At 44.2% G+C, this 57,671-nt stretch carries 50 protein-coding genes (2 of these 50 cut by a window edge); 42 read left to right on the top strand and 8 right to left on the bottom strand.

The window, feature by feature from the left end; all coding sequences use genetic code 11:
• The 11 genes from GXP65_RS01480 to tssG all read left to right on the top strand — a co-directional run.
• Positions 1–367, top strand: partial view of a hypothetical protein gene (locus GXP65_RS01480; protein ID WP_005426834.1) — the 3' portion only. Its footprint begins 119 nt before the window's first position; the window shows 367 of its 486 coding nt (coding positions 120–486); its start codon lies off the left edge, out of view; it ends in the stop codon at positions 365–367.
• 57 nt (positions 368–424) lie between these two features.
• Positions 425–1,744 (top strand): hypothetical protein, encoded by a 1,320-nt coding sequence (locus GXP65_RS01475; protein ID WP_162091810.1) that lies wholly within the window; start codon positions 425–427, stop codon positions 1,742–1,744.
• Positions 1,725–2,717, top strand: a complete 993-nt coding sequence (locus tag GXP65_RS01470; RefSeq protein WP_162091809.1) for a DUF2169 domain-containing protein — start codon at positions 1,725–1,727, stop codon at positions 2,715–2,717. Before GXP65_RS01475 ends, GXP65_RS01470 begins: the two co-directional genes overlap by 20 nt.
• Positions 2,710–3,654 carry a hypothetical protein gene (locus tag GXP65_RS01465; protein WP_162091808.1) on the top strand — a complete coding sequence of 315 codons (945 nt, stop codon included), beginning with the start codon at positions 2,710–2,712 and terminating at the stop codon, positions 3,652–3,654. Before GXP65_RS01470 ends, GXP65_RS01465 begins: the two co-directional genes overlap by 8 nt.
• Before the next feature lie 235 nt (positions 3,655–3,889).
• Positions 3,890–5,893: a protein kinase gene (locus tag GXP65_RS01460; RefSeq protein ID WP_162091807.1), complete on the top strand. Its 2,004-nt coding sequence runs from the start codon at positions 3,890–3,892 to the stop codon at positions 5,891–5,893.
• Positions 5,893–7,494: a type VI secretion system protein TssA gene (gene tssA / locus GXP65_RS01455; RefSeq protein ID WP_162091806.1), complete on the top strand. Its 1,602-nt coding sequence runs from the start codon at positions 5,893–5,895 to the stop codon at positions 7,492–7,494. The genes GXP65_RS01460 and tssA overlap by 1 nt, the downstream gene beginning before the upstream one ends.
• Before the next feature lie 26 nt (positions 7,495–7,520).
• Positions 7,521–8,027, top strand: a complete 507-nt coding sequence (gene tssB / locus GXP65_RS01450; RefSeq protein WP_045377053.1) for a type VI secretion system contractile sheath small subunit — start codon at positions 7,521–7,523, stop codon at positions 8,025–8,027.
• An 8-nt stretch (positions 8,028–8,035) separates the two neighbouring features.
• The gene (gene tssC / locus GXP65_RS01445; RefSeq protein WP_045372234.1) at positions 8,036–9,511 is read left to right on the top strand and encodes a type VI secretion system contractile sheath large subunit; all 1,476 of its coding nucleotides are present in this window, start codon (positions 8,036–8,038) and stop codon (positions 9,509–9,511) included.
• A gap of 61 nt (positions 9,512–9,572) precedes the next feature.
• Positions 9,573–9,983 carry a type VI secretion system baseplate subunit TssE gene (gene tssE, locus GXP65_RS01440; protein WP_005532467.1) on the top strand — a complete coding sequence of 137 codons (411 nt, stop codon included), beginning with the start codon at positions 9,573–9,575 and terminating at the stop codon, positions 9,981–9,983.
• Positions 9,984–9,993: 10 nt separating this feature from the next.
• The gene (tssF, locus tag GXP65_RS01435; RefSeq protein WP_005426835.1) at positions 9,994–11,742 is read left to right on the top strand and encodes a type VI secretion system baseplate subunit TssF; all 1,749 of its coding nucleotides are present in this window, start codon (positions 9,994–9,996) and stop codon (positions 11,740–11,742) included.
• Positions 11,739–12,737, top strand: a complete 999-nt coding sequence (tssG, locus tag GXP65_RS01430; RefSeq protein WP_038892734.1) for a type VI secretion system baseplate subunit TssG — start codon at positions 11,739–11,741, stop codon at positions 12,735–12,737. The genes tssF and tssG overlap by 4 nt, the downstream gene beginning before the upstream one ends.
• Positions 12,738–12,837: 100 nt before the next feature.
• Here the strand turns inward: tssG and GXP65_RS01425 are convergent, their stop codons facing one another.
• From GXP65_RS01425 to GXP65_RS01415, 3 genes are read right to left on the bottom strand one after another with little or no spacing between them, the layout of a single operon-like run.
• On the bottom strand, positions 12,838–13,290 hold the full coding sequence (locus GXP65_RS01425) for an Lrp/AsnC family transcriptional regulator (protein WP_005427005.1): 453 nt from the start codon (positions 13,288–13,290) through the stop codon (positions 12,838–12,840).
• A 32-nt stretch (positions 13,291–13,322) separates the two neighbouring features.
• On the bottom strand, positions 13,323–16,712 hold the full coding sequence (gene tssM / locus GXP65_RS01420; RefSeq protein ID WP_162091805.1) for a type VI secretion system membrane subunit TssM: 3,390 nt from the start codon (positions 16,710–16,712) through the stop codon (positions 13,323–13,325).
• 27 nt (positions 16,713–16,739) lie between these two features.
• Positions 16,740–18,044, bottom strand: coding sequence for a type VI secretion system ImpA family N-terminal domain-containing protein (locus GXP65_RS01415; RefSeq protein WP_162091804.1), 1,305 nt, complete (start codon positions 18,042–18,044; stop codon positions 16,740–16,742).
• Between the two features lie 623 nt (positions 18,045–18,667).
• Here GXP65_RS01415 and GXP65_RS01410 point away from each other — a divergent pair.
• From GXP65_RS01410 to GXP65_RS01325, 18 genes are all read left to right on the top strand, one after another.
• Complete coding sequence (locus tag GXP65_RS01410; RefSeq protein ID WP_103414316.1) at positions 18,668–19,267, top strand: hypothetical protein; 600 nt, start codon at positions 18,668–18,670, stop codon at positions 19,265–19,267.
• 9 nt (positions 19,268–19,276) lie between these two features.
• Complete coding sequence (locus tag GXP65_RS01405; RefSeq protein WP_162091803.1) at positions 19,277–20,791, top strand: FHA domain-containing protein; 1,515 nt, start codon at positions 19,277–19,279, stop codon at positions 20,789–20,791.
• Entirely contained in the window at positions 20,784–21,284 is a 501-nt protein-coding gene (gene tssJ, locus GXP65_RS01400; protein ID WP_077201632.1) for a type VI secretion system lipoprotein TssJ, read from the top strand. Before GXP65_RS01405 ends, tssJ begins: the two co-directional genes overlap by 8 nt.
• 11 nt (positions 21,285–21,295) lie before the next feature.
• On the top strand, positions 21,296–22,621 hold the full coding sequence (gene tssK / locus GXP65_RS01395; protein WP_005426887.1) for a type VI secretion system baseplate subunit TssK: 1,326 nt from the start codon (positions 21,296–21,298) through the stop codon (positions 22,619–22,621).
• Complete coding sequence (icmH, locus tag GXP65_RS01390; protein WP_005449458.1) at positions 22,618–23,409, top strand: type IVB secretion system protein IcmH/DotU; 792 nt, start codon at positions 22,618–22,620, stop codon at positions 23,407–23,409. The genes tssK and icmH overlap by 4 nt, the downstream gene beginning before the upstream one ends.
• Positions 23,410–23,558: 149 nt before the next feature.
• Entirely contained in the window at positions 23,559–25,082 is a 1,524-nt protein-coding gene (locus GXP65_RS01385) for a PAAR-like domain-containing protein (RefSeq protein ID WP_162091802.1), read from the top strand.
• Positions 25,079–25,795, top strand: a complete 717-nt coding sequence (locus GXP65_RS01380) for an AHH domain-containing protein (RefSeq protein ID WP_162091801.1) — start codon at positions 25,079–25,081, stop codon at positions 25,793–25,795. The genes GXP65_RS01385 and GXP65_RS01380 overlap by 4 nt, the downstream gene beginning before the upstream one ends.
• Positions 25,795–26,430, top strand: a complete 636-nt coding sequence (locus tag GXP65_RS01375) for a DUF1629 domain-containing protein (RefSeq protein WP_162091800.1) — start codon at positions 25,795–25,797, stop codon at positions 26,428–26,430. The genes GXP65_RS01380 and GXP65_RS01375 overlap by 1 nt, the downstream gene beginning before the upstream one ends.
• Before the next feature lie 5 nt (positions 26,431–26,435).
• The gene (locus GXP65_RS01370; RefSeq protein WP_162091799.1) at positions 26,436–26,927 is read left to right on the top strand and encodes a hypothetical protein; all 492 of its coding nucleotides are present in this window, start codon (positions 26,436–26,438) and stop codon (positions 26,925–26,927) included.
• A gap of 89 nt (positions 26,928–27,016) precedes the next feature.
• Positions 27,017–27,427 carry a hypothetical protein gene (locus GXP65_RS01365; RefSeq protein WP_162091798.1) on the top strand — a complete coding sequence of 137 codons (411 nt, stop codon included), beginning with the start codon at positions 27,017–27,019 and terminating at the stop codon, positions 27,425–27,427.
• A 234-nt stretch (positions 27,428–27,661) separates the two neighbouring features.
• Positions 27,662–29,818 carry a TonB-dependent receptor gene (locus GXP65_RS01360; protein WP_162091797.1) on the top strand — a complete coding sequence of 719 codons (2,157 nt, stop codon included), beginning with the start codon at positions 27,662–27,664 and terminating at the stop codon, positions 29,816–29,818.
• The gene (locus tag GXP65_RS01355) at positions 29,812–30,351 is read left to right on the top strand and encodes a YfiR family protein (RefSeq protein ID WP_162091796.1); all 540 of its coding nucleotides are present in this window, start codon (positions 29,812–29,814) and stop codon (positions 30,349–30,351) included. Before GXP65_RS01360 ends, GXP65_RS01355 begins: the two co-directional genes overlap by 7 nt.
• Positions 30,348–32,264, top strand: coding sequence for a diguanylate cyclase (locus tag GXP65_RS01350; protein ID WP_005426921.1), 1,917 nt, complete (start codon positions 30,348–30,350; stop codon positions 32,262–32,264). Before GXP65_RS01355 ends, GXP65_RS01350 begins: the two co-directional genes overlap by 4 nt.
• Before the next feature lie 298 nt (positions 32,265–32,562).
• Entirely contained in the window at positions 32,563–36,213 is a 3,651-nt protein-coding gene (locus tag GXP65_RS01345; RefSeq protein ID WP_162091795.1) for a transporter substrate-binding domain-containing protein, read from the top strand.
• A complete protein-coding gene (locus GXP65_RS01340; RefSeq protein WP_162091794.1) occupies positions 36,206–37,360 on the top strand; it encodes an EAL domain-containing protein in 1,155 nt (384 codons plus the stop codon). Before GXP65_RS01345 ends, GXP65_RS01340 begins: the two co-directional genes overlap by 8 nt.
• Positions 37,361–37,364: 4 nt before the next feature.
• Complete coding sequence (locus GXP65_RS01335; protein ID WP_045372198.1) at positions 37,365–37,964, top strand: response regulator transcription factor; 600 nt, start codon at positions 37,365–37,367, stop codon at positions 37,962–37,964.
• Between the two features lie 17 nt (positions 37,965–37,981).
• Positions 37,982–39,343: a GGDEF domain-containing protein gene (locus GXP65_RS01330; RefSeq protein ID WP_162091793.1), complete on the top strand. Its 1,362-nt coding sequence runs from the start codon at positions 37,982–37,984 to the stop codon at positions 39,341–39,343.
• A 206-nt stretch (positions 39,344–39,549) separates the two neighbouring features.
• Positions 39,550–40,437, top strand: coding sequence for a LysR family transcriptional regulator (locus GXP65_RS01325; protein ID WP_162091792.1), 888 nt, complete (start codon positions 39,550–39,552; stop codon positions 40,435–40,437).
• A 21-nt stretch (positions 40,438–40,458) separates the two neighbouring features.
• On the opposite strand, the gene GXP65_RS01320 is transcribed toward GXP65_RS01325, so the two are convergent.
• Positions 40,459–41,067 (bottom strand): response regulator transcription factor, encoded by a 609-nt coding sequence (locus tag GXP65_RS01320; protein WP_045372194.1) that lies wholly within the window; start codon positions 41,065–41,067, stop codon positions 40,459–40,461.
• 389 nt (positions 41,068–41,456) lie between these two features.
• Between GXP65_RS01320 and GXP65_RS01315 the strand changes: the two genes are divergently transcribed.
• Positions 41,457–42,179, top strand: coding sequence for a nitroreductase family protein (locus GXP65_RS01315; RefSeq protein ID WP_162091791.1), 723 nt, complete (start codon positions 41,457–41,459; stop codon positions 42,177–42,179).
• Positions 42,180–42,439: 260 nt separating this feature from the next.
• Positions 42,440–43,420 (top strand): chemotaxis protein, encoded by a 981-nt coding sequence (locus GXP65_RS01310; protein ID WP_005426925.1) that lies wholly within the window; start codon positions 42,440–42,442, stop codon positions 43,418–43,420.
• A 48-nt stretch (positions 43,421–43,468) separates the two neighbouring features.
• Here GXP65_RS01310 and GXP65_RS01305 read toward each other — a convergent pair whose 3' ends face one another.
• Complete coding sequence (locus GXP65_RS01305) at positions 43,469–44,002, bottom strand: type II secretion system protein (RefSeq protein ID WP_038891192.1); 534 nt, start codon at positions 44,000–44,002, stop codon at positions 43,469–43,471.
• Between the two features lie 354 nt (positions 44,003–44,356).
• On the opposite strand from GXP65_RS01305, the gene GXP65_RS01300 reads away from it, so the two are divergent.
• From GXP65_RS01300 to GXP65_RS01280, 5 genes are all read left to right on the top strand, one after another.
• Positions 44,357–45,079, top strand: a complete 723-nt coding sequence (locus tag GXP65_RS01300) for a sulfite exporter TauE/SafE family protein (protein ID WP_005426837.1) — start codon at positions 44,357–44,359, stop codon at positions 45,077–45,079.
• Between the two features lie 82 nt (positions 45,080–45,161).
• The gene (rarD, locus tag GXP65_RS01295) at positions 45,162–46,067 is read left to right on the top strand and encodes an EamA family transporter RarD (RefSeq protein ID WP_045372190.1); all 906 of its coding nucleotides are present in this window, start codon (positions 45,162–45,164) and stop codon (positions 46,065–46,067) included.
• Positions 46,068–46,172: 105 nt separating this feature from the next.
• Positions 46,173–46,559, top strand: a complete 387-nt coding sequence (locus GXP65_RS01290) for an MAPEG family protein (RefSeq protein WP_045372188.1) — start codon at positions 46,173–46,175, stop codon at positions 46,557–46,559.
• Positions 46,553–47,086, top strand: a complete 534-nt coding sequence (locus tag GXP65_RS01285) for a hypothetical protein (RefSeq protein WP_005426782.1) — start codon at positions 46,553–46,555, stop codon at positions 47,084–47,086. The genes GXP65_RS01290 and GXP65_RS01285 overlap by 7 nt, the downstream gene beginning before the upstream one ends.
• Positions 47,087–47,451: 365 nt before the next feature.
• The gene (locus tag GXP65_RS01280) at positions 47,452–47,991 is read left to right on the top strand and encodes a phosphatase PAP2 family protein (RefSeq protein ID WP_045458879.1); all 540 of its coding nucleotides are present in this window, start codon (positions 47,452–47,454) and stop codon (positions 47,989–47,991) included.
• 73 nt (positions 47,992–48,064) lie between these two features.
• On the opposite strand, the gene GXP65_RS01275 is transcribed toward GXP65_RS01280, so the two are convergent.
• The gene (locus tag GXP65_RS01275) at positions 48,065–49,429 is read right to left on the bottom strand and encodes an endonuclease/exonuclease/phosphatase family protein (RefSeq protein WP_162091790.1); all 1,365 of its coding nucleotides are present in this window, start codon (positions 49,427–49,429) and stop codon (positions 48,065–48,067) included.
• 350 nt (positions 49,430–49,779) lie between these two features.
• Here GXP65_RS01275 and GXP65_RS01270 point away from each other — a divergent pair, with 350 nt between their 5' ends.
• Together GXP65_RS01270 and GXP65_RS01265 are read left to right on the top strand one after the other, a co-directional pair.
• Positions 49,780–51,885, top strand: coding sequence for a M4 family metallopeptidase (locus tag GXP65_RS01270; protein ID WP_162091789.1), 2,106 nt, complete (start codon positions 49,780–49,782; stop codon positions 51,883–51,885).
• Between the two features lie 164 nt (positions 51,886–52,049).
• Positions 52,050–52,364, top strand: a complete 315-nt coding sequence (locus GXP65_RS01265; protein WP_162091788.1) for a multidrug efflux SMR transporter — start codon at positions 52,050–52,052, stop codon at positions 52,362–52,364.
• 89 nt (positions 52,365–52,453) lie between these two features.
• Here the strand turns inward: GXP65_RS01265 and GXP65_RS01260 are convergent, their stop codons facing one another.
• A complete protein-coding gene (locus tag GXP65_RS01260) occupies positions 52,454–53,353 on the bottom strand; it encodes a DMT family transporter (RefSeq protein WP_162091787.1) in 900 nt (299 codons plus the stop codon).
• Between the two features lie 151 nt (positions 53,354–53,504).
• Between GXP65_RS01260 and GXP65_RS01255 the strand changes: the two genes are divergently transcribed.
• The 4 genes from GXP65_RS01255 to GXP65_RS01240 all read left to right on the top strand — a co-directional run bounded on the left by GXP65_RS01255 (position 53,505) and on the right by GXP65_RS01240 (position 56,548).
• A complete protein-coding gene (locus tag GXP65_RS01255; protein ID WP_005426958.1) occupies positions 53,505–53,957 on the top strand; it encodes an NUDIX domain-containing protein in 453 nt (150 codons plus the stop codon).
• Positions 53,958–53,970: 13 nt separating this feature from the next.
• Entirely contained in the window at positions 53,971–54,531 is a 561-nt protein-coding gene (locus GXP65_RS01250) for a GNAT family protein (protein ID WP_005426946.1), read from the top strand.
• Positions 54,532–54,596: 65 nt separating this feature from the next.
• Complete coding sequence (locus GXP65_RS01245) at positions 54,597–55,007, top strand: GNAT family N-acetyltransferase (protein ID WP_005426918.1); 411 nt, start codon at positions 54,597–54,599, stop codon at positions 55,005–55,007.
• Positions 55,008–55,135: 128 nt separating this feature from the next.
• Positions 55,136–56,548 carry a coniferyl aldehyde dehydrogenase gene (locus tag GXP65_RS01240; protein ID WP_162091786.1) on the top strand — a complete coding sequence of 471 codons (1,413 nt, stop codon included), beginning with the start codon at positions 55,136–55,138 and terminating at the stop codon, positions 56,546–56,548.
• A 124-nt stretch (positions 56,549–56,672) separates the two neighbouring features.
• Here GXP65_RS01240 and GXP65_RS01235 read toward each other — a convergent pair whose 3' ends face one another.
• A protein-coding gene (locus GXP65_RS01235; protein ID WP_162091785.1) for an SO2930 family diheme c-type cytochrome crosses the window boundary here: on the bottom strand, positions 56,673–57,671 show its 3' portion. The gene runs 1,719 nt beyond the window's last position; 999 of the gene's 2,718 nt are visible here — the last part of the coding sequence; its start codon lies off the right edge, out of view — the gene reads right to left on this strand; it ends in the stop codon at positions 56,673–56,675.

Below are 57,671 nucleotides of genomic sequence, written 5' to 3'. Positions count from 1 at the left end.
CGTTGATTTTGATGGTAATCCATTTAACCAACCGCTAACGGCAAGGCTAGGGCGAGGCTTTCGCCGTTCTGAACTGCAAATGGCTATCGATAATTCATTAAGTTGTCGAATCGAATTCTTGAACGACGATTTAAGCTTGCCTCTCGTGACGGACATTTTCTTCTCGATTCTCGATGATTCTGATGAGTTTGTATTGCGAGCTAAGAAGATGGTCATAGAGACGGAGCAAGAACTGATCGTCAAAAGTGGTGAAACTGAAACTCGTTACAGCGGGCGTGATGGCCGCATTACGACTAAAGCGAAGTACGTCACTTCTCAAGCAGAAAAAGCACAAAAAATTCAAGGCGGAACGATCGCAATTAACTAGTTACCTCGTGTTAACTAACTGATATTGCGTTATCGCACACTAACAATGGATAAGTAGATGCGACAAAGAATCGGTGTCGAGCACCTAAAGACACCCATAACCAATCAAGAAGTCGAAGGCGCGTTAGCAAGAGCTGAGCGTGCTGTGAACGACCTTTCCCAATTGCCGCCAACTTGGCTGAGCTTTTGTAATGAAAAGCTGTCTATTGCTTCTGAGAGCATCGGATTTTTAATCAAGCAGCGTGTACAACTTCATAAACGAGGTTATCCGAGTCGTGATCTGGATTACCTCAAACTGATTGAGCGCCAAATAGAAGAGCTCAAACAAGTGTATCTGTCGTTTTATCGATTAGCTCCGGGGTTAATTCATCAGCTAAGAAGCCAAGAGCCAGAAATCTACGCTTGGCTGATGCTACAGAAAGAACTTGGCTCTGAGCTGGATAATCTCTTATGTGGATTGAGCTTACTCGAAGAATTAGACGCACACACCGCCAAGGTCATTGTCACGCAATCTCCAGTTGAACACATGGATAGCGTGATGTCGGAGCTCATTGAGGGCAAAGCGAAATCCAGTCCGTTTTACTTTGAATGCTTACGTCTCCGCCAAGCTTTGAGTGTTGCGCTGATTAAACGTTGGCACAAAGCCGAAATCATACGTCCTCACATCGCGCTACCGCTTTTAGCGTTGCAGGATGTAGAAGAGGGGATTGAGTGGATCAACGACCATGCAAATGGTGAGCAGTATCTGTTTGAACGTTTGATCACCAAGCGTGACAGAGGCACTTGGTTCCGACAGTACTTTGGTATTGAACCGAGTGGTTTGCCCTCGGCCCAAGTGTTGACCTTCGCGAAGCTACTAGAGCTAAAAGAGTTTGAAGCGTTCAATATCTCTTCTTCATTAGCCCCCGTTGATTTTGCTCTGAGTGGCGATTGGAAGTTAGTCCCAGAAATCATTGAGCACTTGGAAACTCTGGAAGAAGATGACGGTGAAACTTGGATTCAAGCTTTGTATGTGGTGTACGGGAAGCTTCTACCACTAATGCCACAAGACGTTGGTGTTGAGTATGAGTGGGAAGAAGTTATCGACTTACTTAATGAGTGGTTAGAAGACGAAAAGCACATGCAAAATCTGCCAAGCCGATTGGGATACGCATTGAGCTTCGAGTCCACGTTAGCGGCAATGCAAGATACCAACGTTGACGTGCTGTTCCGAAATTGGCTATGGCGACAAATCTGTGTTCAATCCCGAGCCTACGTACCTTGGGATATGGCGATGCCAATTCATCAGCAAGATTGGAACTTCAATAATTTAAAGGCCGCACCTTCTGCGAGCGAACGATTCAATTTAAGGAATAGCAATGCAGTTATGGGATATTGAAGCGCACCCAAAGCTATCGCTTAAAGGCCGCTTTCAACGTGACGAAAACGGCGATGAAGTTTGGGTAGTGGTCGCTAAACGCATATGGCAATTCGATGGTGTGGTTTGGCATGAATTAGGTGAAAGCGAAATCTTCGATGATCCCCAATATTTGGGCGAAGAGGGTTTCTCTGCGATGAAGGTCGACCACGAATTCGCTTATACCAAAGACAACACGGATGTACTTGTTTACGGTAAAGCGCGCAGCTACGCGAAAAAGCCCGTGACATACCAAGAATGCCGCGTGTTGATTGATGGCCACATTGATAAAACCCTCGCGATACATGGTGATCGGGTTTGGGTAGAGCATGGCGGTAGTATCACACTTAGCAAGCCTGTACCTTTCATTGAAAAGGACATTGATTACACCTGCGCGATAGGTGGCGACTTGCGTAACCGAATTGGTGGTGGTGTTGCGGACTCCAACAAAGAGCTGCTTGAACAGCAAGTGCCTTCGATTTTCTATCCTAGAGAAGAGTGGAGCTCTACGTCGAAAAATATTCGAGTCGCGGGCTTTGGGCCTGTTCCTCCATTCTTCGAATCTCGCCAAAAATTGGCGGGTACGTTTGATGAAAATTGGATTGAGAACCGCAAGCCAATGTTACCGCTGGATTTTGACAGACGTTTCTTCCAAAGCGCACCGGCAGATCAACAATGCAAAGGCTTTCTTCATGGTGGTGAACGCTTGATGATGAGTGGCTTTTGTCACGATGACACGCTCTCATTCCGCATACCGAAAGAGAAATACCGTGTCATTGCCACGTTCAAAGACGGCGCCTATCAAGTTGATATGGCGATGTATACCTTATTTGTGGATGCTGAAAAGAAAACCATATCAATCAGTTATACGGCTGCATTTCCTTGTCAGGGAAAAGAGCATTTGTTGGTGTCTACGTCTATCACTAAGTCGGAAGAGGTGAGCGAGCATGCATAATTCTACAGGTCGTTACGTGCTGGGGATGGAAGTGATGACGCCCACAGGCATGAACTTGGATATCGCTACTAATGTAGCAAATGCTGACTTAGCGAGGTTCGACCAAGTCGTTGGTGAGGACGGAATTGAGCGTTTCACATTCGCGAAAATTGAATATACCAAAGAAAGCGGTTTGTTCGAAAAAACCTGTGAGTTAACGGCGAACTTATTGGATTCGCTCTTGGCCCAGCTGCCTCGTTCTTTGAAGCCGATTCCATTACTTCTTGCTGTGCCTACGACAATTTCATTAGTGAAGATGCAAGAATGGCTTGGTGAAAGTGACTATTCTGACTTTCTTTCTGTGGTCGAAGCAGTTCACGCAAGCGGTCCTAGCTTCGTGCTACAAGCCATGAAGTCCTTGGATAAATACGACGCCATGATGTGCATTAGCGTCGATTCTATGGTCAACAGGATGCAAGAACTTATCGACGATAACATGGTCATGAGTACTAATAATCCATGGGGAGTGATTCCAAGTGAAGGGGGCTCGGGCCTCATTCTTTGTCGAAGAAATACCGTAGAAACACTCAAGCTTAAGCCTTTAGCACAACTTGGTTATATCGATACTGAACTGAACACGACAGACCGTAGAGGCATGTACCGCCTTGTACAGCGCGCGAGTAAAAAGCTTAATGCTTTCGGTGAGGTGTATTCTGACATGACGAACCTGCGCGCGCACAGCGAAGATTACGGTTTCGCGCTGGGTGCCAAAGCAGAGCGCTTTACTCATCCCGAGCTGCCTATGCTTACCAATGAGTTATGGGGAACAATGGGCAGTTGTTCTTCACTAGCGCTCTTGGCATTTACAGTTAAAAATCATCATTTTAACCAACCTTCATCGTTACTGATGTTTGATTTTAATGGTGACAAAGGGCTACTCCAAGTACTCGCATGCTAGTATGAATCAACACGTTAATATTAATGAAAACGCTCTCATAATAATGACTTTGTTTTTAATACGAGAAAACAGCATGACTGATGTAGTGAAAGCGTAAGTCAAAGAGTCTAATAACTTAGTAATAATAACTAAAGTAATAGACTTACTGTTCGTTTTAAATACCAGCCTTGAAACAAGGATGTTTCAACCAATATTATTTCGGCCTAATAATATTTGTTCGATAAAAGAGTGCAAAGTGTCTGATAAGCAGGGAGCGGCCAAAGGATATATTGATCAATTGGTTGTCAAAGCCATTGAGAAAAAGAAACATAACGAGCAAAGGTTGGCGCAGAAAAATAAGCCAAAGCTTGAGTACGTACTTTTTTCACAATTTGATGTACTAGACACCTTGCCGTCGAAAAATGGTAGAACAACCGTTTACCATCTCGCCAAAAAAGGCCAACCTGATAAGCAAATCTGCTGTAAAGTCGTCAATGAGGACGCGCCAGATATTGCCAGCAAAATGTTGGTCAATGAGGCAAGCAGATTAGAGCTTTCTCAACATCCAAGCGTTGCAGATTTCATAAAGATCGGTAACGAATTTGAGCGCCCATACTTAATGTACGAGTGGATCCAAGGTGAATCACTGGCAGAAAAGATGGAGCGTCATTCCTCTAAAGGTTTCCGTCACGACCATATTGCTTGGTTAGTGTACCAACTCGCAGGTGCGCTGGAATTTATGCACACTCGAGGTATTTGTCATCTTGATATCAAACCATCGAATGTCCTGGTTAGCGAAGGCGATTACGTCAAGCTGATTGACTTTGGTGCAGCGCGCTATATCGGTGAGGCGGAATCTCACGCCGAAGCGAGTTTAAGTTACGCGTCGCCACTTTACCTTGAGACTGGCACGACCGAGCCACAAGACGATGTTTATTCACTTGCACTACTGACGGGCCATTTATTTATTGGTTCTATTTTTGGTGATGCTTGGCACAAGCAATTAAAAGATCGTAAACGTCCAGCACTGATTCCAAATCATATTTGGAAGCTGCTCAAGCAAGTGATTAATAATCCAAGAGGGCATGGCTATACCGCTATTTCTTTTGCCCAGCAACTTGCCCGCATTGATACTCAATCTATCGATTCTCAATCGAATGCGCCTATTTTTAGTAGTCTGCGTAATGCTGATTTATTGCTGACGCATTGTAAGCCTCAAGACAAAGGCGGTTACGGTCGTTTTAAAGTGCTTGAAGCAAGCTTGGTATTAAGTGTGATGGCAGTGACAGGTCATTATCTGTACGAGCAAAATCAACCAGAGTGGAAAACAATCGTAAAATCGGAAGCAACGATTTCACAAGCGGGTACGCCGCTAGTTAGCACTATTAAACCTGCGCAAACGGCTTCTTTCTTGGCTCAACCTCCTTGGGCGATTGAACAGGCGCTCAATGATATGGAAAAAGACGTGATGTCGACGGCACCATATCGGGAAGCGTTCCAAGTTCAGCAAATGAAGCTGTCCAAGCTGTACAAAAAGAACCAAGGTGAATTGACGGCTTATCAAGCCTTGGCTGATGAGTTGCCAAAAACGTTGGTCGATTTACGTAAAGAGCTAGTCACATTGCGCGAAAAACTTGTCGATGATGGCGCGCTATTCCCTTATGCCGATAAAACACTGACTAAAGTGATGGCGGGTTTGAATGTGGCGTCGGTCGACTCGATGAAAATTTCTGCCATCGCAGGAAGTAAAGAAGAGCAAATTGCCAGCTTGATCCTTGATGGTGAAGTACAGCTTGCGGACAAAGAAATGAAAGCCGCTTGGTTACTAAACCAATCTGAGGCGTATTTCTACAGCCAGGTGTTGCCAAACAAGGTCATGAAGAACATCAATGACTCTATTGAGCTGCATGCAAAGGATCATTACTACACCAAAGCCATCGAAGAGGCGAAAGCGGCGAAGGCGTACTTTGGTAATACTCCAGAACTAACCAAAAAAGTCAAAGATCTGATTGTCGCTCGTAGCGAATACATCCTATTTAGCACGGTCACTGAGCAATCCGTATTTGATAAACAGAAACTGCACGATTCCCTTACCGATCTTGAGCGAAATGCACCTAAGAAGTTTGGTGAAATTACCGACTTGCTTGAGAGCATGGCAACGGACTCCATCGATAAAAGCCATCAACTTTCTCGTCCTGCACGCGGTGCCATAGCGGTTGAACGAGCGTTAAGAGACTACCAAGCAGAGGGGAGAGGTTAATGTCAGTGATTGATATCGAACGTTTGCTTACGCCAATTTCTGACGCTGCTCCGGTAGGTGAAGACGCGCGCTACGAGTTTTGCTACGAAATGATGGAATCCGAAGTGAAGAAGTTCGGCTCATTATTTGGTGAAACGGTAGATTGGACGGTCGTTAAAACGCACGCAACAGAAGTCTTAGAGCAGCACAGTAAAGATTTAAAAGCGATCTGTTACTTGATTCGAGCACTAACGGAAGAGTTTGGCCTACAAGGTTTCGAACAAGGCTTAAAGCTGCTTAGTCATGCGTTAAGTCAGTTTGGTGGTGAGCTTTACCCTTCGCGTAAGCGTGGTAGAGATGGCGCGGTCGAATGGCTTAACCATCAGTTTAAACTGGTAAGCGGTAAGTTAGCGGAAAGCCCGCAGTCTTGGGCGTTGGTTTCAAGTTGTATTTCTACTATCGAAGAAGTGCAGCGTCAGTACGACGACGTTTATCAAGATTCAGAAGCAGACTTTTTTGAGATCCGCACTCAGCTCAATATGTTATCTCAGCAAGCTGCCGTCGATGGCCAGAGCGATGACGGCTCTGCAAGTGAAGTTCAACCTGAACAAGCGCCTTCTGCGTCGGTAAGCACCACCCAACCTGAGCAAACGAATACTGCTGTTGATTCGCCAAAGCCAGAAGAGGCTCAAAGCGCACCAGTTAAGCCGCTGTCGCCAGCTCCGAAGCCAGCGCCAGTCAAGAAGGCCGTCACACAAGAAGTCGATGTTGATACGGACTTCTCATCACCAACGGCATCGAAACGTACGCTTAAGAAAGTCGCGGAAGTGATGATTCACGCTAACCCAAGTGACCCTTTGGCATACCGAATTTATCGTCATCTGACTTGGGATGACATTGATGGTCTTCCCGATCATCAAAACAACGAAACGCCATTGAGCTTGGCGGTGTCTTCGGATCAACAGGCGGACTATCGTGACAAAGCTAATCAAGAAAGCGACATCGACACGATTAAACGCTTGGAGCGTACATTAACTGATGCACCATTCTGGCTGACGGGGCATCACTTCGTGTACTCGATGCTCAATAACTTGGGCTTTGATGATGCGGCCATTGCTGTAAAGCAAGAAGTGAAACGTTTTGTTGATTCATTAGAGGGCATTGAGCACCTCTCATTTAAGAATTCTATACCATTTGCAGATGAAGCAACCTTGAGCTGGTTATCGACTCAAGATGCAGCTTCTTCAACTTCTCAACCTGTAGTGCAAACAGTTGTGATCTCTGAAGAAGATTCGCTGCCGATGGAGGATATCACTCTAGAAAACCTAGGGGAATATGCCGCAGAACTTGCCCGCAAACTCGAGCTGGATAGCTCGGGACGTGGACAGTTTATGCTGTATTTACAATTGATAGCAGCTTACCAGTCTGTTGGATTATACCCATTGTGTCTGCCTTATCTTGAGAAGGGTTGGGAAGTACAAAAAGCGTTTAATCTCGCGAGCTGGGAACCCCACTTATCGTCACAGTTAGAAGACCTGATTCGAAAAACACTCCATCAGTTATTCAGAAGTAAGGATCTTTTGCCTGAGAAGTATGAAGAGTGGCAAGCAATTTATGACTAATTATAGAGTTAAATAAGGAACTAATTATGTCACGTGACGGCTCGGTGGCTCCTAAAGAGCGAATTAATATCCGTTATGTTCCAGCAACTGGTGATACGCAAGACGACGTAGAACTGCCGCTGAGCATGATGGTGGTTGGTGACTTTACTGCACGTGCAGATGAGACGCCTATCGAAGAACGTACTCCAATCAATATCGACAAAGACAACTTTAACGAAGTGCTAGAAGGCATGTCTCCAAACGTTAAAGTGAACGTTGAAAACCGTCTTTCTGACGAAGAAGGCGGCCAAATCGGTGTTGATCTAACGTTCCAAAACATGAAGGACTTCTCTCCTGAAGCGATCGCGAAAAGCGTACCTGAGCTGAACAGCTTGCTTGAGCTTCGCGAAGCGTTGGTTGCATTGAAAGGCCCTCTAGGTAACGTTCCTGCGTTCCGTAAGAAGATCGCATCGGTTCTTCAAGATGAAGAAGCGAGAAAGAAACTGTTGGATGAACTAAGCATTGGCAACGACCAAGAAGCGAAAGAAGAGTAAGGGATATCATGTCTGCAGAAGCACAAGCTCCAGAACAAGAAGCAGCCTTAGTTGAATCAGGCTCACTTCTGGATAGCATTCTTAACGAAACTCGTTTAAAGCCAAGTGATGAAGGTTTTGACGTTGCAAAACGCGGCGTAGAAGCGTTCATCAGTGAGCTACTAAGCAGCTCGAACACAGAGAAAGTAGACCAATCTTTGGTTGACCTAATGATCTCTGAAATCGATCAAAAACTGTCTAAGCAAGTTGATGCGATTCTTCACAACGAAGAAGTTCAAGCAATTGAGTCAACGTGGCGTGGTCTTAAGTACCTTGTTGATCACACTGACTTCCGTGAGAACATTCAAATTGAACTGATTTCTGCGAAGAAAGATGAAGTACTTGATGACTTCGAAGACGCTCCAGAAGTGGTGAAGTCTGGTCTTTACAAACAGATCTACACACGTGAATACGGTCAATTTGGTGGTAAACCAGTTGGTGCTGTTATCTGTGATTTCGCGATGTCAGCGTCTTCTCCAGATATTAAGTTGATGGAATACATGGCGAACGTGGGTGCAATGTCTCACGCACCTTTCATCACGTCTGCTTCGGCTAAGTTCTTTGGTCTAGATAGCTACGAAGAGCTACCAAACCTGAAAGACCTTAAGTCAGTATTCGAAGGTCCACAATATACGAAGTGGCGCGGTCTACGTGAACACGAAGATGCACGTTACCTAGGTCTATGTACGTCTCGCTTTATGCTACGTACGCCTTACTCAGTAGAAGATAACCCAATTAAGGCGTTTGACTACGATGAGCAAGTTACAGATGGCCACGATAACTACCTATGGGGTAACTCTGCGTACGCAATGGCTTCTAAGATCAGTGAGTCATTTGCTAAGTACCGTTGGTGTCCAAACATCATTGGTCCTCAAAGTGGTGGTGCAGTTCAAGACCTGCCGGTTTACAACTTTGAAGCAATGGGTCAAATTGAAACTAAGATCCCAACTGAGATCCTTGTTTCTGACCGCCGTGAGTACGAACTAGCAGAAGAGGGCTTTATTGCTCTAACCATGCGTAAAGGCTCTGACAACGCGGCATTCTTCTCTGCTAACTCTGTTCAAAAACCAAAAGTGTTTGCGAACACGCCAGAAGGCAAACAAGCAGAGATGAACTACAAGCTAGGTACTCAGCTTCCTTACATGTTCATCATCAACCGTCTGGCACACTACATCAAAGTGCTACAGCGTGAGCAAATCGGTTCTTGGAAAGAGCGTTCTGACCTAGAAATCGAACTGAACAAGTGGATCCGTCAATACGTTTCTGATCAGGAAAACCCGCCAGCGGAAGTTCGTGGTCGTCGTCCACTGCGTGCTGCTAAGGTTGAGGTATCAGACGTAGAAGGCGATCCAGGCTGGTACAAAGTATCAATGTCTGTCCGTCCTCACTTCAAGTACATGGGCGCGAGCTTCGACTTGTCTCTAGTGGGTAAACTAGACCAGTAACCCATTACTGAAATCATCAAGCAGCCAGTGAAGACTGGCTGCTTTTTTCGTAGGACCGAACATGGAAAAAGGTTATCGTCTTTTAGAGCGAATTGAGTTGGGTGAGCCAAAAAATTGCTACGAGAAAGTGGTGTCTCATAAGCATTTGATCGAATCCATACATTCTCACCTTGCTGACTTGCTGAATACCCACTCTGGTAATGCAATGATCGACAATGAATATGGCCTGCCAGATTTTAACGACGTGCTTTCCAATAACACGAACCTCGTTCGTCACATTCAACAAAACATCACATCAACCATAGAACGCTTTGAACCGCGACTGCTGAATGTCGAGGTTCATTACCGTGAAGACCACCATAACCCATTACAACTCGGCTTTGGTATTCGCGGCGAAGTTTCCCATAACGGCGGTAAAGTCCCAATGTCGATCGATGTCTACATGGGAACCGACGGCCAATTTAACGTTTAGTAGGTGCCACTTGAGTAACAGTAAATACTTTCAAGATGAACTCACGTATTTGCGCGAGTCGGGTAGTGAGTTTGCCAAATATCATCCGAAGTTAACTCACTTTCTCTCTGAAGGAACCTTCGACCCAGACGTCGAGCGACTGCTGGAAGGTTTCGCTTTTCTGACTGGGCGTATTCGAGAGAAGATCGACGACGAACTGCCAGAACTGACGCAATCTCTGATGACTTTGCTGTGGCCGCATTACATGCGTTCAATTCCGTCTTTGTGCATCAGTGAGCTAAAACCGCATACCGGAAGTGTTACTGAGAAAACGGTGGTAAAACGTGGTGCAGAAATGGCCAGTGAGCAAGTCGAGGGCACGCAATGCCTTTTCCGCACTTGCTACGATGTGGACTTATACCCAATCACGATAACCAATATTGAACAAACCAACAGCCGCACCAGTTCAGCGATTGATGTAACCTTGTCGACGGAGCATGGTCTAGAGCTGTCTCGAATTGGTTTAGATACGTTGCGTTTGCACTTGCATGGTGAGATTCATATTACCCGCACGGTCTTCCTCTGGCTGTTCCGTTACTTGGATTACGTGGAGCTGGATGTCGGTGGCGGCTACAAACATCGCTTGGGGCCAGAATATGTTAAGCCGGTAGGGCATGAAGAAGACGAAGCACTGCTGCCTTATAGCAAAAACTCATTTGCGGGTTACCGCTTGCTGCAAGAGTTTTTCTCTTTGCCAGACAAGTTCATGTTCTTCGACATTAAAGGCTTAGAGTGGTTAAAAGGCATTCCTCAGCGCAGTACGGTGAAAGTGAAATTCTACTTTAAGCGCGCATTGCCTTCAGAAGTGGTACTTAAAGATAAACACTTAAGGCTACATTGCACGCCTGCTGTGAACTTATTTGAAAAAGATGGCGATCCAATTCGTTTGGAGCACCGTCGCAATGAATACAAAGTGCGCCCTCAAAGCAATACTCAAGAACACTATGAAGTGTACGGAATTGAGCAGGTGGAGAGTTGGAGCAAAGACGAGCGTCGCCGTAAACCATTAATCGAATTCGAATCGTTTGAGCATCAAATCAACCAGCGTGATAAGCGAGAGTTCTACAAATCAAAAGTCGGCGAGCGAGTAAGCGGAAGAGGGTTAGAGCGCTATATCTCGTTCCATACGCATAATGGTGATATTGCGGATTTAGGCACAGAAACTGTACTGATGAAACTGCAATGCAGCAACGCCGATCTGGCTGAGCGTCTTTCAGTGGGCGACATTACTTACGCGACCCACAAATCGCCGACGTATGCGACATTTAAAAACATCACCAAGCCGACACAATCGGTGAGCCCACAGGTGAACGGCGAGCTTCAGTGGCAGCTGATCGCCAATATGTCACTCAACTATTTGTCACTGGCGAACATTGATGTGTTGAAAGTGCTGCTCTCGACATACGACTTCCACTCTCGTGTCGATAGACAAGCTCACCGCGCGTCGATTCACCGACTCGATGGTATTGTTTCGTCTGAGATGAAACCGATTGACCGCGTGTTCCGTGGCGTATCTGTACGTGGTAACCAATTTAAGCTGGTGACCAATTCGAAGTTCTTCGTAAATGAAGGCGATATGTTCCTGATGGCAACCGTACTCAATGAATTCATCCGTTTGTATTCGAGTGTGAACTCCTTTACTGAATTGGAGGTGTTTGATGAAGCGACTGGTGAAGTGTACAACTGGGCAAGCCTGATTGGACAGCAGACGATTCTATGATTACAACACTTACTGATAAGTCGTATGAGTTCAGCTTCTATCAAGCGGTATTGTTGCTTGAGAAGCACTACCAGCTAGAGCCAAATTCTAACTTTGTCGCGGTTGGTGAGAACAAGTACTTCCACCAAGAGCGCATAGAGTTTAGTGTCTCGCCGAGTCTTGCTTTTCCAAAGAGTGATATGGAATTTATCACTCACATGGAAAGAAATGGGCAACAGTATTCGCGCGTCGAGACGAACTTTTTAGGTTTACATGGCTCAAGTTCGCCATTGCCAGCGTCTTATACCGAGAAGCTGGCTGGACGTGACCCAGATGATAACCCGGTAAAAGACTTCTTTGACTTCTTCCACAATCGATACACTAGCTTGCTGTACCGTGTCTGGAAGAAATACCGTTATCACGTACAGTACCAAAGCGGTGCAAGTGACGCGTTCTCAGGGCGGATCCTGCATTTGGCCGGCCTGTCTGACGTCATGCAAGATTGTGATGTTGCGGAGTTAGACCGAGCAAAGATCCTCTCTTATGTTAACCAGTTGTCTACCCGCACACGCTCGCCTAAGCTGATTTCCGGTATTGTTTCCCATTACTTCTCGCTACCGAGTGTACGAATCGAAGAGTGGGTGTATCGACGAGTAGACATTGCAGAAAGCCAACGCAACAAGCTTAACCGTGCCAACTGTGTATTAGGGCAGACCTTACATTTGGGGCAAAGTATTGCGGATTTGAACGGCAAATTTAACTTGTGCATCGACAACATTGATTTTGAGACGTTTAGACAATTTTCCTACGATGGCGAGCTGCACAAGACGCTGGTGGGATTGATGCGTTTTATTCTACGTGACCCGATGTCTTGGGACCTTAAGTTAACTGTGAATCTCGATTCCATCCCAGAGAACCAGCTGGGTAATGGGGAAGGGAATCAGTTGGGTCAAACCTTTTGGCTTGGTAGCCCAGGTGAGAAAGATGCCAAGATACGTGTGATTGGTAGCATCTAGCTTTGGCCGCCAGGAGTACGAAAATTGAGGAACAAAAAAGCCGCGATTGACTCGCGGCTTTTTAGTCTGAAAAGAATGTTCGGCGGGAACCTAAAAAAACTTATCGACTAATTGGTTGGTGGAGTACCACCGTTGTGTCGAGTTTCTGAATTCCGCTAAAAGATTCAATTTCATTACATAGGTGGTGAATAGACTGTAGGTCAGGTGCTTCGATGAGAGCAATAATGTCGAAGCTACCCCCCACAACGCTGGTCAGTCGTACCTCTGGAATCTCTTTAAGGGCGTTCGTTACTTCATTTTTCTTGCCCTTTTCACAAGAGATCAGCAGATAGCTGGCAGCTTTGCGACCCTCATTTTCAACACGGATTTGAGCAGTGTAGCCCTTGATGATCCCTGTCTTTTCCAACCTATTAATTCTTTCTGCAACAGCAGTACGAGACAAACCGATATTTCGTGATAGATTCGCAATCGACTCTCGTCCGTTAGATAACAGACTGGATAGTATTTTGCGGTCTAACTTGTCTAAGCCTTGTAAAGTCATGTTCGAAATCATGTGTTCTGCCTATTCTGGTTTTTATATTGTTATTAAATCGACTCAGGGAGTGTAAAGTTATACAGCTCAGCAAGAGTGAATGGGTTTTTCTGTGTCAAAGGAGTGATACGAAGGCTTAAGTCCCTCCCAGACACTTTTATGTCACTGACGAAGCTACCGTTATGAGTGTTTGTCAGGGTCGAATCACCTAGCAATCTGTATATCGCCCACTGACCACTCTTATTAAGAACGTGCTGCTTGCCCTCGTCTGTCACATCTTGGATCGTGATACTAATGTTGAAGTCACCGTTCTGCGGCGGCCACTCCATCTCACGAATTCGGCTCGGACCATGATAGTAGTTGATATCCGTGTCTGAAATTTTCAGAGTGGCTCGGATAGCACTGGAATCAAGGTCTAATACTTTCGCGCTGAACGGGATATAAACTCGGTTTGTGCTCTTGTTGATCAACGTATCGCGGATAACGTTGTAATTGCGCAATTGCACCAATAGGGCAGGCGAAAGAGGCATTGTCTCGCCATCCACCTGCTTTGGTGTCCACAAGTTTGTATCGTAGAACGGTGCGAAGTTCTTCTGAATAAACGTATCTAATAAACCACCTGATGCGAACAACAGCTCGAAGTCTTCAATCGAAATCTCTTCTGTCGCGTTCAGATCAAATGGGTATTTACCAAGCCCTAGCTCTTTAAACTTGGTGTAAATCTCGCTGTACCATTGGGTTTGAATGCCTTTTGCTGACTCAGCAATCATCACTGACCAGCTTTGCTGTACCACATCAAGTAACCAGCTACGCACTGGCTCTGGAGACTTCTGCGCGATCTGCTTCAGTTTGATAAGCGGATCCGCTTCTGTACTGTTCATGCGGTGCTGCGCTGCTGCAAGTGCGGCCATTTGTGGATCTGGCGCGTCAGCGATGTCTTTCATGTAAGTACGAACACGGCTTAATGCTGCAATGGTTTCATCCCATGGAGTAGGGGAGTTAGGTGTCTCACTGACTTGAAGTTGGTTTAACAAGTGGAAGGCTTGCTCAACACGCTTCATCAGTAAGTAATCTGGCTGTACGGCTTCTTCTACTGCTTCTGAGGCCGTATCTGCAACTTCCGCTAGCTTAGGGTTTACATTGGCAATTAATGCATTCTTTTCACCAACCGGAGAAAACTGGGTGTTCGCGTACACTTGTTTTAATACAGTGGTCATTGGAGAAGAGGGACCGGAAATCAGGTCGATTGCATTCGTTAAGTCGCCCACATTGCTGTAGTGCTGTACTTTCAGTTCACTCAGTGCATTACGCCAGTAGTTGATGTAGTCATCGGTGTATTTCTTACGTACCTGTGTCTTAAACGCATCCTGCTCTTGTTTCGTAGGGATCACGTGGTTAGACAATCCAAGAACCCAGTTGTCACTGATAACCTGCTGTGACATTAGGTCCACACGAGGGCGATAGAAGGTGCTAAAGCCAGTGGACGTGTAGACTTTGTCAATCACTAAGCGGTTGTCGTCTAGCGGTTCGTTAAACACGTTGTTGAACTCAAAGCCAACGGCGCGTTGAAGATCTAGCGTACCAAGGTCGATAGCATCGGCTTGATTCAAAATGCCCGCATAAACAAGGTCGACGTTAGAGTTCGCAAGTAATGAACGGCGAGTAGCACGAACAATGTCCATATTGATATCAACAGGCGCAAACTGAGTGCGGAAATATGCGTCTAAATAGCGCATTGCCTGGTTTACGACATCCGGCTTATCGCTCAAATCATTAAGGGTGTGCAAGGTCTGGCGACGTAGGAACTGAATGTCACGTTTTGAGCGATCGTTCAGCATCAAGTAGCCTTTTAGCAATGGCAGTGTCGCGGCAACGTCATGTTGGTTATGCGTCAACTCTAGACGGTAGCCTTTCTCAACGACGGGCATAAGCTGTTGTGCCACTTCTTTAAGCAGTGCTTCGTAAGCCAGACGTGTGCTTTGGTCCAAGCGGCTAATGTTCAGTGGAAGTACTTCTTCATCTAGAGCTCGAGAGCCTTCTAGCCATGCACTGTACGAAGGTTGAATAGCGCGAGTGGCGTTTACGAGAAGCTGATTGAAGCTTGCTTCTTGTTCAACCTGACCATTGTCATCAATACCAAGCAATTGGTTAATCACACGCAAGTTACTGTCTAGTGTGGTAACAAAGAAGTAGGTACCGCCAGCCAACAAGATCACGGACGCTAACATGGCCAAATGACTTTGACGTTGGATTAAGCGTAAATACGTTTTGTTTTCACCCGCAAAATCGCTCTCAGGCAAAATCTGAGAGTCAATCAGGAAGCGAGAGAAGTAAGGCGTTTCTGTCAGCTGTGTGTGCTCTGAAGCAATGATCGGCAAATTAAAGTAATTGCTGCAGCTTTTTGCTAACAGGTTGTACTTACGACCACCTTGTAAGCTAGAGCAGAAGAAGATCTCACGAATGTCGAGCGAGTAAGTGCCGCTGTTTGAATCGCAAAGACGTTCAAGGACGTAACTGATTTCTGCTTGGCAAAGCTCGAACTGTTTCGGGAATGACAGAATGGCTTGTTTTTCATCGATGTCTGTCGAATTTGCAGAAGCGTCCAGAGCATTGCTTTCCAGTACTTTCACCAGATTACGGTAACCATCTCGGTAGTACTCAGTGATGACGCCTTTCGCTTCTTTAAGAGGAATAGAAAGGAATTCCACACGAGTTTTCAGAGAACTGAAATGTACGTACTCCTTGAAACCGTCCAACTTATCAAGCTTAGACATCATCAAATAAACCGGCAGTGCCGATGATGTTTTTTCGCTAATAGAACTTAGGCGCTGCAATAGTGCGGTAATGGTGTAATCTTTTTGCTCTGGTTCTGAGACGATCATGAACTCAAAGTCAGTAAAAAATAAACAGCCAGAAAACGGTTTTCTTGGACGGTGACGAATAACTTCATCAACAAACGTGTTCCACAATGAAGCATCGCTACTGGATACTTCTTGGAATACGAGGCGTTGGTCTGGTTTTACATAAACCGCACCGTCAGATTCATACCATTCAAAGAAATCGTTTTTTGCAGTGCGAGAACGATCCATTGGCTTAATTGCGCTTGAATTAAACAAAAATTGACGTCTACCAGATCCCTTATTACCAATCATTAGGTAGATTGGTTTCTTGCCTGAATGAGAAAGAAGAGGGCGGATAACCATAGAAAGGGCTTCTTCCTCGGTTTCCAAACGTTGAGCTTTCGAGTTGTTCTTTTTCTTAAACCATAGTGACAACTGGAATATAAGATAAAACGCAGAAATGACGCCAAGGCCAATCCATAGATATAGCTTATCTGCATCTTCAAGTAAGAATAAATACACTGCTGCAAATATCGCGGCTAATAGCAAAGCCACTATGGTAGAAACCACAATCGGGTTTCTTAGTATTTTTTGTTTGAACATAAGCCTATAGTTTCTTTACTTGTATTGTTATTTATTGTCGTTTGTTGCAGCTTGCAACTGGTTAATCTTATATAGGTAGGTGTTCAGTAAAAGGAGGGAGCGTTCAATTTCCTTTTGCTGCGCATTCTTTTCTGCGTACTCAATCCGCCCAAGAAGTGGGAACAGCGAATTGCTGTATTCATACGCTTTCTTCGAGTCCTTGTCTGTGTTCTGTTTCGCTACGTTGGCAAATACCGTCCTAGCATAGGCAAAGCGTTTGTATATGACATCGAATTCATTTTCGAAACGAGAACGTTGGTCTAAAAAATTCTCTCGAAGTTGCTGAGCAGATGATGAATCCGGGTAGATCTCCGTCAATTCACTAGTAAGCTCATCAATGGTATTCACTTCGCTGACTTTCACGGGGTCGATTGCCCAATCGGTCATTAATGTATCAAGGCGTTCGACCGTCGCAGAACGTAAAGCGATGCGGTGTTCTTTGTTCTCAACGCTCAACGAATCGACGATTGTTGCTAGCTGTGTTAGTGACGAGTGTTCAATGTCATCTTTCAGAGTCTGGTATTTGTGCTGCTTGTAAACAAAGTGGGAAGCAAATGCGACGACAAGCAATCCAATAACAGAAAATACAACCGCGCGGCTGGACTTAGGCGCTTCTTTTACTTGCGGCTGAGGCGTCGGCTTGGTTTCTGTTTTAGATGGCGGCGCAATATTGACTTGGATGCCACCTGGATTCGATGGTGTTTCTGGCTTCGCTTGTTTGACTTCTAATGCTTTGGCTTCCTTCGCTTTTGTTTCTTTAATCTCTTCAATCCATTGGTTCAATATACGACGAATGCGACCGAATGATGGCGCTTTAATCCCATAATGTAGGCGCAGTTCTTCTTCGATGCGTAAACACAGTTGATGCGCCGCTTCAATAAGCGGGAGCTCTTCTGGTAAGGCTCGATGCTTTTTAATTCGCTTCTCAGTGTATTCGACCATCCACTCGATGGCACTGATACGTGCATTGGCCTTCGCGTGCTCTGGGTAGGCGGTGTACCAATACACAACACATAAGTCGAGCAGTGAGTTCAAGCCTTCAACCAAGCCTTTTAAGCCATCGTTGTGCGTAGCCGCCACGGTAAAGTAGCAACTACAACGAAAATCTTTCCCCTGAGTACTAAGAATTTTCTTAGAAAGTGTTTGAATCGTTTTCCATGATACTCGACCAGTCACTTTATTCAGGTTATTTATCTGGCGCTTAATTTCGTCAAAATCATCTAAGCCATTAGGGTTTGAGCCGCTTGGATTACTTTCATCGATCGGCCTTCTAGCGAAGTCGCTGAAAAACATATTTTCCAATTCCAACTGATTATATGAAAGGTAGTCAGCCGACTTTTTAATTATAAAGACGGGACTATCATCTTTTTTTTGATGGATTTTATAGGCAAAAGAAAGAAATAGAATAATAAATAATATCTAAATCAATATAATTTAACTTAGTGTGACATTCGTTCACAAAATTGAAGGTTTATGCTGATTTTTTTGGCATTACATTAAGTGATGTGCATTCCAATAATTGAGACAAAGGTGCTGGTTAATACATTTTTAATATTTATGTCAGTTATGATTTCGTCTAATAGTTTGAAGTAAGGTCAGATTATTAAAATTAAGATTACCTTGATTAGTTCCCACTTGAATAGTTTTTGTTAATGAAAGTTTTCAGTTTGTTTTCATGATGCGAATGTATGCGTCTCTAATTAAGTTGTATCTAATTTAGGGTATGTGATTAATTTTCTGATTTTTTGATGGAATAGAGTCAACCGTTTAAATGAATATAACGCTAGTTAAATTGCTTTTATTTGTAGGTGAATTACCTTATTTGATGGCGCTATTTTTTACCATATTGAAAAAGAAAAGAGACTTGATATCTTTCGCCCCTGAATATTATTACAAGGTTTTCCAAGAGGGACGAAATGCTAAAACCAAGTCAAGTTGGGCTAATCTCAGCCATGTGCCTATTTTCTACTTTTGCGGTTGCTAAAGGGGAACGATACGGCGGCTCAGTCAATATGCTAACGATTGAAAGTATTGACTATGACGAAGGTTCTAGTGGTGACGTAGATACCTTGCGATACGGACTTGTACACACTCGCCCTATTGATGAGAACAACAATCGCTGGCGCTGGTGGCTTGGCTTGAACTACCTTGCAGAAGATGTTGATGCACCTTCAAATGGCGTTTATCAAGAAGTGACTAACTACGAGTTCCGTGTCGTTCCTCAATACGCATTGAGCTCTTGGAGCATCTTTACTCCTTACATCGGTGCTGGTTTGTCATTAGGTTACTCTCAATACTCCAACCGCTGGAAGGTAGACTCAGACGGCTTTCGTTACGAAGCGATTGAAGATATCGACCAGTTTGAACTTGGTGCGGTAGTAACGCTTGGTACTGCAATCAAACTTGGCAGTAATCCAGATGCACACATCCAAATCATCCCTCAAGCTTCCTACATTCTTCCTGTGGTCAATGATGGAATTGGTGGGTTAGAGCTGTCTGTTTCTCTATTATTTTAAGGTTTAGCAATGCAAACACATCAGCTAGTCCTATTCATTTCAAAGTGCCCGGAGGAATATACGGGCGCGAAGCATGTTGAAATGCCAGAAGGTGGTGGTTCAGTCGGTCGAGCACCGAGCTCTACACTACCTTTAACTGATCATAACCGTTTCATCTCTGGCACACATTGTCTGATCAGCGTATACGGAGACACGTACTACATCAGCGATGTGTCGACTAACGGCACAATGGTGAATGGTAACAAAATACTAAAGAACCAACCTGTGTCCATCGTTGATGGCGATGTGATTTCTCTGGGTCAATACGAAATTGGTGTTTCGTTGGAGCATGTAACGGCAGCGCAAGATATTGCTTCTGACATTGCGCCAGAACGTGTATCGAATGATCCACTCGTTAATCTAGGTGAGGCGGTAGTAGAAGAGGAAGAAAAAGTCGGTGCATTAGAAGACTTGTTCATGGAGACCAAGCAAGACGATGTCGATACTGACGATCCTATTGCGCATCTAAAGTTTTCGATGCAGCGTGAAGACGACCATCTTATCCGCGATGTCGAAAAGTCAGAGCCTGCAAAGGCTAAGCCAATCGAAAACACGCGACAAGTCGTTGATGACAGCTTCAGCATCCATTCTGAATTCGATATTCCAAACTTAATCCCGGAAGACTGGTTGGGAGGCGCTGCCACGAGTAAAGCATCTGTCGAACCCGTGGCAGAACAAACTAAGCAAGCGGCGTTCATTCCAGAAGATTTTGCGCAAACGGAAGCCGTTCCACTTCAAGCTCGTAGGGTGGAACCAGAGGTTACCCAGCCTCAACAGCCTCAATATCAAACACCACTTGATCACGCGACATCAAATGTTGCTCAAAGAGCAGAGCCTGTTGGTCAGAAATGGGAAGAGGTAACGCAAGCTTTTATTCCATCAGCACAACCTACTCAGCCAGAAACGAAAGCGACAGAGAATCAAGTCGGCTTTGTAAGCAATGATTCACTAGGAGCCGAGAGTGCTACGCATTCTTCCGATATCGGTAAAGCATTTTATGAAGGTTTGGGTATTAGCAACCCAGATCTGATCAGCAACGAAGCTCTGTTGTTTAAACAGATGGGTACATGTCTTCGTTTATGTATCGATAACCTGCAAAAAGACCTGCATGAAGTTGAGTCACTCAAAGGTGAACAGGGTTTAAGTGAAGCGGATTCAAACTTAGCGGAGCTGATGCTGACGCTAAATAGCCAGAACTTGCTGTCTCCGAATGAATTGGTGGAGCAAATGTTGGATGAGCTCAACGATCATCAAATTATTTTTAACAAGGCTCTCAATGAGTTGCTGATTGAACAATCAGAGACGAATGACCCTGTCACGTTTGCAAACGACGTCGCAAGTAAATCCATGTTCACCACCAAATCAAAGCTATGGGGTGAGTATCTTGAGTTTTACGCCAATAACCGTCGCCAAATGAATGAGACGTCATTGAAAGGCTTGATCAAGAAAAACTACACCAAAGCGATTAAGGGAAGCCATGCGTAGTATAGCTATATTACTCGGATGCGCTTTGCTATCCGGTTGTTCCATGTGGGGGCAATTTAAAGAATCAACAGGTATTACGCCAGAAACGTCCTCAATTGAATTAGTGATTGAGGCTTCTTCGGTTCTGAATGTTCGTGAAGGTGGGCAATCCTCTCCAGTTATTTTGCGAGTTCATGAGCTGACATCACCCGTGTTGTTTCGCAGCTTAGACTTCTTCGCTTTGTTTGAGAACGATAAAGCATCACTGGGTGATGAATACATAAAACGTTATGAATACCAAATGCAGCCTGGTGAAAAGATCCACGAATTCTTGGAGCTTGATCCAGCAACCCGTGCGGTTGGATTCTCAGTCGCGTTTCGCGATATCGACGGCTCTTCTTGGCGTAAAGTCGAAGTGATTGAAGAGAAGAGCGAGTACTACATAAAGCTCAAGTTAGAAGGCAGTGAGTTAATTTCTGATAACACTCGCGGCATTGAACAAGTTTACTTTTAAGGAATAAAAGCATGTCTTTATACAATCCAGTTGTTTGGCAAGATGGAATGTTCATGAAGCCGCAGCACTTTCAGCAACTCGATCGTTCGCAAAGTAAACTGTCGAGCATGCTGAGCGCAAATGCATCACCTTTGCATTGGGGCATTAAGCGTTTAGAGATTAACTCGCAACTGCTGGCGTTGGGCAAAATTGGTATCACTCGTGCTGAAGGTATTCTTCAAGACAGAACGCCATTTGAGTTGCCGCTGCTGGCCGAACTTCCAGAAGTGAAAGACGTTGATCCTTCGATTGCTGACAAGGTGGTTTACCTTTGTTGTCCGCTACCTTCTGAGCGCTCTGAGCTATTCGGCACTAAGAAAGACGGCGCACGTTACACGATGGAATCTCAAGAGGCGGTTGACGCTTGTTATGATTCGGAAGACATGGCGAACATCGTAGTCGGTAAGCTTAACTTCTGTTTGATGTATGACCATGAAGATAAGAGTGCTTACACATCGATTCCAATTCTAAAGATCTCAGAAGTAAAGCCAGATGGCAGTGTTATCTTGGATGAAAGCTTTATTCCGACTTGCATCGATATTCACGCTTCAACCGTGCTGAACAAGTTCGCCACCGAATTCGCATCCATGCTGAAACACCGTGCAGAATCTATCGTTCAGCGCTTAGGTGTGGTTGATCAGCAAGGTGTGTCTTCAGTTTCTGATTTCATGCTGCTCCAAGCTTTAAACCGATACGAGCCATTATTCTGGCATTTTGCGAGTGCCGAAGGCGTTCATCCTGAATCGTTTTACCGCATTCTTCTTCAGGCAGAAGGTGAGCTTTCGACTTTGTGTTCAGCGTCTCGTCGTCCAGTCGAGTTCACCAAATACAACCATGGCGACCTAACCAGTTGTCTATCGCGTACATTGGATAGTGCGAAGATGACACTAAGTGTGATGTCTGAGCAACGTGCAATCCCACTGACGTTGAGAGACCAAAACTATGGTATTAGAACGGCAGCGATTCCAGACAGCAAGATCATCGATACCACAACCTTTATTCTTGCGGTTAAAGCTGATGTTACTTTGGATGTTCTACATACTCAGTTTGTTAGCCAAACGAAGATCGGTTCTATCGATAACATTCGTGACTTGATTAACCTTCAACTGCCGGGTATCGAGATCAAACCAATGCCAGTCGTACCTCGTGCATTGCCTTACCACGCAGGTTACACCTACTTCGAACTGGATAAGACAGGCGAAGAGTGGGCAGCACTGAAAAACACGGCTGCGATTGCGGTTCACGTAGCGGGTGACTTTGCTAACTTGTCATTGCAACTATGGGCTGTTCGTCTATGAGTTACGCAGAAACCGACGTCACTGTAGTTTTATTCCAACCAGAGCCTGGCAAACCGATGGAGGTGATGCCAGCGCCTGACTTGTCTCGTAATATCGCGGTACAAGACCTAAACATCGAAAACATGGGCATCAACCCTTTGGTCGATCAATTCTCATGGTTGATCGCCAGCTTGTCTTGTATGTCCTCAATTCCTTGGCTTGATGACCCAATGCCGTTCCGTGAACAAGTGGCTCGCGAGATAAGAAAAGGCGAACGTAAGCTCAATGAAATGGAATTGGATCGCGCATCCATTTTGGTCATCCGATACTGTTTGTGTGCTGCGATTGATGAATCGGTTTGCCGACAAGAGTGGGGCGCTAACAGCCATTGGAGCCAGAACAGTTTGTTGTCCGAGTTCCACAATGAAACATCTGGCGGCGATAAGTTCTTCGTTATTCTCGAGCGTTTAAAAGCAGACCCGCGCAAATACCGTCACGTCATCGAATTTTTGTATTTGCTGCTTCAACTTGGCTTTCAGGGAAAGTACGGCCGTGAAGAGCGCGGTAACGAAAAGCTCGCAGAAATCGGTAATACCATTTATCGCTTAGTGCGTGATGAACGACTGGCGGAGCAAGAGAAAGTCTCTCTGGTTAACCTTAAGGCCAAATACCTTAAAAAACCGTTAAAAAGGGTGATCTCACCCAAGCTGATTTTAGGCATCAGTGCGATCACCTTCGCGATCATGTATGCCGCGACCTACATCGTTATAGATTTAAAGTTCCAGCAATTGCTTGAAGTGTATCGATAAACAGAAGATCTCGAAATGAGATCTTCTGCCAGTTTTAAGCTTTATCGTGAATGTCACTAGTGGTTTAGTGAAATTCACTAGTCATTTAGAGAGATTGCAATATGCGATCTCTTTTATTATTCAATCAACAAAGTTCAAATGGATTGGTTATGGGCGTAACAGTTGGTGCAAATGGACTTTCGATAGTTCATAAAGGCTCAGGTGGTGAAGCGAATGCAACGCTCCCAGATGTTTGTTTAACGAAGGTCGGTAAGCCGATCGTTCCTATTCCTTATGGCAACAATGCTAAATCAGCAGATCTTGCTGGTGGCACAACGACTATCTCTATGGATGGTGGCAACAGTGTCGCAATCAAAGGCAGTACATTCTCAAAAAGTACCGGTGATGCGGGCGGCGATAAAAAAGGCGTCGCATCCGGCACGATAGAAGCCGAAGCAAAATTCATCTCAGCCTCACCAACGGTTAAATTTGAAGGCAAGGGCGTATGTCGCCTGTCTGATCAAATGACCATGAACAAAGCCAACACTATGTGTTTGGGCGGCGCACAAAACCCATCGGTTTCTGTTACGGAAGATCAGGAAGGGACGTATACGGTTGACTTGTACCTCTCTTACTCAGACGGTGAACCCGTTCAAGGCGCAACTTACACTCTAACCGATCAATCTGGCGCCGTATTTGAAGGAACATTAGACAACAACGGTAAGGCTTCGGTCGGTGGCGTTGCTCCGGGTGAGTTTGCCATAGAGTACGGTGAGGACAGTCGCGACTTTATGCCGAATGTTCCAACTAAGACCAATCCGAACTTTAATCCTAGTGCTAACGCTCAACTGATCATTGAAGAAACAAAGAAAGGCGAAGTTGGTTTCTGGGAAAATGCTTGGACGCGAATGTCTGGTGCTGCCAGCTGGATTTGGGGTGTGATTCTTGGTGATTTCAACGATGATGCTTCTGTCGAGCAGATCATCGCCAATACGGCGCTGACGATGATTCCTGTTGTAGACCAAGCTGCTGATGTACGCGATTTATCTGCGAACATTATGACTTTGTTGAGTGAAGAAGAGCGTGATAAGCCCGAAAATTGGTTAGCACTTTCACTTACCCTTGTCGGCTGTGTTCCTACGTTTGGTAGTGCGGTTAAAGGCACATGTAAAGTTGCGCTAAAAGGCGGTAAAGGAACATCAAAAGATACTTTGCTGGCCGTTTTAAGAGGCATGGGTAAAGGCGATCCAGAAAAATTCTTGCGCACGTTAGATTGGGTGGATTACGCCAAGCAAACCAGCCAGATTGTTAGCGATGTTCTAAAACCTTGTATTGAAGTGGCAACTGAGCTGGCTTCATACGCAAACAGAATGGGCGCAGATGAGCTCGGCGCGTATTTCTTGAAGTTAGCGGATGAGGTAAAAATCATCGATAAGATGGTGCCGGACAAGCTTAAAGAGGCGATGGGCGAGTTTGATAAGCTTTTTGCTCGCATCTTAGGTAAGGGCGAGAAAACTTACCCAGCAAAAGTAAAACATAATACCGGTGAGTCTGCTCAGTCAGGAAGGAAAAATGACAAAACTCAAGAAAAGCGTCAAGAAGGGGTGCAACGGTGTCAGTGTTGTAAGAGGCTCATAACCAAAAATATGAAACACTGTGTTGTTAGCAAGAATAAAGGTGCTAAACGGAAATGAATAAACAAGTTAATGATTCAGCTCAGAAGCAAAAGCACATATTAAAAACTAGAACTGGGTGTCATCTTTCTTCACATCACTTAATAAGTTATCAGTTATTCTATAGATTAACGACAGAAAGAATCAATCAAATGGAAGCTCATAGTTACAGTTGGAATAGCGGTTCTAATATTGTGCTACTTCCTCACGACGGAGGAAGTAGCATTAGTAAAGACGTTGCTTGTTTCTACTATCTTCCTTTTCACACTAGTGCCCATCAAGGTAAAGATATCGCTAACCATTGGGAAAAATCTGGAACAAACAAGGCAGTCAATAACCCCTTTGCACCAAACAGTCAACAATCTAAAGGTAAAGTTACAGAGATGTACATGAGGGATAAGAAGGCGCTTGACTCTCGTTCCTTCAAAGGTTATCACAAAAGTATTCTTAGTGATTTCAAGACAGTACTCAAAAAGCTAAAATGTAATCTGACAAATGTTGTTTATCAGGGACATTTGAATACCTTGTCGAAGGAAATTTGTTTAGATGTAAGTGAGTTTAATCTTCTTTTAAGTAATACAGGTTATTCTTTTAAAGAAAATCAATATGGCTGTGGAAGCATTGAGTGTGAAGGGCGTCTACACTCCAATGTTTCTACCGATTGGCCAGACTTATCGGATGTAAAGAATGAAATATTTATTGGTTCACGATTAAGATTGTTAAAGGAACTTTAATGGAATTAGCGTATATAAACGAAAATACTGATGAAAGTGATGCGATGTTTATGTGCTCGGATAAAAGAGAGTATTTATATGAGGATTTGGAGTTCATTCCTATAAGCGCATTGAATCCGATTATTTGGGAAGATGAAGATAGTTATTCAGAAGCTGTTTTTGATATAACAAACTCAGGAGACTTAAGTGTCACTAGAGCAATTGCAAATGTTTTTATGAGTTTCGATCCGTATGGAATCGCTGTTTTGCCGAACAGATTAGAGTGTATGGATGGGCTATCGACTCAAGAACGATATATCATAGCTATAAATAATGAGTTAGATGTGTTGGATGAGGAAAAATCTGTTGTTGAATCTATCGTTGAGCATTATGACCCAGAAGAGCATGGTCATGAGGTACCACTTGACGAACGAGAGTCTTTTCATTCTATTATTGTCCATAAACTGTATATTGATGAAAAAAAACTCAAATCTTATCCAATGTGTCGGAGACACATTTTTAGGGTTGTAGGCACAAACAGCGTATTCTTTTCTTCAGAAATATACGAGGAGTTATACAATATAGCTCTCGAAGGTTTGGCCTGTGGGCTAACTGCTTTTAAGTTTGATATTAATGAAGAGGCTCCAAGGAGGTAAGTTAAATGATAAGTGAATACTCAATACTCACACGGAAAGGCATTAATAACTTCCCATTCCAGCAAAGCCCCAAGCCAATTGTGCCAGTAGAGCCCGATTTGCTTTTGGAAATGACTTTTTCTCCAAAGCTATTTATCATCAGTGATATTGCATCAGAAGTAGAGAAACTGGTTGTACACGGAGTAGAGTGGTTAGACGCTCGCGTGGATTGTTCTCCAAGCCAACCAACAGATGATCAAATTAAAGTTTACGAAGATTATCGAATGCCTTATATCCATCAAACTTATAAATTGACGGACAAAGAAAAACAATACGGCAAGTTGAACTGGTTAGACATCGAATCAACAGAGTTTGACTTCTCTAAATTAGAAAATATTCCTTTAGAAGAGCGATTAATATTTAAACTAGAAGAAGATTTTGGCTTCGTTTTCATTCACCAAAGTGTGATTGACCTTCTTAAAAAAGACGTCAAGGACGTTTGGGTAAGGGATGTATAATGATAAGCGCTGAAAGGCGCTTTTCTTTTCTAGAAGGTCATGTACACGCATGACAAAAATAATAACTAACACTACAGTGGTTAGGAATAATGAATAAAACAATTAAATTAACTTTGCTGCTTGCAGCAGCGACATCGGTTGTTGGCTGTCAAACTATGCCGAGTCAAGCATTGCCTTCTACGGCAACTCAAGAAACTATTGAACATGCGAAAGCTGAACTCGATGGACAACGTTTCTTCAAGCTTAATGAATATGACCAAGCGATTGAGGTTTCTGACGACGGGGTCATTGTGTTCAAGTCTTACTTACCTCGTAGCGGCGGTTACGAATGGGTGCCTGTCGTAATTCAGGACAGCAGTTTTCATGTGTCATGTGACTATTTCCGCGAGTTTGTAGATGCAGGAATGGTAGTGCAGGCACAGTTTGTCGGTAAGGGTGGGCGTATTGAATACTATGATAAACAACGTTGTGAAGAGCACGGCGAACCTGTTTGGAATTAAAACGTTTCTATTAAAGCGCCTGTCGGCGCTTTTTTACTCTCTATACCCAACACCCACTATCTGATACATCAATTAATCGTCTCGACAAAAATAACTTAGCGTAATTGGTGTTGGTTTAAAATGAACCGAAAAAACGTAAATGGTATACTGTATTCATATAGATACACTGTGATTTAACGTTTGAGCCTCTTCCCTAAGTTCCATATTTAGTGTTCAAACGTTGAGAAATACCCTATGCGTTTGTCGTTAAACCTCGTGATTGCATCCACGTTTGGAGCGGTAGCTCCTGCCTCTGCTAACTATGACCTTGATTCTCTACTTGAAATGCCACTGTGCTCTTTGGCGGAAACCAAGGTTGTCTCCGCTACACGAACCTCGCAATCCCTTGCTGATACACCCGCCTCTGTTTATGTCATTACCGCGAAAGAGATTAGACGCTCTGGTGCGCGCTCGGTTGCTGATGCGCTATCTTTGGCACCCGGTCTTCATGTCGCAAAATACTCCAACTACGATTGGGGAGTGACGGTGCGTGGTAATAACGAAACCTTGAACAATAAAATGTTGGTCATGGTCGATGGCCGTAGCGTTTTTAACCCAATGTCTTCAGGTGTCGATTGGGATTTGATCCCTGTCAGCATGGAGAATATCTCTCAGATCGAAATCGTACTTGGCCCGGTCGGCACGGTATGGGGTGGCAATGCCGTAACAGGTATTATTAATGTCATCACAAAAGAAGCGGATGGTGCAGCAAAAGGGAAGGTGTCTGCTAGCTTCGGAAACTACAACTACAGTGAATATCAGCTCCATCATGCTGGCTCTGTTGGTGAATACGCAAACTACAGTCTTTACGGTGAGTTTGTTGATCATATGCCGTGGACAAGTGATGAAGCGCGTGTGCAGCCATTCCAGCATTTCAATGTGTATACCGAGCGCTTTGGTGGTCGTTTGGATTATCAGAAGCATGAACATACATTGAGTGTACAAGCGGGTGGTATTCGTTCTCGTGAAGATTACAACTGGGGTAATTTCCAACCGCACTTTATCATGCCAGGTGCAGAACCAATGCGCACTCACGAAGCGGAAATGACGATGCAAGAGTACTTCGTTGGTGGCCATCATGTATTTGACCGCAGCAATGGCGACAGCTGGGAAAACGAGCTGTGGTTGACTTACAGTTCTAACGACAGTACCCACGCGAATGCGCAGTTTCTTAGAACCGATTTAGATTCTCACTATACTTTTTCGGACTTATGGGGAACAGAGCTCACCGTCGGTGGCAATATCCGATTGATTGATGAAAAGTTTGGTACGTTCTCCACATATGAATTGGTGACGATGCCTTACCTGCGCGTAGCAGAAGATCCAGACTTCCTAAACCAGTCTTACGGTTTGTACATGAACTGGAACATTCCTGTTATGGACAAAACCAAACTAACGCTGGGCAATCGCTGGCAGTACAACAACCTGACTCATGATATCGATCCACAGCCACAAGTTCGCTTGAGTTATGAACTCGCAAACAACCAAAGAATTTGGGCTGGGTGGGGTAAAGCGATTGTGACGCCTTCACGTATTGAGCTAAGCACCTACATGCGTGAAAACCAGTACATGCAGAACGTTATGTTTAGCGATAACAATTACTACGATTACTACTACAGCACGATACTCAAAGGGAATGAGGATCTCGATGTCGAATCGGTTTCTACCTATGAACTTGGGTATCGTTTTTGGGATGAGAACAGGCTGCAATTCAGCATCGGGGGCTTTTATACCCGACACGAGAACATTCGCGTATATAAAACAGAATCAGCGTCGCAAATCATCATTGGTGAAGGCTCATCGCCTGGTACGGTTGGCACGGTGGTAGAGCAGTACACCTCTCAGTTGGTGGATCCAATTTGGAGTGAGAGTTTTGGTGGCGAAATTGCTGTGAAATGGCAACCCCGCGATGCTCTCCAAATTAATGCCAACTACAGCTATAAGCGAATTGTTGGTCACTGCGAAGGTGCCATCTGCTCAAGCAATGATGCTGTGAAACGAATGATTGAAAATGAGCCAAACCATTTCGTGAATGCCCAAGTAATGTGGGACATCACGCCTCAATGGTGGGTAAGTGTCAGTGGGCAATATGTTTCTGAATCGGAACTGCATGAAGATTATGAATCGGCATTGCATCCTGTTTCTGTTGCAAATAAAGACTACAACTGGCCTGAAGTAGTGTCTTTTGATGCCTCTTTGAGTTGGCAATACAACGACTGCATGCCTGAGATTACAGCCTCAGTAGAGAATCTAGGGGCGAATCAAAGCAAAGAGTTTCCCAATAATTACAACTCTTTTGCCAATGGGACTCAGTACTGGCTGACCTTAGATTGGAATTACGCCGGATGGTAAAGCGTTTTGAGAAAACATCCGCCTTAAAGTATGGGCTCGCTCTTTGGGCCTTACTGAGTGCGACGTTGGCTTTTGCTCAGTATGACGATGCGGATTTAAAAGCGGTGTACTTGTACCGCTTTGCATTGTTAGCCGATTGGATGAACACTGGTGAACCTATCGCACCAATTGAATATTGTGTCTCTGAAAGTGACACTGTTGCGGAACATTTGAAGCGTATTGTGGCTCGCAAGCCACAGTTATCTCGTTATTTTAATCTTTCCAGTGACGTGACGCCGAGTGCTTGTCACATTCTTTACGTACCCAATGCGACGCAAACTCAAATAGAAGCGCTAAAAGAGGCGTTCCCTCATTCTTTACTGATTGGTAATGGGGAAGAGTTTGTTTTTATGGGCGGTATGGTGGCCTTTGTGAAGGTGAACAACCGTATTCGCCCTATGGTTTCGCGTGGCCATGTTGCACCTACCGGTGTTCAACTTAGAGCGCAATTACTCAGTATTTCGATCCTAGCGGAAGACGAGGGGGAGCCATGATTCGTTCTCGTCTTGCTCGCTTGCCTTTGCGTCATAAGATGATGCTGCCGACTTGGTTAATGATCACGCTGATTGTTATTGGCTTGGGGACTTTAGCTATTCAATATTTGGTGTTGGCGCAAGAAGCAGCACTTGATCGAAGAACCAATATTCTTGGACAAGGCGTTGCCAATACGCTTCAAGCGGCATTGATGTTTGATGATGCATACGCAGCAAAAGAACAATTGGTTAATTTGAGCTTTGACCCTGATGTTATTTCTGCCCTTGTTATCAATCAAAACGACCAAACCATCGCTTCGATTGAGGACTTGCCTGTTGGTTGTGAATGGCAGAAACGAACATTGGAGTGTACTCACCTAAGTGTTGTGATGCGTCATTATGATGTTGTGTTAGGTGATGAAAAGCTGGGTGCATTAGAAGTTTGGGTGTCACTGGAGAACCTACTCATCAATGAACGAAAGATGTGGCTCTCATTAGCCGTGATCGTTTTGTTACTTTCCATGTGTGCGTGGGCATTAGCTAAATTGCTGCATTCATTGATCTCATTACCTTTATTGTCACTGCATCGTTCGGTTGAACACATGAGTCGGGTTGGCGTGATTCGAAAAACACTCCCGGTTTATCACCAAGATGAAGTTGGTAAGCTGACGGCATGCTTTAATGAGATGACCATGAGCTTGGCTGAGCGTGAGTCTCAAGTAGCACAGGTTTTGAAGCGAGTAGAGGACAAAAACCGCTATATTCACAGCGCATTAGATGCGATGCAGCGTTGCGTGCTCGTTGTTTCTTCTTGCCATAAAGTCACGTACTTCAACCCGATCGCCTCGAAAGAAATGAAAGGGGTCGACGTCAATTCGGATGTTCGTACGTTGCTCACGAGTTGGTTTGAGCCTGTATCTAAAATCGAACGAATCATGTTTGCCATCGACACACACACCACGGTGAAGGGAATAGAGGTTCGTAGTTTAGATAAAACCAAGCGCTATTTGATTTCTTGTAATCCGATGGATACAGAAAAAAGCAGCTTGATCCAGTTACAGGACATCACAGAGCAAACCTTGTCTGAGCAGCGCCGTAAGTTACTTGATTTGATGTTTGACCAAAACCAAGATGCCATTTTAGTGTTAAACCGAGCACTGAGTATCCAAACCCAAAACCATGCGGCGACACAATGGTTTGGTGAGGTAGGGGCGTTAAGGACGTTAGAGCTTTTATCACCGTTTGAAGTCACTAAGGCAATTAAGCTTCGATTGCTCAAAACAGGACACTACAAGACGCATGTTGAGCTGAAAAACCAACAAGGACGAGTTATGCCTTGTGAGTTGAAAGTGCGAGTGTTGAAGAGTGAAACTGGCAGAGCGGAAGCGTTCGTGGTTTCATTTACGGATTTAACAATAGATATCGAGCTCAAGCGTCTGAATTATCAAGCGAATCACGACCCATTAACGGGTTTGGCTAACCGCTCAAAAGCGATGCGTCGTTTACAAGAGAAGCACGATTTGGGGACATCACAACATATTCTGTTTGTTGATTTGGATGGCTTTAAAGCCGTAAACGACCAATATGGGCACGCGATTGGTGACCAACTATTGAAAGTTGTCGCACAACGTTTGATGAGTTGTGTGGCAAGGCGAGACTTGGTGTCACGTTTGGCGGGTGATGAGTTTTTGATTGCGGTTCGTGAAGCGACAAGCTGTGAGCCGATTGCTCAAAGGATCATCGAGAGTCTATCCAAACCGTTTCTCTTTGGTGATATAACGTGTGGCATCTCTGCAAGCATCGGCGTGAGTTATTGGCCACGCGATGAAAATTCTTCCCTTGAAGAAAAAATCAACGAGGCGGACATGGCGATGTATTTCGCCAAAAAAGAAGGAAAGAACCAGTTTCGTTCAGGTTTAGAAACGGTTTACTAAGCGCGTTAAACGAAGGGCCATTTCTACAGAAGTGGCCTTTTTTGTTCGCATTACACGCCACGAACCACTAAATATTCCATATAACCCTGTTTAAAGGTTGTGCAATCTTTTTCCACTTTATGATGAGATGCTCTACGCAAAAGTGTTGTAGTCTAATGTGGATAATTGTGTCGGATTGTACTTACAATTCACAATAAAGCCATTTAAAAACAATAGTATATAAATACCTTCAAAATTGCCGAAGTTTGACATTTAAGCTGCACAATTTAGGCTGACCTTCCAAGTCGTGGAAGTCATTATGTTCAGCATTCTAAGAAAAAACATTCTCATTTTTGCCGCATTCACCGGAATTGCGAGCTCAACTTATTGCCTAGCAGAGGAAGAGTCTTCTGACACTGTTGTTGTAGGTGTGATTGCTCAAAAGTCTGACGACCCGAACGTGGGTAGCGAGGTCGGCACCTTCTACGGTATTAACCTCGAGTATCTGACTAACATTGCAAAGGTATTAAATCTTAAGCTTGAATTGCGCACTTACTCGGTCATTCCAGAAATTCTCAATGACATTGAAACTAACAAGATTGATGGGGCGGTAGGCTTTAGCAAAACGCCAGACCGAGAAGCTCGTTTTATTTTTTCCGATCCTTTTTTCTCTAGCACCATAGCCGTGTTGTATCGCGAAAGCAGTTATTTTAAACGAGATCCCCGTGAACTCAACTGGGTATGTGTTGTTGGAACTGTCTATTGCCAATATCTGGAAGATATGGGGGTCACAAGCGTTCGCCAAATGGAAAGTCGAGTTAACGCTTTTGAAGAGGTGAGGAGTGGGCGAGCTAACGCATTAATTTCGACTTATGTGGCTATCAACCAGTATTTAGATCAGAACGATATTGTTAATGGATCCGTGGACATTCCAAGTTGGTTGAATGAAGAAGAAGTCAGTTTCATCACTTCTAAGTCGAACCAAGAGCTTGTTGACAGAATTAACCGCATCTTAAGTTGGGAGCGTAATGGCAAGAACATTCGTTCTGTGGCATCAAAGAATCCATATCATGTGAACGACAAATTGCTGGTCGCATATCGCCGTGACCTCGGTGGTAACCAGACGATTACATACAGCAGCAGTGAAGCCGCTTTCCCTTTCCTCTATCGAAACACCCATACTGGTCGTTTAGATGGTTTCTTACCGGATTTTATTGACTTAATCCAATCTAGAACGGGCTTGAGGTTTGAATATGTTAAACCTAGCGGCAGCTTAAACAGTGGGTTGACGGCATTCAACGCGGATATCGTGCCTGTTGCCTATGTGGATTATGCTCCATCTTCAGACTGGCTTATTACCAAGCCGTTTATGCACAACAACTTTGTCGCGATTGAAGCGCTTGATCCGGAAAACCATCCACACCATCAAGCGAAATCAGGCATTCTCATGAGCCTGAAAAGACAAGGCTTGGTTAATCTCGACTCATGGAAAGAAGAACGTTTTACTCGCTATGACGATCTAAAGCAGCTATTGAGTGACCTAAAAGCAGGTGAGATTGAAGTTGCCTATGTGCCTGATGACATCGTACATAGCATGATTGCCCAAGATAATATCGATGGGCTGCTTATCAGTGAAAAGGACGTGCTCACACTCTCCATTGCGTTTGCTGTGACGGAGCATAATACCAAGTTAAAGAAAATCCTCGATAGCATTATAGATACTATTGATGCCAAAGAGATCGACAAGATCAACCGAACTTATCGCAACTTCAATCTTGTTTATGGTTATGACGAAGAAGACGTCTTTACCATCGTCCTCTTTGCAGCGGCAATGTTTGTGGTATTGCTAGCGATTGTTTATTTCGTATTGGCGCATCTCAAACTGAAAGTCAATCTTGCGGAATTAAACGCCACCAACGAAGAAAAAGAAAAGCAATGGCTCATGGACATCATCCAAGAGATTAATAGCATTGTCTTTATTCATGGTGAAGATAACCAGATTCAAATGAGCAACTGCTCTCTCTACCGCAATAAGCGTTGTAAAGGCTGTACGATAGAGAATCGAAATAGTGCGAAGCCGCTGGTGAACAACGTTGTTGAACTGAGACAGGTTATCGCAGGGAAGCGCATCTCAGATACAACTGCGGCCAAAAACTGCAAACTCGGCATCCAACATGTCTATCGTGAGCGTAAATCGATATTTTCGCCAAGTAGCAAAAAGCAATTTGTTTTAACGGTTCTCCAAGATATTACCGAGCAGCAAGAGCGTGAACTTGCTCTGATCGTTGCTCAAGAGAGAGCGCAGACTGCCGTTCGAGCGCGTGAAAACTTCTTGGCGACGATGAGTCATGAATTAAGAACGCCGTTATCGGCCGCGCATGGGTTGCTGGATTTACTCACACGACAGGAGGACAACGATTCGAGTAAAGAGTTAATTACTCAGGCCATGCGATCCTTGAACCACCTAAATTTGCTGGTGGATGAAGTGTTGGATTATTCCAAACTCGAGGCGGGGCAGTTAAAGGTCACTCCGGTAAAAACAGATGTGGTGACAACACTGTGTGATGTCGTTCGTAGCTTTGAACCTAAAGCGGTAAGCAAAGGTTTAGACTATCGAGTGACCTTCAAGCCATTTGCGAATCCATGGTTAAAAGTCGATGCCGTGCGCTTGGTACAAATTACGACAAATCTACTTTCAAATGCCGTTAAGTTTACAAGTGATGGTGAAATCAATGTCAGTGTGGCAATGAATGAAGGCCAACTGATCCTGAAAATTGCCGATACAGGCATTGGAATGACGGACTCTCAACTCGAAGGTATTTTGCAGCCCTTTGTTCAAGCCGATGACTCTATCACGCGAAAATATGGCGGTACAGGCTTGGGTCTGAGCATTGTTGACCGTCTCGTTGAGTGCATGGGCGGAGAATTATGCATTGACTCCCAGTTTGGATTAGGCACCACAGTCGTAGTGAAGCTTCCTATTATTCTTTGTGAGTCAAATCCGCGACCTGCGATTTCTTACTCGTTCTCACCTACATTGCCAGCAAATGTGCGCGATTGGTGTTTAACATGGGGTATGGGCTCTACAGATGTAAACCCCAACCTTACCGGTAAGTTTTCTTCCCAAGGAAAATACAAGGGCCTCAACTTAATTTGTGCTCGGGACAGTCACTGTGAGTTAAGTCCTGCCGAAGCAAAGTACCCAGACACCTTACTAGCACTGTTAAGTCAAGATTGCTCGCTGAGAGCAGAGACATCTCCAACACTTCAAAATGTAAGCTGGAAGCATGGCACGGTTTTGGTGGCGGAAGACAACCCAATTAACCAAAGTGTGATTACGATGCAATTGCGAGAGTTAGGTATTGAACCCGTCATTGTGAGTAATGGTTTAGAAGCTTGGCAATACGTGAATCGTGATGATCAAGTGACACTGGTTCTGACTGACTTTCATATGCCGGAAATGGATGGGTTTCAGCTGGTTAAGAAGTTGAAAGCAAATTCAGATCTCGCTTCAATCCCCGTGATTGGTGTGACGGCGGAAGACTCACGCTTAGCAAATGAACACGCCAAGAACATCGGTATTGATGACATCTTATACAAGCCTTATGACCTCGAAAAGCTCCGGTCGAAACTTCTGCCGCATCTTGGTCAAGAGAAAGAGGCAAAGTGGCCTGAATGGATCGAGAAGTTTAAAAAGAAAGACGCCCATGAGATAGCCGGTGTGTTTAAGAGCTCAATGGAGAAAGATGTTTCGAATTTGAAGATCGCAGAAACCAAACAAGAGAAGAAACGCATAATCCATGGGATAAAGGGCGCACTGGGGGCTATTGGCGTTTCGATTTTAGTCGAGCTGTGTGTTGACGCAGAAAAGGCGAGTGATGCGGATTTTGAATCTCACGTGGCGACGCTTATCAACCGAATCGAACATGAAATCAACTTAGCAGAAGATTGGATAAATGCTCATGAATAAATCACTGAATGCGATGGTGATTGATGACCATCCACTACAGATAACACTGCTCAAGCAAATGCTGCTTCGTCACGAGGTCAGTGTGTCAACTTTTGAGGACGTTGATGCCGCGATTAGACAGGCAAAAGAGTCTGATGTCGACATTATATTTTGTGATCTACAAATGCCTGACAAAGATGGGATCGACATGATGGAGATGCTCAATCAGATTGGCTACCAAGGCAAAGTTGTACTTGTTAGTGCAATGGAATTGACCATTGTTACTGCGGTTCGAGCGATGTGTGAAACGTTTAGTTTTGAAGTTCTCGGAAAGCTGCTTAAACCCTATGAGGAAAGTCAAGTCGTCGAGATGCTCAGAAGAGTAGGGGCAGAGCCAGCCAAAACTAGAAGGTTTCATCAACATATCTACCTGCAAGATCAAGAGTTTTTGTTTGCATTAGCAGAAGGTCGGGTAAAAAACTATTACCAACCCTTAGCTGACGCCAATACTGGTGAAGTCATTGGGTATGAAGCATTAGCGCGTTGGTCTCACCCAATATATGGAGTTCTCGGACCACACCGCTTCCTTTCAATCGTGGAGCGTTGTCATTTATCTGCAGAGTTATTTGAAGCAGTGTTTAGCAATGCGTTATATGACATGAAAAACCGTGGGTTCAAACATCATATCTCACTAAACGTCGATCATGAGAACCTCGAAGACCCTGAGTTTGCTAACCAATTCATAGAGCGGTGTGATGAGAACGGAATTTGTCCCGACCACTTTACGATTGAAATCACCGAACGGGATACATTTCAAAGCAGTCCCGCGTTGTATAAGAACCTACTCAAATTTCGGATGAACGGTGTGACGATCAGTATTGATGATTTTGGTACTGGGTCGTCGTCGTTAGAAAAGTTGGCTCAACTGCCTTTCAACGAACTGAAAATCGATCGCTCATTCGTACAAGGGTTAGTACATGACCCTAAAAAGAAAAATATCGTGTTAGCAATTTGTGCGCTAGCAAAAAGCCTAAACATCAGTGTCGTCGCAGAGGGGGTGGAAGACGAGAAGACACTTGACGCCATGCGCCATTACACAGTCGATGTGTGCCAAGGCTACTTCATCGACAAACCAATGCCTTTAGAAGCAATAACAATACTGAAATAAAAGAATGATGAATAAATTGAACTGTTTGATCTTTGATGATCACCCACTTGTCTGCGTTGCAATCAAATCATTGGTCGAGAGCTTAGGCATCGCCAACGAAGTAATGACAGCAACGAGTTCGAAAGACGCACTTAAGAGCCTAAAAGAGGGGAACATAGGGCTACTCATTTTGGATGTAAACCTCGCGGATTGCGATGGTTACGATTTTTACAAACGCATTAAATCTCATGGTTTTAATGGGAAAGTCATTTTCTTTTCTGCTGAGACCAGCCATATGTACAGTCAGATGGCATTTCGCTCAGGAGCGGATGGCTATGTGTGTAAATCAGAAAACCATGAAATTCTAAAAGACGCGATCGAAGCAGTGGCGAAAGGGTACTCGTTCTTCAAGTTTAAACAAACTGTGGAAGAAAGCCGAAATGTACCATCGTTATCAAGCCGAGAAAGTGCGGTGATGAAATTGCTACTTCAAGGTAAAAGCAATCGAGATATTGCGGATGTCTTATCTATTAGCGATAAAACCGTTAGCACCTATAAGAGGAGGGTTCTCGACAAGCTCAATGTTAATAATATTATTGAGCTAGCCAAGGTAATAGAAACATAATTTCGTCGAGGTCTTGGATGAACCTAAAAAACTTATACCAGTCAATCTTTGTTGCTTTGTTACTGTTTATTACTACCATTACACTTGTTGGTGGGCTAGTGATTTCTTACGAAGTTAAGCAGTTTGGTTTGTATACCAAGATGGCGTCTGAGATGAAGCAGAAAGTCATTATGTTAGGTCTTCTTACCGAAGAAAAACTTGCTGCTTATGCGGGAAAAAGTGTACAAGACGTAACCGATGGCACTGAATACAATTTCCCTGACGCGATTATTCCATTAGGGGATAGCAGCGAACTAGACTTTGTCGAGGCAATTGCGCGCAAAACGATACATCAGACAGAGCGTTTTACTTCGAGTGTTTACGATCAAAAGGAGGCTGTGCTCTATTTCCGATCATATACGAGTAACAAATTCATTTTTGAGCGCTCGATGCAAGGTCTAGCCAACATAAAAGACACGTTCAATGCAGAGTGGTGTAAAGAGAACGATGCATGTGCGAAGTTTGCTTGGCATGACCAGCTTACGGACAGAATTTTAATCTCTAACCCTTTTAAAACGCCGTATTCAGATACGGTGGCGTTAAGCATTGTTAGCCCGGTCTATCAGGATGGAAAGCTGGTTGGAGAGTTTGGGGAATTAGTACACCTAAACTCTCTTTATCAAGAAGGAAAGGCTGTTGATGTAGCGGTTAACAATGGCCAAAAACATATTTTATTATTTTTTCCTGGTTATCCGTGGCAGGAGCTTGCCTATAGCCAAACCTATGTGGCTGATAATAACAACCTGATGGTATACAACTACCCACTGAGCAAGGTCGTTATTGATTATGGTTTTTTATATCTCGTCTATCTTGTGGCCGCTTATGCTTATTTTTCTAAAGTTCATGAGACAAAACAGAAGGGGATAGAGCTCGCCAGTGCGATTTCTAACGCTACAAAAGATGAGTTGACGGGGTTATCAAACCGAAAAGTATTTCGAGAAGAAGTACTCAAGCGGAGGCTAAGGTCTGCTCCCTACTCGGTTATTGCTATTGACGGTGATAGATTAAAACGTATCAATGATAAATATGGACATCATGTGGGTGACGAAGTGTTAGTTATTGTCGCAAATGCAATGCGCAAGGTGTTTCGTTCGAGTGACTATTTAGTGAGGACTGGTGGTGATGAATTTATAGCAATACTGCCAGATTGCAACTTTGGTAATGCTAACGCTTTAGCCAAGAAACTACAGAATCTAGTACAAGATAACCCACTAAAAAAAATGGGTGTTGAAGCGAGTGTCAGCACAGGAATCGCTATTGCTGAAGAAAATGAGTCACTGCAAGATGTCATTATGCGTGCGGATGAAGAACTGTACGAAACCAAGCGTCAACGCGTCTAAACTGAGACAATGTCTTAAACCTGAAACTGCGAGTAAATGACTATATTGTCACTAATTGGCGGTGTAAGAGTCTGATAAACTTGACCAAAACGTGACTTTGGTCTTCTATAGTTAAGCAGCCTATGAAAAGGCTGCTTTCTTTGTATTTGGCCGAAAGTAATTATAAAAATATAACTTAGTCTTTGATTCTATTTGGTAACCACGCTGTGAATAAAGATCTCGACCTAAATCTCCTCAAAATTCTTGTGTTGCTGGAGCGTCATCGTCAACTTAAACCTGTCGCGAAAGCGTTGGGTAAAAGCGAAGCGTCTATAAGTAAGTATCTCACCCGTTTACGAACGCAATTAGAGGATGAACTGTTTATCCGACACGCTCATCACTTTGAGCCTACGCATTATCTAAAGAGGAAGCTGCCCGAAATTACGAATGCACTTGATCAGCTAGAAACCTGCTTGATTAGACGTGAGTTTGATCCTCTGTCTTATGACAGGAGCATCACCATCTGTTTGCCACAATCCGCGCAGCAATCCTTTGGCCACCTGCTGTTGGATGATCTGATGGAGTTGTTTCCTAATGCCCACGTCAATGTTGCAAGCAGTACGGATAGCACGATCGATGAAATCCTTGAAGATAAAGTCGACATGCAATTGCATTACTTTAATGAGGAATACCCAAAATCCATTCATCAGCAATTTATTGGTTACGCTCCTGCCGTCATCGTCGTGCCTGCCGATTTAGGTATTACTGAAGTAGAAAAAGCGTGTGAGCTTAAATTTATTCTACTTGAGTTGGCAGGCTGGAAGGACAGGGAACAAGTCACTAAACGAGCCCTTGAGCAGAGCGGTCTTAACATTGATCGAGTCGCTACTATCGGAAATATAACCAGCTTACTCAAGGTTATTAGAATGAGAGGGGCTGCGACGATTTTACTTGAGTATCAAAAACCAATTGATGGCTATAATTTTATTCCTGTACCTGAAACTTTCTATCCGCAGGGGCGCCCAAAAGTGGTGGTACAAATGAAGCAAACGCATCGCTACAACTCGATGCACCAGCTATTAACTGATGCTATCGCGAAATATGTGATTACTTAGTCGTGTTATTTCGAAGAGCGGCTAACAGCAAAGGCTTCCGCATTCTTCTTGAGGAAGTGTGTTCAGTAATTCGACCACTGACTCAGCATGATATTTCTTCAAGATACGAGTTTTGTAAGTACTGATGGTTTTAGCGCTCAATGACAGTTGCTCTGAGATCTTCTTATTCGAGTAACCTTGAGCGAGATAGTGAAATACCATCGCTTCACGATTCGATAAAGTGACGCTACCCGATGATTGGTTATGCGTCGCTTTAAACATAGAATACCCACGCGTCACGCTAACAATAGCATCCAAAATGGTTGCTTTCGCTTCGTTTTTATTCAAAAAGCCATGTGCACCCATTTCAAATGCCGCTTTAGACAAGCTCGAATAATCGCGAGAAGAAATAAACAAAATCTTACCTTGGTAACCCGTCGCTAATATATTTTTCGCTAGACGCATACCGTCTCGGTCACCCAGTACGACATCTAAAATAACCAAATCGACAGGTTGGTTACGAACGATATCCATCACTTCAGCGCTGTCTGTTGACTCTACGATGTTAACAGATTGGAAAGCGGTTTGAACAAGAGAAGCAAGCGCTTCACTATATAGCGGCTGGTCGTCGATAATAAGAACGTTATTCATATTTGTGCCTCACCTTATGTTTCAATTTACTTGCCGCTTCCTTTCAGCACTCTTTAATGGAGTCGGATTGTAGGAAAAATCTGTGGGTAATGGGTGAAAATGACAATTTCACTTTTTGAAATAGAGTGTCTTATTATTGAGAAAATGTTTCGTTAAAAATAATACAATCAATTAGATACGACGAGATAAAATCGATGCTTCTGATTCAGACAGTAATCAGGCGGGGGAAGAGTAGGTAAGCATGTTTATTTATCTTTTTATCCCAGTGTCACTTATTGGCGTAGCAACAACAAACAGTCTGACGTGGATTTAAGTTTGGCGTTGTATTTGCACTTGCAGCTTATCGATGAATCAGTAAAGATCACTTTTTTCCATATTTAGAGTTTGTTATGAGCCAATCTTCTTTCGAATCTATTGTCCATTTACGTCGTTCAGTTAGAAAATACGATGCGGATGCTGAATTTAACCACGACGATGTAGCAACGGCCCTAGAGTTGACGACTTTAAGCCCCAATAGCAGCAACATGCAGATGTGGGAATTTCATCGAGTTATCTCGGATGAGAAAAAAGCAAAGCTAGCAGAATACTGTATGGGACAAAATGCAGCCAAAACCGCGAATGAACTGGTGGTTTTTGTCGCAACGACCCACAACTGGGAAGAGCGCGCCAAGCGCAACGCAGAGACTGTGCGTCAAGCTTTTAAAGGCCGTGACGACGTTGCGGCCAAGCGCGCTCTAAAGTATTACGAAAAACTCATCCCAATGGTTTACAACAACGACATGTTTGGTGTCCGCGGTTTGCTGAGGAAGGCATATAGTTGGTGGTTAGGTAGAAACAAACCCATGGTGCGAGAAGTGAGTAAATCGGACGTACGTGTTTGTTTGCACAAGAGCGTTTCACTTGCTGCGATGACCTTTATGTACGCAATGCGCGAGAAAGGTTATGACACATGCCCGATGGAGGGCTTTGATTCAAAACGCGTAAAACAGCTACTCGGTTTAAGAGGCAGCGACCAGATCACAATGGTTGTTAGCTGTGGTGTTAGAACCGATGAGGGCGTATACGGAGAACGTCATCGTGTCGCGAATGAGTCAGTGATTAAAACGCACTAATTTATCGCTAAACTTTTTGTTCGAGCTGCCGCTAATAACTAGAACGCCTTTCCATATTGAACGTATGGCTGTGTTTTGTTCAAAAATGAGACGAAATTTCAGCATTTGATATAGAAGTGTGCAGTCAGCATCCTTTTGATTATTTACAAATTCTGTCTCAAAGACTACAAAAGGACTCTTGGAAATTTACGCCTGTGAAGTGATTCTCTGTGGCATTGCATCAAGCCACTTCTTGATGCGTATTTTGGATAATTGGGTTTATGAGTAACGTAACCAGTACTATTCTGACTGAAAGTGGTACCAATGAGCTTGAAATCATTGAGTTCCATTTAGAAAAACAATTGCCAGATGGCAGCACAAAAACATGTTATTACGGTATTAACGTCGCTAAAGTACGAGAAGTGATTCGCGTACCAGAGACTACTGATTATCCGAATGCACAACCTCATATGATCGGCGTATTCTCGTCGCGCGAAGTATTAACACCTCTGGTTGACCTTGCTGGTTGGTTAGGTGTTCCTACTCGCCGTGATCTTGAGCGTAAGTTCGTTATCGTTACCGATTTTAACAAGATGACAAATGGCTTCTTGATTGACAGTATTTCGCGTATCCACCGTATTTCTTGGAACGATGTGGAATCTCCAAGCCAATTCTTAGAGGCGGGTGAGCAAGATTGTGTTGTGGCTGTTGTTCGTAAAGATGGCAACCTGATCATGATTCTGGATTTCGAGAAAATCATTGCGGACATCAACCCAGAACTGAGTATGGAAAAATACGATGTGACTGGCGATAAATCAGTAGACTTGAACCAACGTATGGTAGGTAAGCGTAACGCAAAAACCATCATGGTGGTGGATGACTCTGCCTTTATTCGATCATTGATTCAAGATACATTGGCTTCCGCGGGTTATAACGTGATCACCTGTAAAGATGGTGGCGAAGCGTATGAAAAATTGATGAGCTTGATCGAAGTCGCGAAAGAAGAAAACTTGCCAGTTCGTGAATTGCTTGATGCCGTTGTAACCGACGTAGAAATGCCTCGTATGGATGGTATGCACTTAGTCAAACGACTGCGTGATACGCAAGAATATAACGAAATGCCTATCGTAATGTTTTCTTCATTAATGAGTGAAGATAACCGTGCGAAGGCGTTGTCCCTTGGTGCTAATGACACCATCACCAAGCCAGAGATTGGCCGCATGGTGAATATGATGGACAAGCACGTGTTTAATTTCGCATAAATTATCTCGAGATACTAAAAAGGCTGCCGAATTGGCAGCCTTTTTTTGTTACGGACAAGGAAGGATTTCAAGCTTGTAACTTTCGTTTTCTGATTGAGGTGGTCCATATAAAATACCGCATTGCGTTAGACTCGCTCTTGGGTCATCCGCTGCGGCAATCACCATTTCGCGGGTACTTGAACCTGATGGATGTCGGATTATTTTCCAATCTGAGTCCGAACCATCAATACCTTGCACTAGCAGAGGCAAGCTGTCATTGTCGGCGTCAGGGTAGCCATATAAAAATACGCAGTACTTCGAGCCATTTAGCTCACAACCATCGAAAGGCAGTGCCTGCATTGGTGTTTTATCGTGCGTGTTCTTGTTTGAAACATAGGCGAGGTGTTCTTGCCCGGTGGTTGCTAGTTTTGCATATCCAACTCCCAAGCCTGATGCGATTGCACCTTTCATACCTTCTAAACGAGCTTCACGAGCATCATCTTGAATGTTTAAAAAGCGTGGCGCGGCAGTAACGGCAAGGATGCCGAGAATTACGATAACAACAACAAGCTCAATTAAAGTAAAACCTGATTTTCTTTTCATAAACCATCTTTAAGTTAGGTTGATACGATAGTCTAATGTTCTTATATTTTTGTGGTGCGATAGACTACTTAAGCCCATAAGCGGTGAATTTTGATGGTGCATTCACTCTAAATGGAGATTGATTATAGTCTTATATTTTCCTTCTCGATACCATTCGTTTTATAAATGATGTGTTCAAGGAATACGCAGCTTTTGATGTGATAAAAATGGCCTCTAAGTGATCAGATTTTGAAACATTTTGATTGTGTTTTTTATGCGTTTGATGAATCCTACGCGGGGTGAGAGTTGGTCATTAATAATTTTTATATATTCAACTGATTCTCTAATAAATAATTAGAATGTAAGAACATATCGATGGATTTCGATTCAACTACTTTGCTTGCTATGGGCCTGATTTTCCTCGGCTCTTACGTACAAACTGCCATAGGTTTTGGCCTGGCTATTGTGTCTGCGCCATTATTGATTCTTTGGGCGCCGGAGTATGTGCCGGCACCAATCTGTCTTGTTGCGCTGTTTATATCTTTGATGAACGCAATGAAGCACCGCAGTAGCGTAGAAATCGGCGGTTTAAAAATGGCACTGATTGGTCGTGTGCCAGGTTCATTAGCGGGTGGGGCATTGCTGTTTTTTGTCTCTACAGAAGCACTGACACTTTGGATAGGATTCCTTGTGCTTTTTGCTGTGGCAGTAAGTGTACTTCCGTTTCGTATTGAGCCAACGCCTGGGCGTATGACGTTTGCTGGTTTCTTCTCTGGCTTATTTGGTACGAGCTCTGCCATTGGCGGTCCGCCGATGGCGTTATTGCTGCAACATCAAGAAGCGAATCAGTTACGTGGTAACCTTTCTGCCTTCTTTGTTTTCAGCTCTATTATCTCGCTAGTGGTGCAAATTCCAGTTGGTTTCTTCACTCTTCATCATTTGGTGATTACTTTGCCATTGCTGCCAGCAGGGGCGTTTGGCTACTGGCTGGCAATGAAAACAACGCAATCTTTACCAAAAGAAAAAATTCGCTTTGGTGCGCTGACACTCTGTTTTGTTAGCGGTATTACAGCAGTGATTCAAGGCTTAGCTTTGTAAAGGCGATCTTCGCTCTCAAATTCACTTTACAAAACGACTTTGCGCTATAGAATCGCGTCACTTTTTATATGTCGAGTTAGTTATGAACAACAGTCTTTACGGCAATTTAATGGCTGCATTGTCCTTTGTTATTTGGGGATTGTTGCCTATTTATTATCGCTTTCTGCCAAATGCATCGATGGATGAATTGTTGGCGTTACGCATCATTGGCTCGGTGCCAGTAGGGTTTATTTTAGTATTAGCGATGACGCGCCATATGCCGAAATGGTCTAAGGTTTGGCAAGATAAAAAGTCACTTTGGTATACGTTTGTCGCCAGTAGCCTTATGTGTATTTCTTGGGTTGCCTTTACATGGGCGCTGACCAACAACCGAGTGATTGACGCTAGCTTGGGTTTCTTCATCGGTCCTCTTATTTCTGTCGCGCTTGGTGTGTTTATCTTGGGTGATAAGCTATCCAAAGGGCAATTTATTGCGATTCTTTTAGCGACCATTGGCGTGTTGTATCAGGTTTTCCAGTACGGTCAATTACCGCTGGTGGCACTGACGATGGGTTTGTTCTTCTCTCTGTATGGTCTTTTTAAGAAGAAGATTAATTTTGATTGGAGTACAACGCTGTTTATTGAGGCGCTAGTGCTGACACCAATCGCGCTTGCCTATCTTATTGTTAAACAAGTAACGGTGGGAGAGTTGGCCTCTACGGTAGATATGACGACCTTCATGCTCTATTTAGGCAGTGCACCGGTGACGATTCTACCGCTGATTTTCTACTCGATTGCGATCCGAATTACAAACTTGTCTACAGTTGGACTTATGCAATACATTGAGCCAAGCCTACAGTTTGTGTTGGCTGTCGTGTTCTTTGGTGAGTTGTTCGACAGCGTAAAAGCGGTGACATTTGCCTTTATCTGGGTTGGTCTACTGTTTACGATTTTTGAGGGCGTGGCCAAGCTATCAAAACGAAGAAAGCTTGCTGACCACTCAATTTAACCCATTCCTTCTTTAGGTTCATAGGGCTAGCTTATATTTTAGATACAGTTAGCCCTTAATTTTCGGTAGTTGAATATTATCGTACTGTCTAAAGAAGGAAGTTCTATGATCACCGCTCTCTACGCATCCATTCTTGCATTACTGCTCATCTGGCTTGCTTTTCAAGTTATCAAACAGCGTCGCAGCAACAAAATCGCTTATGCCGATGGAGGTGTAGCTGCGCTTCAAATCGCGCGCAGTGCCCAAAGCAACGCAAGTGAATATATTCCGATTACCCTGATTCTCATGGCTTTAGTTGAATACAATGGCGCTTCTGTTATTTGGATTCATCTCACCGGCGTTTTGTTTGTTGTCGGACGCATTATTCATGCTCGTGGGATTTTAGGTGAAGACTTAAAAGGACGCGTGACCGGGATGAAATTGACCTTTTTTACTATGATTGGTTTAGTGGTGCTGAACTTAATCTACCTACCTTACGGTAATTTATGGTAAAAAATTCGACTTACTTGCCTCCTGCTTGGCTACTGGTTCTTATTGGGCTTGTTCTCAACATTGCTGCAATCATTCTAACCAGTGTGGTGTTAGACAAGCTGGGCAAAGAAACAGGGCTGCTTGCCGATCAAAAAGCCGACAACTTGTATTCGATTCAACTGGCTTGGAACAGCGTAGAAACGCTAGAGCGAAAGCGAGAGGTGTTGCTATTGCATTTACACCTGTCTCAAAGTGAAGCGGTTTCTGAGGAGATGAATCAAGTGCTACAAGGACACCTTTCTGCTTGGACGGGAGATAAAGTTAGCGCTATTGATATTACTCAACTGCCTAAGCTGATGTCCGAAATCAATCAAGCTCAAACTAACTATCGAGACCGCATTGACAGTTACTACCTTGAAAACCTTGAGGTAACTGAAGTCATGTCGAATCTAGATGAAAAGATCGCTTGGTATAAGAGCATCGGGCTGTTTCTTCAGGTCTTTGGCCTAGCGTTGATTTTAGCGCGAGACCTTGCGCGAAAACCCTAGAGGTAATGCAAATTACTTGCGATTTGCAAAGGATTGTTTGCAATATGCATCCGTATGGAAAATGCAAGGATTAATATTCGTACAATTTTATTGCAAGTGATTAAATATCAATCGATTTAAGTGCATCAAAAAGTTGGCATGCCTAATGCTTTAGTTGTAATGACCCTTTTAAGCCGAGGGTCACCTAGCCAACTGACGTTGTTAGTGAACCAAATTGTTCACACGTATATACAGCCAATCACAAACCTTGTGGTTGGCTTTTTTTTCACAATCAATTCACGTTTTAATTGTTACAGTTTCCAGTCGAATAATGCCGAGAGCTGTGATAGTTTTCGGGCGCATATGAACTCTAATTGGTTGTATTAATGAAGAAAGTTGTACGTTTAGTTGGTGTCGTCTCTATTTTTGGTGCTCATTCGGTACATGCGATGAGTGAAAAAGATTGGGACGTACTTACCGATATCGGTGCCTATGGCTTGGTTGCAACGGCGGCCGCGGTACCTGCATACAAAGGAGATTGGGAAGGCTTCTGGCAAGCAGGGTTTAGTATTGGCGCAGCATCGGGCATTGGTTTAATTGGTAAAATAACCATCGACGCAGAACGCCCGGATAAAAGTGGCAATGACAGTTTCCCTTCCAACCATACGGCTAACGCTTTTGCTTCGGCGACAAACCTTTATTTGCGATATGGCTGGGAAGCAGGCTTACCTGCATACGGTGTTGCTGCTTTAGTCGGCGTAGGGCGAGTAGAGGCGAAGAAGCACTACTGGCGTGACGTACTTGCTGGCGCTGCACTTGGCACCTTAAGCGCATATGTATTTACAGATGCATACGATGAAAATGTTCAGCTTGTACCTTGGGTGACGAGCGAAGATGTGGGTGTTTCACTAACATACCGTTGGTAGTGTTCACCCCAATAAACAAAAGCCTCGGCATATACCGAGGCTTTGTTGTATCTAAATGTAAGAGGCTCAGTACTTAAAACTGCGCTTTGATCCAAACCATGCGGTGGTCAGAAGACACATCTTTACCGTTACCGTACTTACCGATGCGGTCGTCGTTAAACAGTTTACGACCTTCTTCGTAAGATGCAGCCCAGTAAACACCAGAGCCCACAACGTTTAGGTTTGCTGATGGCATCGCATAGTCAACACCAAGGCCGAACGTAGACGTGATGCGGTTTGGAATTGGGTGAGTCGAGTTTTTATCTACCGCATGCTCGGCTGCACCATAGCTAGTAGGGTAAAGCTCACCATTCATCACATCTTGATTAACCAATGGATCGTTGTGAAAAGCTTGCATGATTTCACTGAAACCATCGCCATCCAGTGGATCAAGGTTTTGGTCACCCATCATCACAAACTTCGCACCTTCAGCTAAGCCACCTTTGTTGCCTGCATCATCGTAGAAGTATTCTTTACCTTGTACGTAGTGATGCCAAAACTCAACTTCAGCACCATTTTGTACTTTGTTTTTGCCTGGATCGAATACTGGCGGAGTAGGGTGAGACATCAACAGGTGAACCACTTCATCACCTTTCTCAGTAGGGATGATAATTGGTGCATCTACGTGGTTTTTAGAAGATAGACGAACGACATCCCACTCTTCAGCTGTGTACCATTCATCACCACACTGCATGCCCTCAGGAATGGTTTGTGAACCGTCACAGATCGTAATGGTTGGGATTTTTGCGCCTTCCATGTCTTTCCATTTAAACTCTTGGAAAGTGCGTGTGTTTTCTGTGTCAATTTCGTACTTAGACATTAATGCGAACGCGTATTGACCGTGGTAGAAACCAAAGCCCCAAGCATCACCCGGTAGCTGACCTGCAGTACCGTTGTTGTCTAGATCAAGGCCGCTGTTTAGGCCTGTGTTTGTTGAGTAAGACTCGGTGTAAGGATACTCGATTGGCTCTAGGTTTGCTTCACCACCTGCACCTTCAAGGCTTTGTGCTACAGATAGGTAGTTTTTCTGGAAACCTTCCAGCGCCACCTTATCTTCACCTGTACCGTCGTTGTTGTATTCCGCCATCATAAGAACATCTGGACGGTTTTTCTGAATGATTGCTGCAACGTTACGGATTTGAATGACTTTTTCAGCCATTGTTTTGTCTGCATCCGCGATGCTGCCGTCAAGGTAAGCGGTGACAAGCTCAGTTTGCTTGGCTGGTTCAACTTGCATTTCTGCAACGAGATCTTCAAAAGTACTGCGATCAAAAGAGAGGTTATAAGTGGCGATCTTTACTTCTTTAGGTTGAACATCTACGTATTCAGTGTCGTCGTTACAGCCAGTCAGTAGTGCAGCGCCGATTAGGAGAGCAAGAGGGGTTTTGATGTATTTCATTAGTATGCAATACCTTATAATTGGGTTCGCGCAAATACTAAAGTTATCAGTAAGTTTTGTAAGCGATCTGTGTCACACAAACGATTGCGTAGTTACACATATGCGCAGGTTTTGTGTGATTTATGCAATAAATGCATCATTTTCAACACCAGAAGGTTATATTCAAACTGTTAAATATCTCTTGCTGATTGGTTTCATTTGCATGAAATCATTGGGTGGATTTATTGAAACCGCCGACTAGACTCTTTATTGATAACTATTTCAATAAGCGTCGAGTAAGTTTAGTTATTCTTAGGCGTTGAACTCTGTCAGATTGGCGTTGCTAAGTGAGCAAGACAGGGGATCAAATAATGGAAACCGCAACACCTCAAAGCTACAGAGTCATCACGACAGCTGTGCTTCTCTCTGCAATATGCTTTTCATCTTTTTCTTTTGCAGCAAAGCCTGAAAGGTTAGAAAATAATCATGGTTATCTTGTATCTCTAGAGAAGCGTAATCAGTCTTCAACCCAAAATGTCGGTAAGGCTTTGGGGCTTCAAAAAGAGAACAAAGTGGAGAAAATTCAATCCAACCAAGGCAAAAATGGCAACCTACATACACGCTACCAGCAAACGTATAAAGGTATTCCGGTATGGGGGAAACAGATTGTTGTCCACCGAGATCAGAATGGCAAAATAAAGCGAATCAACGGGACATTGGTTAAAGATATTGCCGATGATATTTCTAATGTGTCGCCATCGCTTAAAGCGGGCGAAGCGAAAAGCAAAGTCCAAAAGCAATTTGTCATAGACGGCTATCAAATTGAAGACCAAAAGCAGGCGTTAACCATCTACGTCGATAACGACAATGTTGCGCACTTAGCTTATGAGGTTCGTTTTTTTGCGGACTCGGAAAGCGCACACAAGCCAACACGACCGACCTTTCTAGTCGACGCGCACACGGGTAAGGTTTTGCATCAGTATGAGGGATTAGCCCATGCTAGTGCTAATGGTCCAGGGGGGAACCTCAAAATCGGCGAGTACCAATACGGTGTGGATTATGAAGCGTTAAATGTTCAGCAATCTGGTAGCACATGTATTATGGATATCGATGGTGTGGTCAAAACGGTCAACTTAAATGGCCGCACATCGGGTAGTACCCACACGTTTACTTGCCCAACCAACACTGTAAAAGAAATCAACGGTGCATACAGCCCTCTTAATGATGCTCATTATTTCGGTAAAGTTGTGTACGACATGTATTTAGATTGGTTGGGGATTGCTCCGCTGACTTTCCAGTTAGAGATGCGCGTCCACTACAGAAAACGCTATGAGAACGCCTTTTGGAATGGCTCCAGCATGACCTTTGGTGATGGCGATACCTATTTTTATCCGTTGGTGAGTTTGGATGTTTCCGCCCATGAGGTCAGTCATGGCTTTACGGAACAAAACTCGAACCTTATTTATTCTGAGCAATCGGGTGGTATCAACGAAGCGTTCTCAGATATTGCTGGTGAAGCCGCTGAGTTTTATTCAAGAGGCAGCAATGATTGGAAAGTCGGTTATGACATTCGCAAATCCGCTAACGGCGCGTTGCGATACATGGACAATCCGCCTCTAGATGGACGTTCAATCGGTCATGCTTCCGACTATGTCAGTGGTATGGATGTGCATTACTCGAGTGGGGTGTTTAACAAGGCGTTTTATTTACTTGCAACCGAATATGGTTGGGGGACACAAAAAGCCTTTGTGACTTTTGCTTACGCAAACCAGAATTATTGGACGCCTGATGCGACTTATGATTCAGCTGCTGCTGGTGTATTGGCTGCTGCACAAGCGTTAGGTTATTCCGGTACGGACATTACTAATGCATTCGCACAAGTTGGGGTCTCTACAAGCGGCGGTGTTGTTGAACCACCAGTGACATCTTGTGATATCACGGTACTGGCAAATGGTGTAGGGTCGTCGGTTGACTCTGCTTCGACAGGTCAATGGCGTTGTTTCACCATTGATGTGCCAACTGGATCAACAGAATTAAATGTCGTGACCTCGGGCAGTGATGGCGATGCCGATTTATACGTGAAGCTAGGCAGCGCGCCTTCAGAAACCGATTATGATTGTCGTTCTTATAGTAGTAATAGTAACGAGAGCTGTACCTTAGCATCACCAAGCGCAGGTACGTGGCATATCGGTGTCTATGCTTATGCTGCGTACAATAATCTCTCTGTTACGGCGACTTATGTTGAGGATGAAGCGCCACCACCTCCGCCAGAAACAGACATTACAACCAGCTCCACAAACAATGGTAAGACATGGACAGCTCAAATCTCTGGTTCTGGATTGCTTGGTGGTTCTTGGTCTCTTGGCGGTGTATGTAACTCAGATACTGAGTGTGCATTGAGTGGGATTCCGAAGAAAACCAGCTCCGTTAACTTTACCCTGAGTGACGGGCGAGTCTTTACAATACTGAAACCGTAAGTTTTTCTCTTGACTTAATTAGGCTCTGGCACCGTTCAGAGCCTTTTATTTTCTGTATTTTTTGTATTTCGTCTTTTGGTTATAATGCGCGCTCACAAGAAGTGAGGACGACCTCACCGCTCTTATCACTATCGGGGACGACCCCAATCATTTGGAATCTCTCAATGGCTTGGGCAATTCTTTTTCTTGCTGGTCTATGCGAAGTCGCATGGGCGGTCGGGCTCAAATACACGGAAGGTTTTAGTAAGCTTGCACCATCAGCATTCACTATTGGGTTTATGGGGTTAAGCTTTTGGTTACTGGGTATCGCGCTTAGAACGTTACCGCTAGGCGTTGCTTATGGGGTTTGGGTGGGTATTGGCGCGATAGGTACCGCAATTGCCAGTATCTATTTATTTAATGAACCGGCCACACTAATTAAGCTAATCAGTTTACTGCTCATTGTTGCGGGTATCGCGGGTTTGAAGTTAGCAGCTTAGCGTTACAAATACAGCCAAAAGAAAAGCCAGAGTGATGCTCTGGCTTTATTGTTTTTCGATCAAACGAAACGTAAGTAGAAGGGTGATTGTTATCGTTTTATAAACGGCAGCTTGAGATGCTGACCAAATACGTTGATCAGCGCGCCTGTTACGATTAATGCGCCACCTAAGTATGTCCACGCCGAAGGTAGTTCACCAAAGAAGACGATGCCCAAAACGACAGAGAAAATGATTTGTACATAAGAGTAGGCTGATGCTTTTCCTGCTTCTTGGGTTTGCATTGCTTTCGTAAGGCCTAGTTGTCCTATTTGCGTAAAGACGCCGACCAAAACGAGCATCATGGTTAGATACAAATCTGGCATGACGAATTGCTCCCCAATTAAAAGAATCGATGCAGGCAATGCCACTAAAGGAAAGTAAAAGATGATGACGGAGCTGTCTTCGGTCTGGCTTAGCTTGCGCACGATTACATAGGCGATAGAGCTACCAAACGCACCTAAGATAGCGATCATCACACTGAACATTGGTAAGGCATGCTCCGCATCTGGACCGGTTTCTGGCCTCACCATGACGTATACCCCAAGTAAACACAAGGCGATACAAATAAACGTCGAAGACTGGATACGTTCTTTCAGGAAGAAAACGGCAAGTAAGGCTGTAAATACGGGGTGGATGTACTGAAAAATGGTCGCTTCCGCGAGAGGTAGCGTTGTAACGGAATAGTACACACACATCAAAGCCATGGTTCCAACAGCACCGCGAGCAAAGAGCAAGGGCTTATTATTACCCCAAACAGAAATGCCTTTACGTTTTACATCGAGATAGCTGATCACAAGCGAAACCAGTGCCCTTGCTGCTACGATTTCAAATACAGGAATGCCGTGTAAGCTAACGTGCTTTACGGTGGCAGACATCAGTGCAAAACCAAAAGCGGACAGCACCATAAAGCGCACGCCAATCGGAATCATTGAGTTGAGAGAGTTAGGCATCTTACCTGCTCGTTTATTGCGGGGGATCGCACTTTAGCACACTAAACTGCTAAAAAGATCAGCACCTTGTGATTAAGGCTCCGAATCTTCTTGAACCAAGGTAGACTGTGTCGTTCAGATATAAAAACAATAAATACATAAGGAGAAAGGGATGATTCCTATTCAAGCAACGCATGTGTCTGGTGTGGTGATTTCCGAATTCGACGGCATAAAGAAAATGCTGTTGTTAGAGCGAGTCAAAGGTGGCTATTGGTGTCATGTCGCTGGTGGTGTGGAAGAGGGCGAAACTGGCTGGCAAACCATCGTACGAGAGCTTAAGGAAGAAACACAAATCGAAGATGTAGAGCTTCATAGCGCAGATTTTCTAGAGCAGTTTTATGAGGCACACAAGAATCGAATCATGGTCATTCCTTGTTTTGTTTTGTTCTGTAAGCCGAATCAAACGGTAACGCTAAATCATGAGCACACCGATTACCGCTGGTGCACGTTGGAAGAAGCAAAACAGCTCGCGCCATTTGCCAATCAACACCACCTGTACGAGCATGTATGGAAGAACTACGTAGAAAGTGAACTCACGCCATTCACTTTGATTCAGCAAAGTTAACTACGGAATCACTATGTACCAAGGTTATGAACAACATCAGGCACTGCAAATTTCAGAGCGTATTTCCATTGAACCTTTGCTGACTAAGCATGCCGCCATCTTACTCTCGGCGGTTAATGAGAGTCGGGAGAGTTTATCTCAATATCTACCTTGGACAGATTGGGTCACGAACCGCAGGGAAGCAGTTGCGTATATTTCCCAGCGAATTAATTCAAATGCACTTGATGCCTATTGGTTCGCGTTAAACTTAAATCAAGAGTTCGTGGGAGTGCTTGGCATTAAAGGTGTCGAGACACAAAGCAAAGTGACTGAGATTGGATATTGGTTGGCAGAGAAAGGGCGTGGTCATCAAATTATCGATCTGGTCTTGATGACGTTAGTGCCACTGATTCAAGAGAGAGGCAATGCTAACGTTATCCAGTTCCATTGTATGGAAGACAACATACCAAGCATCAAAATTGCAGAACGTGCTGGTGCGATATTAAAGGAATACGTTGAACATGATTTTGAAACCCTAGATTCTTCTCAACGACTGGGTATTTATGAGCTGGATCTGGCTACAATAAGTAATTGAAAATAGTAGCTTAAAATTCGTTGCGGCGATATAAAGGGATAAGTGAGCTGGAAAGGAAAAGAGCAATGGAAATAAGCATTAATACCATTACTTGGCAAGATGCGATGCCAATTCGCCATCAAGTACTATGGGCAAATAAACCCATCGAACATTGCCAAGTAGAAGGCGACGAGGAAGCAGAACATTTTGGCGCATTCGTCGACAACGTATTGGTGGGGGTGGCGTCGATATACCGAGATGACAATCAAGCTCGATTGCGCAAGTTTGCTGTCTTGCCTGAGTATCAAGGGCAGGGCATTGGTTCGTCCATGATTCGATGTGTGTTAGAAAGCTTTAAGTTTTCACCTGTTGAGTATTTCTGGTGCGATGCGAGAGAATCAGCACTAGCGTTTTACGAAAGGTTTGGGATGCAAGTTGAAGGTGAGCGCTTCTACAAATCTGACGTTCCTTATTACAAAATGAAGCTTGCGCTTTAACCAGAGCAAATCTGAGTTTGAACTCTAACTTCCTTATTGCGTTAATAGTCAGAATGTTGCCCTTGTGTTAACTTTGAATCGTACATAAGTGCGACATTGCCCTTGATTGGGTGCACAAGGAGAACATCATGAATGCGATCGTCGACGTTGAAGTTGGTCAACTGCTGCAACAAAAATTGGATAAGCTCAAAGCCGCATACAATGCCGAACCTTATCCAGCCTTCGAGGTAAGAAAGCAAAAGCTTAACCTTCTTAAGCAGATTATTTTGAACAATCAGCAAGCGCTAGTGGAAGCCTTAAGTGCCGACTTTGGTTACCGCTCTGAATTTGATACGGCAATGACGGATGTATTGCCGACGGTTGCCCAAATCAATTACACCCTAAAACGCCTCAATAAATGGTGTAAGCCAAGTCGTCGTCATGCAGGTTTGTTGCTTGCTCCTTCAAAAGTCACCGTTGAATACCAACCGGTTGGCGTAGTAGGCATCATCTCTCCTTGGAACTTCCCAGTCATTCTCAGTTTATCGCCATTAGTGACTGCGCTTGCTGCTGGTAACCGAGTGATGATAAAACTCAGCGAATTCACCCCGATGACCAACAAAGTGATTTCTGAGATTTGCCGAGCGTTACCTGAAGATGTTGAAGTCGTAGAAGGCGAAGCGGAAGTTGCACAAGCGTTCAGCAAGTTGCCATTTGATCATCTTCTGTTTACCGGCTCAACCAATGTTGGTCGCGCGGTTGCTCGTGCTGCTGCTGAAAACTTAACCCCAATTACGTTGGAGCTCGGTGGTAAATCTCCAGTCATCGTGGCGGATGACGCTAACTTGAGTAAAGCGGTTGATGCGATACTGTTTGGTAAATGCATCAATGCCGGACAAATCTGTGTTGCGCCAGATTATGCCTTTGTACCCGAGGGAAGAATCAACGAGTTTGTCGCACTGTTTCTACAACGTTTTGAAGCGCTGTACCTCAAAGGCCAAAACGACCAAGGCTTTACTCATATCATCAATCAACGTCAGCACGACCGCTTAAAGGCAGTATTGGAAGATGCCAAAGTCAAGGGCGCAGAAATACACACCGTGTCCGAGACGAGCGCAGAAGGCCGACTATTATATCCGCACCTAGTGACCAATGTTTCGGAAGAGATGGTCATTATGCAAGAAGAGATTTTTGGTCCTCTTATGCCAATCAAGCCTTACCGTGATATCCAAGAGGTCATCAGTTACATCAATCAGAATCAACGCCCACTTGCGCTGTACATCATGTCAGAAGATAAGAGTGTTATTGAGCGTATTACCCGTAATACCCACAGTGGCGGGGTTGGGGTGAATGACACCATCTTGCACGTCGGCGCGGAAGACGCGCCATTTGGTGGTATTGGTGAATCTGGTATCGGTCACTACCATGGCGAAGAAGGCTTTAGAACTTTTAGTCACGCCAAAACCATTCTAAGTACACCAACGTGGTTACCGCGTGTAGGAATGTTGATGGAGCGTCGTGGCATGGCAATAAAAGCATTACAAAAGTTCTTTATGCGTTAACACTACTGACATTGGAATACCCAAGAATAAGAAAACCGCCCAGTGAGGCGGTTTTTGTTTGTTGTTAACACGTAAAAATGAAGTGTGTAATGGCTACCTAAACATCTGGTAGCCATTGATGGTATTACTCTACACAGTTCCAGCCTGTGGTATCAATCGAGTTAATCCAATCGGCAATTAACTGAACACCTTCATCGTGAACAACGTGTCTACCTAGTTCTGGCATCATATTTCCGTTGTCGACATTGATGCGGTAGTGCAGCACAGAGTTTTCTGGGTCACCCGGTACAATCACATATGGAGATGGACCTTTGTGGAAGGTGATTCCACGAGCACAAATGCCCATTTCACTGATCCCTTCACGCCAGTATTCAAACTTGAACGGGTTGCTCGCCGCCTTGCCTTCGGTACGGTGACAGTGCGCACAGTTCACATCAAGGTACGCTTTGGCGTAATCCAGTAGCTCAGTACCCGTTAGATTACTTGCTCCCGCTTCGGTATCAAAGACAGGGGTCTTAGGTAGGTTCTCTGGCGTATCTGGTAAAGCTTCTGTAAATAGCCCCAGCGTTTCCCAATGTACAAGTTGGTTGACTGGCGAGCCATCAGAGACATCCTGAACACTGTTTAGGTTACGTGCTTTAGGACCAATCGGAGAGAAACCCTTTGGTTGTGTGTTACCAGTAGGATCGGAGACATCAGATTCTACTTTGTGACACAAGGTACACTCATTTCGGCTTGGTACTTCATAAGTGAAGTTCAGTGTTTCGCCGTTATGTTCTACGCTGCGCTCAAAGGGTACTGATACCGCAGTCAGGTAAGCGTCGGTTTTGTCTTCGTTCCATACGTAAGGCAGGGCAATCCAACCGCTGTCACGACGAATCAATAGGCGAGTCTCAATGAGCTCTTCGTTTTCACCACGGGCATTCTCAGTGCTCGAAGGCAGCGCAAAGGTTTTAATCAATACGGTACCTACTGGGAAGTCGAACACCTCTTGCTCACGATAGCTTGCAGAGGCTTCGTTTGGCATCACTACAAAGCGGTATTTGCGTGTATAGTCAGTAAAGAGTTCAACGTTCATCTCATACAGAGTACCTTTCGCAGATGCCGCTAAGTTGAGGTTTTG

The organism is Vibrio sp. LB10LO1, from assembly GCF_010092875.1.
Lineage (GTDB): Bacteria > Pseudomonadota > Gammaproteobacteria > Enterobacterales > Vibrionaceae > Vibrio > Vibrio campbellii.
Note: the sequence above shows the minus strand (reverse complement) of the source record. Positions and strands in the feature narration are given on the sequence as shown.

Excerpts from the sequence above, each read along its gene's own strand:
- tssE (WP_005532467.1), top strand. The coding sequence starts at position 9,573 with ATGGAAAAAGGTTATCGTCTTTTAGAGCGAATTGAGTTGGGTGAGCCA.
- GXP65_RS01470 (WP_162091809.1), top strand. The coding sequence starts at position 1,725 with ATGCAGTTATGGGATATTGAAGCGCACCCAAAGCTATCGCTTAAAGGC.
- GXP65_RS01465 (WP_162091808.1), top strand. The coding sequence starts at position 2,710 with ATGCATAATTCTACAGGTCGTTACGTGCTGGGGATGGAAGTGATGACG.
- GXP65_RS01260 (WP_162091787.1), bottom strand. The coding sequence starts at position 53,353 with ATGCCTAACTCTCTCAACTCAATGATTCCGATTGGCGTGCGCTTTATG.
- GXP65_RS01240 (WP_162091786.1), top strand. The coding sequence starts at position 55,136 with ATGAATGCGATCGTCGACGTTGAAGTTGGTCAACTGCTGCAACAAAAA.
- GXP65_RS01270 (WP_162091789.1), top strand. The coding sequence starts at position 49,780 with ATGGAAACCGCAACACCTCAAAGCTACAGAGTCATCACGACAGCTGTG.
- GXP65_RS01250 (WP_005426946.1), top strand. The coding sequence starts at position 53,971 with ATGTACCAAGGTTATGAACAACATCAGGCACTGCAAATTTCAGAGCGT.
- GXP65_RS01320 (WP_045372194.1), bottom strand. The coding sequence starts at position 41,067 with ATGAATAACGTTCTTATTATCGACGACCAGCCGCTATATAGTGAAGCG.
- GXP65_RS01425 (WP_005427005.1), bottom strand. The coding sequence starts at position 13,290 with ATGATTTCGAACATGACTTTACAAGGCTTAGACAAGTTAGACCGCAAA.
- GXP65_RS01275 (WP_162091790.1), bottom strand. The coding sequence starts at position 49,429 with ATGAAATACATCAAAACCCCTCTTGCTCTCCTAATCGGCGCTGCACTA.
- GXP65_RS01405 (WP_162091803.1), top strand. The coding sequence starts at position 19,277 with ATGCAAACACATCAGCTAGTCCTATTCATTTCAAAGTGCCCGGAGGAA.
- tssA (WP_162091806.1), top strand. The coding sequence starts at position 5,893 with ATGTCAGTGATTGATATCGAACGTTTGCTTACGCCAATTTCTGACGCT.
- GXP65_RS01285 (WP_005426782.1), top strand. The coding sequence starts at position 46,553 with ATGGTAAAAAATTCGACTTACTTGCCTCCTGCTTGGCTACTGGTTCTT.
- GXP65_RS01265 (WP_162091788.1), top strand. The coding sequence starts at position 52,050 with ATGGCTTGGGCAATTCTTTTTCTTGCTGGTCTATGCGAAGTCGCATGG.
- GXP65_RS01380 (WP_162091801.1), top strand. The coding sequence starts at position 25,079 with ATGAATAAACAAGTTAATGATTCAGCTCAGAAGCAAAAGCACATATTA.
- rarD (WP_045372190.1), top strand. The coding sequence starts at position 45,162 with ATGAACAACAGTCTTTACGGCAATTTAATGGCTGCATTGTCCTTTGTT.
- tssB (WP_045377053.1), top strand. The coding sequence starts at position 7,521 with ATGTCACGTGACGGCTCGGTGGCTCCTAAAGAGCGAATTAATATCCGT.
- GXP65_RS01245 (WP_005426918.1), top strand. The coding sequence starts at position 54,597 with ATGGAAATAAGCATTAATACCATTACTTGGCAAGATGCGATGCCAATT.
- tssM (WP_162091805.1), bottom strand. The coding sequence starts at position 16,712 with ATGTTCAAACAAAAAATACTAAGAAACCCGATTGTGGTTTCTACCATA.
- GXP65_RS01335 (WP_045372198.1), top strand. The coding sequence starts at position 37,365 with ATGATGAATAAATTGAACTGTTTGATCTTTGATGATCACCCACTTGTC.
- tssC (WP_045372234.1), top strand. The coding sequence starts at position 8,036 with ATGTCTGCAGAAGCACAAGCTCCAGAACAAGAAGCAGCCTTAGTTGAA.
- GXP65_RS01340 (WP_162091794.1), top strand. The coding sequence starts at position 36,206 with ATGAATAAATCACTGAATGCGATGGTGATTGATGACCATCCACTACAG.
- GXP65_RS01305 (WP_038891192.1), bottom strand. The coding sequence starts at position 44,002 with ATGAAAAGAAAATCAGGTTTTACTTTAATTGAGCTTGTTGTTGTTATC.
- GXP65_RS01330 (WP_162091793.1), top strand. The coding sequence starts at position 37,982 with ATGAACCTAAAAAACTTATACCAGTCAATCTTTGTTGCTTTGTTACTG.
- GXP65_RS01290 (WP_045372188.1), top strand. The coding sequence starts at position 46,173 with ATGATCACCGCTCTCTACGCATCCATTCTTGCATTACTGCTCATCTGG.
- GXP65_RS01365 (WP_162091798.1), top strand. The coding sequence starts at position 27,017 with ATGAATAAAACAATTAAATTAACTTTGCTGCTTGCAGCAGCGACATCG.
- GXP65_RS01310 (WP_005426925.1), top strand. The coding sequence starts at position 42,440 with ATGAGTAACGTAACCAGTACTATTCTGACTGAAAGTGGTACCAATGAG.
- GXP65_RS01385 (WP_162091802.1), top strand. The coding sequence starts at position 23,559 with ATGGGCGTAACAGTTGGTGCAAATGGACTTTCGATAGTTCATAAAGGC.
- tssJ (WP_077201632.1), top strand. The coding sequence starts at position 20,784 with ATGCGTAGTATAGCTATATTACTCGGATGCGCTTTGCTATCCGGTTGT.
- GXP65_RS01280 (WP_045458879.1), top strand. The coding sequence starts at position 47,452 with ATGAAGAAAGTTGTACGTTTAGTTGGTGTCGTCTCTATTTTTGGTGCT.
- GXP65_RS01370 (WP_162091799.1), top strand. The coding sequence starts at position 26,436 with ATGATAAGTGAATACTCAATACTCACACGGAAAGGCATTAATAACTTC.
- GXP65_RS01255 (WP_005426958.1), top strand. The coding sequence starts at position 53,505 with ATGATTCCTATTCAAGCAACGCATGTGTCTGGTGTGGTGATTTCCGAA.
- icmH (WP_005449458.1), top strand. The coding sequence starts at position 22,618 with ATGAGTTACGCAGAAACCGACGTCACTGTAGTTTTATTCCAACCAGAG.
- GXP65_RS01375 (WP_162091800.1), top strand. The coding sequence starts at position 25,795 with ATGGAATTAGCGTATATAAACGAAAATACTGATGAAAGTGATGCGATG.
- GXP65_RS01475 (WP_162091810.1), top strand. The coding sequence starts at position 425 with ATGCGACAAAGAATCGGTGTCGAGCACCTAAAGACACCCATAACCAAT.
- GXP65_RS01345 (WP_162091795.1), top strand. The coding sequence starts at position 32,563 with ATGTTCAGCATTCTAAGAAAAAACATTCTCATTTTTGCCGCATTCACC.
- GXP65_RS01350 (WP_005426921.1), top strand. The coding sequence starts at position 30,348 with ATGATTCGTTCTCGTCTTGCTCGCTTGCCTTTGCGTCATAAGATGATG.
- GXP65_RS01355 (WP_162091796.1), top strand. The coding sequence starts at position 29,812 with ATGGTAAAGCGTTTTGAGAAAACATCCGCCTTAAAGTATGGGCTCGCT.
- tssG (WP_038892734.1), top strand. The coding sequence starts at position 11,739 with ATGATTACAACACTTACTGATAAGTCGTATGAGTTCAGCTTCTATCAA.
- GXP65_RS01415 (WP_162091804.1), bottom strand. The coding sequence starts at position 18,044 with ATGTTTTTCAGCGACTTCGCTAGAAGGCCGATCGATGAAAGTAATCCA.
- GXP65_RS01360 (WP_162091797.1), top strand. The coding sequence starts at position 27,662 with ATGCGTTTGTCGTTAAACCTCGTGATTGCATCCACGTTTGGAGCGGTA.
- GXP65_RS01315 (WP_162091791.1), top strand. The coding sequence starts at position 41,457 with ATGAGCCAATCTTCTTTCGAATCTATTGTCCATTTACGTCGTTCAGTT.
- GXP65_RS01300 (WP_005426837.1), top strand. The coding sequence starts at position 44,357 with ATGGATTTCGATTCAACTACTTTGCTTGCTATGGGCCTGATTTTCCTC.
- tssK (WP_005426887.1), top strand. The coding sequence starts at position 21,296 with ATGTCTTTATACAATCCAGTTGTTTGGCAAGATGGAATGTTCATGAAG.
- GXP65_RS01410 (WP_103414316.1), top strand. The coding sequence starts at position 18,668 with ATGCTAAAACCAAGTCAAGTTGGGCTAATCTCAGCCATGTGCCTATTT.